The organism is Peribacillus sp. NPDC096540, from assembly GCF_050278525.1.
Classification (GTDB): Bacteria; Bacillota; Bacilli; order Bacillales; family DSM-1321; genus Peribacillus.
The window spans coordinates 1-45,526 of sequence record NZ_JBNNTG010000035.1 but is presented as its reverse complement, the minus strand read 5'-3'; the positions used below and the strand labels follow the sequence as shown (position 1 = coordinate 45,526).

Below are 45,526 nucleotides of genomic sequence, written 5' to 3'. Positions count from 1 at the left end.
GAGTGCCCTACGTTCCAATCAACGTTCAAATTGTACAAGCCATAAAAAAACTGTAGGCAAACTCGATTTTCATCGAGTTTGTCTACAGTCTGAACTCTCCTATACTGGGAGAGGTGTTTTTTATCCAACAAGTAGGCGATTTGTGTAATAAGCCAAGGATTCATTTCTAATTAGGAAGAACAAATCCTGATCGATAAAAGGAATTAGTTCCTCGGCAATATTCCATGCATTGACTTCTATTTGATAAAGGATATCTGGATTTTCCGTACCGGATAACTCATCACTCAGCATAGCAAGATGCGGATCTAACGCGTGACCTAGCTCATGGGTGAGTCATATTCAATGACTTCACTCTCTTTATTAGTAATTTATATTTCAGAAATAATTATATCATTCTCATTTTGATGCACACCTTGCTTAGATAGCCGAATTACTTGATTTTCTGTGAAATGTTCCAATACATGTTGGTGACATGTAAAAAAGAAAATTTGCCGCTTTTCCGACACCTTCTTCAATAATTCAAGCATCCGTTTTGTCCTTACCCCGTCAAAATTAACAAAACTATCATCAATGATGAGTGGGAATGAATCATCCTCAAAAGTATGATCAGCAAGCGCTAGCCTTAAGGAAACATAAATTTGCTCTGCTGTTCCACGGCTGACCTCCTCAGCACTGAAACTCAAGCCATCACTGCGCTCTACCCAAAGTCCATCACCTGACTGTTCAAGGTTTATCTTCCTATAGCGCCCATTTGTTAAAAATGCAAAATGTTGTTCTGCTTCAGCGATGACCTTCGGGAGACGTTCCCGTTTATATCGGTCTAAGGTTTTATTTAATAAGCTTTTGGCTATGGCAAATTTTGCCCATTCCTTAGCTTCCTCGTTAAAAGCCGCTTTTTCTTCATAAAAATGATGAAGTAAATCGTCATAAATACCTGAAGCCTCAAGCTGTTTGATTCTTTGCTTCGTATCGGACCGCTTCTCCAATAAAAGTGATTTTTCCTTTACTAAATCCTTACGCTTTTGTTCCAATTTTTCAAGAGTATATGTGCTGATTCCCTGTTTATAGAGAGTTTGAATCAGTTCAGACTGCATTCGGGATTGCCCTATTTGAATGTTTAGCAAATCATATTGTTTTTGCAACATGACTTTCTCCTCAGACAAGACCGCGTTTTGACGAAACTCTTCCTCACCCTTAACATGCGCTATGGCAAAAAGCTGTTCCTTTTCCACATCAAGATAGTCTTTTTCTATCGACAGCCGCTCTATTTCATTCGTTAAACGGCTCAGTTCCTGCATCCATTGTGTAAGTTGAACGTTTTTTTCCATCGTATTGTTTATTTCTCGTTTCAAAAGGCTGATTGCGTCCCTCCAAGTGGAGGGCTCCAGACCAATCCCTAGAGCAAATCGAAATAAAGACTCCGATTTACCTTCAAACTCTGAATGTAAAAATTGATATTGTCTGATTTTTTCATGTTTCCTTTCAACGGCTTCCTTCCACTTCTCAAGCAATTCAAATACGGATTCAAGATTGATTTCCACTCCGGAATAAGGCAAACCCCAGCCATTAATGATGGTGCTCACCTCTTTATTTAGTCGGTCCCTGCTTGCTTCCCAGGCGGCGTATTCCTGGATAGTCGTTTCGAAGGCTTCCTCTCGCTCTTCATATTTAAACCGTTCATTTTCGAGCTGCCTTTGAAGACGGTAATCTTGTTCCAGCAGTTGCCCCATCGACTCTCCTTCAATCTCTCTGTTAGTTTTTGCCTCACTCTCAAATACAGCCCTTTTCCTTTTCGCTTCATCAAGTTGACGGGTAAACCCGGACAATATATCATCCCCCTTGAACAAAGACCTAGAAACTGCAAACAAAACGGCCGCTGTCAGAAGTATACTTCCTACTAATATCTGGTCACTGAAAAAGCTTCCTATTGCACCCAAACAAAAAAGTCCTATTAAACTGCCATTTATGAGCAGCGAACGTTTGCGATTATTCTCCTCCTTCTTCTTCTGTAATTTCAATTGTTTTTCAAGCTCCACAATTTGCTCATCAAGAAGCAGGATTTTAGCTTCTTCAGAACCGGTACTATTCTGCTTATTATATAAAGACTCCAGCTTGTTTCTTTTTTCTTCTGTCAATAGCTGTTGCTTTATCTCCTTCAAGCGTGCTTCCGTCGTTTCTAGATTCCCTTTTTGTAATCCATATTTTTCATCGAGCTGTCTTTTATCATTTTGCAGACGATGCTTCTCCCTCTCTGCTTTTTTTACCTTTTCCTTATTGAATGTACTAATATCGAGTTTCCTGATTTCTTCATCAGAAACATCCCAGAATAATTCCTGCTTTACCTTTTCAATATTCTTTTCTTCCATCAGCCTTTCATGTTCCGCTTTGCGCATGTCCAACTCAAGCTTATCTAGCAATGACCCTTGGTCGATTGCATGTTCGATCCGTTCTTTATGATCCTTGATAAACGGGTTGATCTCGATTTGTACTAGATTTTGTTCAAGTTGCTCTACCTTCTCAGTCAAGGCGGCTAGTTGGGCATTAATTGGCATTCCAACTGCTTGTAACTGTTCAAACCTTTTTAAACCATCAACAGGAAAACTGACATCCTTAATCTTACTGTGTCTTGATTCAATTTCTTCCCGTTCCTCAAGCAACGGTTTAATTCGTAAAAAAGTACTCGAGTTAACATGGCTTACCTCTATCTCTTGGATCTGGTCCGTGATTTCAGAAAGTTCACCTGTAAGTTTTGTTTCTTCCAGCAGTAAAGCCGTATATGTCTTTTGTTCATCTTCTGCCGCTTTCACCTTTTTTTGCACTTCTCTGAGTTCTTTTAATCTGACATTTAGTAGAGGTTTATGACCTGATGGCTTGAACCTGAGATCCAACTCTTTTTGCAGCTTCGTTTCTGCCTCGAGAAGTTTATCGTTCCCAATCAGCCCGGCTGAAAGCAAATATTTACTCATGGTTCCTTCACTGAGTGTATGTAATCCCTGCAGACCCTGAAGGTCGAAAGAAAAAATGGCTTGGTAATAGTTTTTATCAACTCCATGGAGAATATCATTCAGTTCTTGCTCGCCTCCAACCCTCCCGTTTTCGAACGTCACTTTCACATCACCGGTGGCTTTTCCCTTCACCCGTTCAATAAAGATTTCCCCGTCCTGTTTTGTGATGAGAGTGAGTCTCCCGCCATATTTGGCATGCATTTTAGGCTCGTAACGCGGTTCATTTTGAACTTTTGTTGGAAACCCAAAAAGAATACTATGAATGAAAGACATGATTGTGGATTTGCCCGATTCATTTTCTCCAAAGAAGATTTGCAGCTGTTTCATTTCTGGAAAACGTTGATTTTCCAGTTTGCCATAACCATAAACATGGAGGTCTTTAATTATCAAACCATTTTCCTCCTTTTTATAAATATCCTTTTGATTCAAAAACCTGCAAAAGCCATCTTTCTGCTTCATCCATAAGCTCCTGCTGCTCTTCTACCTCTAAGGAATCAAGGAATCTTCTTGCTCCTGGCTGCTTATAAAGCGGTGCCAGGGCAGTCTCAATATCCTCAAATTCAGAAGCAAGCATTGATATTTCAGCCACAAACGGCGTTATTTTTTCTCTCGAACTTACCACGGATATAGGCTGAATGATTTTGATTCTATACAGCCAAACAAACGACTCACCTTGCTCCTCATCCTGTAAAATCCTGGTCAATTCTTCAAGAATTTCACCATAATAGTTTACTGAACCTACAACATCCAACTTTATCTCTAAAAGATAGCATCTACCATCGAAGCGCTTTTGCTCAAGAACACCCTTGCATGCCTTATACAGAGCATCAAAATTTGAATCTGCAGAAATTTTTATTGTTTCACTTTCCCATATCACCCAGGAGGTTTCGATAAAGGAATGTCGCTTAGTGTCACCGTCCAGTTCAACTAGTAGGCAGCCTTTTACACCGGACTCCTTCCGATTCCTCCCTTGAATATTCCCAGGGTAAATTACAAGCGGGTTTTCTGAAACCACCTGATGCTTATGAATATGGCCTAATGCCCAGTAATCAAAATCTTTGGCCGCAAGTTCCTTTAGAGAAAAAGGAGCATAAGGGCTATGCTCAGAATTTCCCTCTAGGTTGCCATGAAGCAGACCGATATGGTAATCTGCCCCTTCAGCTTTTATGTATGTTTCGATCATTCGCTCTGTTACATGGCGCCGTGGATAACTAAATCCATAAAGGTGGACAGACGTTCCATCGCTTTTTTGAAACAATTTCGCTTCCGTTTGCCCCGAAAAAACGTGAACATTTCCCGGAAGCTCCACCTTTACCCATGAGCCGCTGAGATGATCATGATTTCCGTGAATGATAAAGGCAGGAATCTGGTGTTGCTGAAGTTTTTCCATTTCGCTTCGAAAGCGGACCTGTGTCCGAAGACTTCGATTTTCGCCATCAAATAAATCCCCCGATAACACAATAAAGTTAACCTGATGGAAAATTGCCTCATTAATCATTTTTTGAAAGGCCTTAAAAGGACTTTCTCTCAATTCCCTTAATAAAGTTGGCGGCATATCCTTCAATCCGGAAAAAGGACTATCCAAATGTAGATCGGCCGCATGAATGAACTTCACACTGCTCACTAAAATCACCTCGGTTCCTAAATCAATTTACTTTTATTTTAACATAAACAGAACATACTTTCCCATTCGATTCACAGTACTGCCGTTATAGTAATGGATCGGGATAACCAGTATCGACAAATTTACGAGAAAAAAGACCGAATGGCAGACACTTTGTTTCGTGCACAGCATTCGGTCTCTACTATTTATTTAAAAATATCCATACTTAAGTAACGTTCACCATTATCGGGTGCAATACAAAGGACACGTTTTCCAGTGCCAAGTCGACGAGCTTCCTGAAGGGCAGCCCAGACAGAGGCGCCACTAGAAGGCCCGATTAATATACCTTCCTTCGCAGCCATATCCTTCATCGTTGAAATCGCATCCTCATCTGCCGCTTGCACAATTTCATCAAACACTTCGGTATTTAAAATGCTAGGTACAAAACCAGGGCTTGTACCTACCAGCTTATGGGGACCTGGCTCCCCTCCTGAAAGAACAGGAGAACCTTTAGGCTCGACAACGACGACCCTTAAATCAGGAAGTTGTTCTTTTAACGCTTCACCCGTTCCTGTAATCGTTCCACCTGTTCCAGCAGTTGCGACAAACACGTCTAACTTGCGGTCCATCTGCTCTAAGATCTCGACCGCTGTCGTTACTCGGTGGATATCAGGATTGGCTTTGTTTTCAAATTGTTGAGGAATAAAGCTATTCGGAATCTCTGCAGCAAGTTCTTCAGCTTTACGAATCGCACCTGGCATCCTTTCTGACGCAGGAGTGAGGACAACCTCCGCTCCGTATGCTTTTAATATGTTAATTCTTTCTTTTGACATATTATCCGGCATAATCATAATAGCCCGATAGCCTTTTGCTGCAGCATTCATTGCAAGTCCGATACCTGTATTTCCAGAGGTCGGTTCAATGATTGTTGCCCCCTGTTGGATGATTCCATCCAGTTCAGCCTGCCTTATTAAGTTAAAGGCAGCCCGATCTTTTACGCTGCGGCTCGGATTAAAATATTCAAGTTTCACATATACTTCCGCGTCACCCTCCGCCGTTAAATGATTAATTCTAACAACTGGTGTATCTCCTATCAATTCCGTGATATTATTTACGATTTTTACTGTCATTCAAAAAAGTCTCCTTTCGGCCTATACACATTCTAAATTCCTCTGTCTTCTTCATTATTATATCATTTATGATTTTTTGTTTTAAAGAAAGAATTCCGCTTGAACAAATAGGTTTAGTTCTTATTTTGTCCAAATAAGGGGCAAAATAAAAAGCTAACTCATAGGGCCCTGAAGGCTATAGAGTAAACTACCTTAATTTATCAGTTTCGAACTCTTATAAAGCTTTTCGATATATTTCTTTTCAATACTAAGGATGTATCCAGATTCTTATAAATCCCCCCTACTTTATATAGTAATTCTGCTTGTTTTTGGCTTTGCAAAGTCAGGCGTTGTTTCTGTTAAAATGAAGTCTGATTTTTTTCAAAAGTGACTTGAATGAAAACCTTATCTACTCTTGACATTCTATAAATTAATAATAATCTACATACATTTTCCATACATAACAATAGTCAAAATTGACAGATAATGATAGAATTTTCAATAACAGTTTAAATATTACGAAAAAACAGTCCATTATTCGAAAAGGGAGTTTTGAAAATGAGCAGAATATACAAATTAACCGTATTTGAACCGTCCGGGGAAAAACTCTTGGATGAATCATTTACGGCTGAGAATGATGAACATGCAAAAGAATTAGGTCAAAATCTATTAAATGAAAAAAACTACCAAAATCAAACACATCGCTGTACATCACCTGCAGGCGCGTTATTACTTTTTCATCGCTGATTTGGAAAATAGAAGAGTAATCATTTAGATTTAGACAAAGACTTATACATCTTCTTTCTGATATATAAAAAGGCTGTCACAGTAATGTGACGGCCTTTTCCATTTCATTTTCCGATAAAATTTGGTCTTCTTTTTTCAACAAAAGCTTTTATACCTTCTTGGTGATCCGCTGTTTGACGCATTTTCAATTGGGCAGCTTTTTCAATTTCAAGCATCTTAATTAATAAAGGACGATTTTTTTCACTAAGTATCTTTTTCGTCTTGATCATCGCTTGGACCGGACTTTTCAGCCATCTTTGTACTTTTCTCTCTACCGCCTGCTCCAAAGTTCCGTCTGCTAATTCGTGAATGAGGCCCTTTTCTTTAGCCTCGAGCGCTGTTAGCACTTTACCTTCCCAGATTAATTCTTTCGCTCCCACTTCACCTAGACGTCGCTCAAGGAAGAAATGTCCACCCCCATCAGGAATTAATCCGATGCCGATAAAGTTCATGGCAACTTTACTTTCCGAGTCAGCAATTAGATGGTCAGTTGCAAGCGCAATACTCAAACCAAGACCTGCTGCTGCACCATGAATGGCACTGATTGTCAATTTAGGCATGAAATACAAGGTTGTGACTAATTCACTAATTCCATCCATCAGTTCATTAAACCCATCTTCTTTTTCAGGTGCGAGCATCATTTTAATATCTCCACCTGCTGAAAAAGCTTTCCCATTGCCTTTTAAAACGACGACGTCAACGTCCTCATTCTCACTTACTTCTTTAAGAGCAAAAACAAAATCATTTAGCATTTGAGGATTTAATGCATTCATAGCCTCTGGACGATTCATAGCGACAGTTGCTGTTCGTTCCGAATATGTGACTAAAACCGTACCTGAATTTGATGATGATTCATTACTCAATCTATTTCCTCCTCTTTCATTCTATAAATTTATTATATATGCTCTCTCTACTATGGTAGTAGAAAAAAGTTATATTTATTCAATTTTACCTTTTATTTCTTAATATAATTATCCTGAAGCTGATCACGCAACGCCCTTTTCAAGAACTTCCCTACACCCGTTTTTGGAATATCATCCAAAAAGACTACTTCATCCGGTAGCCACCACTTAGCAAACTGCGGTTTTAAAAATTCTATTATTTCTTCTTGGGATACCTGTCCTTTATATTCATTCTTTAAGACAACACAAGCAATTGGGCGTTCCTGCCATTTTTCATGAGGCACTGCAATGACTGCCGCCTCAAAGATACCCTCATGAGCCATTAATGTATTCTCTATATCTACAGAGGAAATCCACTCTCCACCGCTTTTGATTAAGTCCTTTGTCCGATCGACAATTTTCACAAAGCCTTCCTCATCTATCGTGACAACATCTCCAGTATAAAGCCAGCCATCTTTGAACGTCTCCTCTGATCGCTCATCTTTAAAATACTCATCTGCTATCCACGGGCCCCTTATAAGTAATTCTCCCATTTCTTTTCCATCCGGTTTGACTTCACCATCCTGCCCAACGACTTTAATTTCTATCATTGGCGAAACAAGTCCCTGCTTGGCTTTCAACTCATATAGTTCAGCCTCAGGTAGGTCTTCCTGATAGCTTTTGGGTTTGGAAATAAATACGAGCGGGCTTGTTTCTGTCATACCATAAGCATGCAGAAATGGAATACTATACTTTTGCTCAAAAGTTTTTATCATGCTTTTTGGAGCCGCCGACCCTCCGCATAATACAGCGCGAATACTGCTCGTATCATGACTACCTTCTTCAAGCTCCCTCAACAACCCAAGCCAAATCGTCGGAACTCCTGCCGCGATTGTGACCTTTTCCGTTTCTATAAGCTCTGCCAAAATTTTCGGGGTAAAGTTTGGTCCCGGTAAAACCATCTTTGTACCAAACCAAACGCTTGCAAATGGCATGCCCCAAGCATTAACGTGAAACATTGGTACGACTGGCAAAGCCACATCCCGTTCGCTGATTGCTGTAGAATCAGCAAGCCCTAGCGCAATCGCATGCAACAAAATTCCGCGATGTGAATAAACTACACCCTTCGGATTTCCTGTGGTGGCGGATGTATAACACATGCCGGCAGGAGCGTTTTCATTTAAATCCTGAATGAATGGCTGCTTAGGATTCCCTTCAGCCAATAACTTTTCATAATGGTAAACAGGTGATAGGGTCGTATCAGGAAGTTCATCATTATCAGTCATAATGATGTAGCCTTCTACCGTTGTTAACTCATCTTTAATCGTTTCCAACATAGGTATGACATCAGGGTCTATTAGCAATAATCGATCTTCCGCACTATTAACGATATAAGATACATGATGAGGAGACAGACGCATATTAATTGTATGTAGGACAGCCCCATGACAAGGAATCGCAAAATATGCTTCCAAGTGCCGATGATGATTCCATGCAAGTGTACCAATCCTGTCACCTGTCGTGATACCGAGTTTTTCAAGATTACTTGCTAGCCTTCTTGTACGCTCAGCAATCTCAGCATATGTAAAAGTGTGAATTCCACTGTCCGTACGCGAAACTACTTCTTTTTTCGGAAAATATTTTTCAGCTCTCTCAATGATTTGCGTCATAATTAATGGAGTATCCATCATAACAATCTCCCCCTTCTCTAGAAAACGCTTTCACTTATATATTCGACCAGAAAAAAAATAATCCTTTTTCCCTAGGTACGGTTTTACATTTTATTTTAAGTCTCTGTATTACATAACTGTTAAATAAAAAAGGACCTCAAAATAGATCCTTTGTCGTCTTATTCAGCTCTCCATAACTTTAGGGAGTAGGGCCCTAATTAGAAACTCGGCATCAAAGATTGGGAATTTCCTAATGTCCATCGTCTTAAATGGATATTATATACAAACGTAATTTAAGAATAGATAGGAAATCTCTTAACAATAGTAAATGCTTTCTGTAATTTTTCAAAAAAAATTTGTCCACAAAGACTATTTTAAAAAACGACTTATTTTTTATGTTTCTTTCCAGAAAAAAGAGGTAATAGTAAAGATACAATGATATTTAGAGGGAGCTCATCAATGGTAAACAAGATAAACGAAGAACTAGAGGCTTACTGCGCGAGCGAATATTCAAAGCTTTCACGGGTGATAGTATGTGAACCAAAATATATGGAGATTCGTGAGATCATTAACGAAACACAAAAAGAGTTTAAAGATGAGAACATTGATCGTGTACTTGCTATGGAGCAGCATACCAATTTTGTAAAGTCGCTCAAACATGAAGGAATTGAAGTCATAAATCTACCTCCCCAATCTGCATATCCAGAACAAGTCTTTACGAGAGATATCGGATTCACTCTTGGCAATACCGTGTACGTCGCTGAGATGGCTACAGATATCCGGCAAGGTGAAGAACTTATTTTGAAAACCTGGCTAGAAAAAAATGATGTCCCATTCTTCAACTTAAGTAAGAATAGAATAGAGGGTGGGGATGTCATCATTGATGGAAAGACCATTTATATCGGAATCAGTGATAGAACGGATAAAACATCAATCAAGTATCTTCAAACCTTATTATCAGAATACGATATCATCCCAATTCCTTTCGTTGAAAAATTCCTTCACTTGGACTGTATTTTCAATGTTATCTCACAAACGGAGGCACTTATCTTCCCAGAAGCCCTTACAAAAAAAGAGTTAGCCTTATTAGCATCACGTTATGACATAATTGAAGTGACTAAAGAGGAACAATTCACATTAGGAACAAACGTGCTCTCTATTGGAAATAGGAAAGTGTTTAGTCTCCCATGCAATAAAAAAGTAAATCACAAGCTTCGTGAACGCGGATATTGCGTCATTGAAGTCAATATAAGCGAAATCATTAAGTCCGGAGGCTCTTTCCGTTGCTGCACCATGCCTCTGTTGCGAACAACAAATAAGAAAACTGAACTTGCTTAGCGGAAGAAATATGCTCGTAATCTAGATAGATTTAAACCGAACTTACTATAGTGAAGTTCGGTTTATTTTAGAAATGAGCGTACCACAAAGAAAGCGATGGAGCCCAAAAGGACAACCAGGAAAATAGATAATTCTTAAATACCAAGCACAACTTCCCTACCTCCAGTAACATGAACAGATTTCCAGCTGATATAAAAAAAAACAATAATTTCCGCCTTCAAAATCCATTTTTTATATACACGCTCCGCATTTTGTTCCGTTACTTTTATCGGGAAATTAAAGGTATCAGGCACTCTCTCTAAAGTCGTCAAAATTGACCATAGAAAAATACTTACGATAGGAGGAAACCAGATTGCAGCTCTCCCTCCCCAACCACTTGCTTCGCCTTTAGCATTAAAATGAATCGGAACCTGATCAGGTAAAGTACCCCACTCTTTAATCAAATAAATAAGGTTGAGTACTATAATAATAAGTGAAAGAATATCAATTAGTTTTTCCTAAACCGTTTTTGGTAACTTTATTACTTATTCTAACTTTTCCCTTATTATTGTATCAAGTTTAATACAATTTCAGAATCCGCTTTATTTAATTGTACATACTTGCTTTGTTTATCTCTCGTCAATTCCAATATATTTCCTCCAGAAATAACCCAAACATAATAAACTTCTATTTTATCCTCATTCTTTTCATCATTAAAATAAAAGATATAATCCGCTTTAGGACGATCTTTATCCATTTTGAAATTTTCCCAGTTAACATTTTTTAATATTTCTTTTGTTTTTATAGTCTTTTCAATTTCAATACTTTCTTTATACGCTTCAAATTTGTAGTTTTTCCCCTCACGTTTTTGAATCGAAATATGTTCTTGTTTATTTGAACAGCCTGTTAACATTAAAGATACTATGAAAAGTGCAAGTAAAAATAGTCTCCATTTCATTAAATGTTATCCCCCTTACTTAAATAGTCTAATATCCAATATTTTCATTATACTAGTATATCTCAAAAGAGTAATAGGAATGTTTAATAAATGGCGACAAAAGAGTGCAAAAACTATCCTTTCTTAAAGCAAAGAACTCCAGGCTTTTACCTTGAGAGTTTCTGAGAGAAGGATTAGTAACAATGGGGATACTTAAATAATTAAAAGTATGCCCAAACATGTACCAACTCCAAATATAATAATGTACATCTATGGACAAGTCCGATTTAATCATCCCCTGTCCACCTTTTCGGGGGATTTTCTCCCCTTGGGCCACATCAATGATATAAATTGAAAAGCTGCCAAATTGCCACCACCACTCTTCAACAAAAATCAAATCCAGTTCTGGATGAAGTTCTACCAATTCATCAATTGCTGCAAAATTCATCGAAGCATTCACTTGAAAGAATTGTCTTTCCAAACTGCATCAGTTCTGTCACAGACTTACCATCGCGCGCCCCTTCCACAATTTCATATGTGATCAAGGCAACCGATTCCGGATAGTTCAATTTCAAGCAGCAATCTTTTCGTCGTCTTGCCAAATCTGCTGCCATTATGACCATTAATTTAATTTTTCTTGTTCCATAGCTGTTAAGCGCATGCCCCTTTCCTTCTGCCATTAAAACCATAAAACTTCTTATATTAAGAGTCTATTAAAGATACAACACTCAATATTGCCATTACCCAATGTATTCAATAATAATAACTTTTCTGATAATTCCGAGTATAAAAATGGAATTATTTGTAAATTAATAAACACCTCTCTTTTTGAAAGTGCTTACCTAAAATTTGATAATATCCAAACACCCTTGCTATAATTTGCTAAGGAACTATTTTGTTAATAAGCAGTGAGAGGAGAACAAAAAATGAGTTATGTGAAAAATCAACTTAAAGTTATGCGCAGCAATTTACTAAATGAAATCGAGGGATTAAGTCCTGAGCTTATGGATGTCCAGCCGAAGGGGTTCAATAATACCATCCATTGGCATCTTGGACATGTCCTTTCCGCAGCGGAAAAATTTTTATTGGACTCACCAAATAGCAGTAACTTGCCTGCTAATTACGGACAACTATTTGGATACGGTTCAAAACCAGCTGACTGGACTGGCGATATCCCTTCTGTTGAAGTTTTAACGCAGCAGTTACAGGAACAACTTAGTCGGCTTCTTGAAATTCCGGAAGAAAGCTTGAACGAAAAAGTAGCACAACCTTTCAGAGAAATGGAAACGGTAGGAGAGTTTATTAACTTCGTCGTCCTACACGAGGCAAGTCACATTGGACAAATTCATGCGATGAAGCTTCTCATCCAATCCTAACTAAAAAACCATAAGCTGCTACTCCGGTTTTTTTCATTAAAACCGGAGTAGCTAAAAGGAGAACTAGTATGAATCCATTACAGAAACGATTCTCACTAATTAGAGGGAAATTTTTCGAAAGAGCTATTGATCGTGTTACTCCTGAACTGGCAAGCATTCAGCCAGTAGGATTCAACAACAACATTCACTGGCATCTTGGCCATACTTTGTACTTAACAGAAAAATTCTTACTTGATCATCCGCAAGCAGGAAACTTGCCAGACAATTATGTTACTTTATTTGCACAAGGTACAAGTCCGGCTGACTGGGCAGACGATGTTCCATCAGTTGACGTTTTAATTCAGCAATTTAAAGAACAGTTTGATCGCCTTCTGGCCATTCCTGAAGATCGCTTGAATGAAAAACTGGAGAAACCATTCAAAGGGTTTACAACTTATAGCGAAATGGTCAATCTTGCACTTTTCCACGAAACGTACCATATGGGACAAATTCACGCGATGTTACGAGTGATTAATGCAGACCAAAAATAATAGCCCCCGCTTTTCATAGCGTGAGGCTTTTTTTCATTAATACCCATTAAACTATGATAATTAGAGACCCTACTTCAACTTTACGTCATCTGGTTGTCCACTATAATCGTTATATGCTTTTTCAGCAGCAGCTTCTGAAGAAAATAAAGCATCATCATCTTCAATTGTATGAAATGTATCGTTCAGAAACAAAGCAACTGCATTTGGATTTTTTGGATGAGGGACAATTTCTGCACCCCTCACATTCGAAACTGTTGGAACATGGGGATTATTATAAATTATAAATACCTCGTCACCTACTTGTACTTCTTTCGCATTGATAATGCCCATTGAATTCTTCCTTTCCTTTACAGATTTTTTTTAGTTTATGGAAGGGTGCTTAGAATTATTAATATAAAGAATCACCTTGCCAACGACATAACTAAATAGGACTCCTTCATGGTCGAAGGAGTCTCAGTTTGTAGACAAAAGAGGTTCTATCTAAATTTTATAACAAAGTTGATTGGAGTGGAAGGTGCGAGACTCCTGCGGGAAAAGCGCGTCTAGGGGAGACCCCGCAGGCGCAAGCCGAGGAGGCTCCCGGACCGCCCGCGGAAAGCGAGTGCCCTACGTTCCAATCAACGTTCAAATTGTACAAGCCATAAAAAAACTGTAGGGCAAACTCGATTTTCATCGAGTTTGTATACAGTCTAGGACTCCTTCATGGTCGAAGGAGTCTCCTTATTCATTTAAGCATATTCATCTTCTGCAAAAACTCAATCGGATGTTGTTTACGGAAAAATTCCCTTAACATATAGGCAACACCGTGTTCATCATTAGACCGGGTTACCCATTTCGCTACTTTCTTAACTTCCTGATCTGCGTTGCCCATGGCAACACCCAGACCAGATCCAGCAATCATCTCCATATCATCTAACCCGTCACCAATCGAGACAATTTCACTTCTTTTTACCGCTAGATGATCTGCTAAATATAATAAACCGCTCCACTTTGATACACCCTTTGGAACAACCGTCATCTTGTATCCAGGATGTAAGATAACATCAACCTCCGGGAACATATCCTTTATCAGTTTTAGCATATCTGTTTGGTCACTTTGTTCCGAAAATATGATATCTATTTTTGTGGGAGCCATTGGACGGTCAATCAGCTCTTCACTGATATCATCCACATAATTTTGAGCATATATATTTTGATCATTCAAATACATAACCGTTTTGCCGAGCAAATTCTCTGGAAGGTTGACTCGATTGCCAACTGAGTATTTTTCATGAATGAGTAGAATTTGGCAGGTAGCTTTTTCAAGCATTTGAACAAGTTCCACGGTCAATTCTTCTGAAATTCTTTTCACCAATATGGGCTTCTCAATTGATGCTCCAACAAAAGCTCCATGCTGAGCAACGATCATCGGATTTATTTTTAGGGCTTTTGCCGCTTTTTTTGCTGAGTGATAGTTTCTTGACGTCACAAGTGCAACATGGACACCTTTTTGATGCACATAATCAATTGCCTCTTTTGTTGATTTATTTAAACGGCCATTCGACTGGAGCAATGTTCCGTCAATATTAATCGCAAGTAGACGATATACCATGGTGATCTCCCCCATCTATAGTATCCTCTTTCAAATTTATGACTAAAATTTGAAGAGTAGAACAAAATGAAGTTCAGAGGATCTTGCGCGCAATTTGTCACTAACTTTCCAACAAAAAAACTCCCCACCATAAAGGCAGGGAGTTTTCAACAGCTTACTACTGTTGTTCAGGCAGACCATATAAATCTTCAAGCGGCTTCATGATAATTTTATTGAGATCAGCAATGACCATGCTCATCCTTTGTTCCGCTTCCATCAATTTTGAGATGGTTGGGTTTTGTTGAACTAGCTGTACTGTTTTTTGAGCTTGCTCAACCTCTTCGGGAGCAATCTCCTGCCCCATCATTTGCTTTTGTTGCAAAGACATCTGCAGATTTCGAAAGTTTTCAAACATTCCTTTTGTTGCTTCATCCGAATTGACAATTTCATATAAGCGTTGCAAGTCGGCATATTCATTACTTGCTCGAATTGCCTTTTCCATTTCATACGCTGCATCATATACGTTACTCATGGTTTTCCCCTCCCAGTAATCATTGTATTCCTACACCTTTTCAACTATAACAAATCCCTTTGCTAATTACACGTCATCCTAATAAAACAGTTACAAAACCTTGGAATAATCCGATGATTCCTCCAAGCAATGCTCCAAGGTATGTGATCATCGACAATTCCTTCTTAGTGATGGAAACGACCATTTCCTCAAGTCGAGAAACTGAAAAAGAAGCCACCTGTTCTTCCACAATATCATCCAAATGAAGCTTTTGAAACAACGGCTGAAAGTGATTAATTAAATAGTCTGCACCTTTTTCAACAAGCATTGGGACCACTCTTTCCACAATCGTATCAGAGAAATTGGCAGTCAATTCATGAAATGGCTTTTCCATGATTGTATTGACTGGTATCATTTCTGCCGTTTTATCGGTAATCGCCTGTCTTATAGCTTCTTTTCCAATCAACTCTTCTACTTTCATAACATCCCATTTCTCAAGGTTTTCCAATTCTTTTACCATCATAGCCGACAATATATCATTAGTTCGTGATTGTTCGAAGAATTTAATGATTTCCGGCTGAATCTTATCAATTAACTTTTCATTTCCGATAAACATCTGAATTAAATTGATCAATTTACCCCGTTCCTTAAAAAAATCATCCAGCATGTCTTCTAGGCGACCCTTACCTTCTGCACTGTTAAAATATTCTTTTCCCTTTTTTACGATGAATCGAGAAATATCCGGGATCGAATCCACCGCTTTTTGCTGAATGTGCAATGGGACGATGTCCTGTAAGCTCTTGCCGCGATTTTCGTCCAACCATTTTTCGTATTTACCAAGAACGAATGTCTGTAATTGCTGTTCTAAAGCGAATGAAGAATTCTTCATTCCCAATTGATCAAGCAATTGAGTTGTACTTTTTTCCGTGGACAATGCTTTCTTTACTTCTGCCTGAACGAAAATTTTCATATTCTGTATAGAGGCTTCATTGATGACCTTACTTTGAATGCTTTCAGGTGTGATTAAATGTTCAACGACCAATTTACCTAACTGACGAGCTAACTCATCCTGCCGCTTAGGAATTAAACCTGGTGTCAACGGCAGCTGTTTCCCGAAAATATAGATTGGTTTATAAGGTCTAAACAGCATCCGGATAGCCAATAAATTAGTGAACCCTCCAATTACGGCACCTATAACAACCATAAACAGTATTTTTACCCATAACTCATCCATGAGGATTTCTCCTTTTTTCGCTTGAAATAAAGGCTTAATGACACGTTCTAATTGAAAAAACATAGAATGTGTTATCCACTTTTGCCCATCATTTAATTATAAAAGGATATCAAACTTAGTGCAAACGGGGAATTATAATGAATCTTAAATTTCAAAAAATTTTCATTACGGTAAATCCTGCAATCACTAGAAAGAAGGCGCTACTGTTTATCGAAGAAAAACTATTCGAGGAGTGGGATCTTCAATATGGGGAACCTCTTACGCTTACGGCTGGATGCCGTTCCGTTCCTGTACTCGCCCAACCATTTCCTTCATCCCAGCCAACAATAAAGCTTTCATTTGATACAAACCAAATTTTATCCCTGCCTGCTTTTTCAGACCCAATTTCCGTTACCTTCCATGCGGATGATAGATCAATAAAAATTGGGCCCTTCTTTGCTGCACTCATCAACCAACTTCCCTTGCAAGATGGGACATTTGGGGAGATGGAAAAATTTTATCAGGAGATGAAATCCTACTGTCATCAACAAGGCTTCTTATTCTTTTTAGTAGGAATACAGTCTCTCAAAGATGGCGTAGTGGAAGGATATTGGCCAGGGCAAAATGGGTGGCAAACACTTACTCTTCCTATCCCTAATATGTTTTATAATCGGATTCATTCTCGGAAAATGGAACAATCACCCACCTTTGAGCTGTTTACAAATGAACTAAAATCATATTCAATCCCGATGTTTAATGGAAGGTTTCTTTCTAAGTTCGATGTACATGAGCTTCTTCTCTTAGAATATGAACTACTTTCAAATTTGCCTGATACCATACTTTTTAACGAGAAGGAAGACTTCTTTACATTCTTAGAGAACCATTCTGTTATCTATTTTAAGCCATCTTCCGGTAGTCAAGGCAGGAATATTTGCAGGTTAACACAAGTAGCTGGAAAATGGAAAATCGAGCAAGCCGGACATATACAAAATGTGCATATTGCGGATACGAATGAAAAGTTGTATAACACCTTGAAAAAATTCTGCAGAAAACAAGCCTACATCCTTCAAAAGGGGATTTCCTTGTTTGAAATCGATCAGAGAAAAGTGGATTTCCGAATCCTTCTTCATCAAAATGAGCAGTTTCAATGGAAAGTTACCTCCATGGTTGCCCGGATAGGAGATCCAGGTAATATCGTTTCCAATCTTGCACAGGGCGGTATGATGAAAAACGGCTCAGACTTTTTAAAGGAAGTATTTGATCATCAGGAAGCCGGACGTTTGCACCAAAAGCTTATACGACTTGCTAAAAAAACTGCCCATACTTTGTCAGAAAATCATGACGATTTATTCGGGGAACTCGGAATCGATTTAGCACTTGATGTTGACACACACCCTTGGATTATTGAAGTGAACTCGAAACCTTCGAAAAAGTTTCAAGGCAACTATGAGACTTTTCGTCCATCAGTAAAATCCATTATAGAATTTATGCTTACTCTTGACCGAGAAAACCATCCATAAAAGGAGTTGCTGGCACGTGTTAATAGGATTAATGGCCACTTCAGATACACATGAAAATCATTATTTTACTGAAATAGCAAAAGCAGCTAAATCATTTAATATGAATGTATGTAAATTCACACCCGAGAATATTGATATCGATGTGAAGAAAGTTCGTGGAGAACGTTTTGATGCGGAAAAAGAAACATGGCGCTCAGAATCGTTTGATCTCCCTGATTTTGTATATGACCGCTGTTCCCATGGCTTATCCCGTGTGCCGACGGAAATACGCGATAAAATCAATTGGTTAAAAAATAATTCAAGTTTCCTTGGTCTTGGCCTTCCAGGAAAGTGGGAAGTTTATCAAACTTTAAAAAACCATCCCTTGCTAGAAGCATTTTTCCCAGAAACTTTTCAAGTTACCACACCTGAAGAAATCAGCGGCCATTTGGAACGTCTGGATAAAATCATTATCAAACCAGAGTTTGGAGCAGGTGGTACGGGAATCTACCTTCTCACAAAAACGGCAAGCGGCACATTGGTGTCCATGACAAAAAAGGGCACCAAATACGACCGTCAATTTGACTCTAAATCTCAACTGAACAAATGGCTGCAGCATTTATTAAATCGATATAGTTACCTTTGTCAGCCTTATTTAGAACTTTGCAACCAGAAAAAAGAACCTTTCGATTTACGAATTTTACTTCAAAAAAACGAGAAAAATCAGTGGATGGAACGGGGTCGAGGCATTCGCCTGGGGCAACAGGATGGAGTCACCTCCAATTTAGCCACTGGTGGGGAAGCTATTTCACTTGAGGCTTTCATCAAAAAAAATCCTGAATCTATTCCAATTGCTGTCGAACAAAAAATCCAGCATATCCTCCGTACCTTACCTGCCGAAACAGAAGCCGTTTTTGAAAGGCTATTTGAGCTAGGAATTGACCTAGGCATTGATAAAAAAGGGCAAATTTGGATAATGGATATTAACTCAAAACCAGGCAGGAAAATTATTCAAACACTTCAACCTGAATCGATGAAGGATATCCATCGCGCACCGTTCCAATATAGCCTATTTTTAGCCGATCATCTTCAGAAAGCAGGTGAATAGAGAGTGAGAAAGACTTATCCTGCCGAGATTGCCGATACTCCTGGCAACGTTCTCTTCTATCCATCAGAGCTTGGAGATTTGGCAGAGATTGAACTAATATATTTCGGCCAGCATTCATGTCCTGCCATTGTCAAACAAAATCCCGCAATCAAGCAAACGATTGTCCTGTCAGAAAGTCTCGCGGAATCTTTAATATTTACTCAGGTCGATATGCCTCTTCATCTATTTATATACGGTAAGAGCATTCATATTGGACCGCTCGTCGGGATTTTTTCATCAGGTTTTACCGGCATTTCAAACAAACCGCTCGGGGAACGTTCAGAATTTTTTTCAAAACTCCTTTCTCTGAGTCAAACAACAGGCTGCATCCCTTTTGTTTTCGGTGAAAATGTAATCAATTGGGAAAAGGAAACAATCAAGGGCTATATCTATGAGAACAATGACTGGAATATTAACGAATTTCCTTTTCCAAATGTCATTTATGACCGGCTTCCTAACCGTATGACGGAAAACCGGGATGGCCCTAAGGAAGTGAAACGTAAATTCCAAAAGGAGTATACAATTCCCTGGTACAATCCAGGTTTTTTTAATAAATGGGATGTAAATGAACGGTTATGTGCGGATGAGCGGGCACTTCCTTTTTTACCGGAAACGTATCCTTTTCATTCTCTGTCCGTCGTCGAAACTCTGCTTTCTCATTACCGCCAAGTTTATATAAAGCCTATTCATGGCAGCCTTGGGCTTGGGATTCACCAAATTCTTTATGATAAACATGAAAATGTCTATTATTGTCGCTATAAAAATGAAGCCAAGGAAAATAAATTGCAAAAGTTTTCCACTTTAGAATCCATTGTTAAACACATCTTTCATAATCTACCGCTTGATAATCTCATTGTTCAGCAGGGCATACCATTAATTCGTTCTTCTAAACGACCTTTAGATTTCCGAGTGCATACGAACAAGGACAGCAACGGAATTTGGCAGGTAACCGCCGTCGCAGCAAAAATAGCCGGTGCTGGAAGCGTTACTACACACATTAAAAGCGGAGGCGTCATCAAGACGATTGCCGAGCTATACGGTGATGATGATGAGGCGAAAGAAGTCGAACGAAAGCTATCGGAGGCCGCCCTAATATTAAGTGAAAGTATTGAAGAGCACTTAGATGGCATCATTGCAGAAATCGGTTTTGATTTTGGATTAGATAAAAAAGGGCAAGTTTGGATGTTTGAAGCCAATTCTAAACCAGGACGTTCAATCTTTTCCCATCCAAAACTCAAAGAGTTCGAGCTGCTAACGAGAAAGCTCAGCCTTGATTATGCTATTTATCTTACGGAACAAACCATTACAAATGCTATCGGTGTTCAAAGATGAATATTTTTTACGATATTCCAACTGAAAGCTGGTACCATGACCAAGAGAGTATGCAACTATTCGCCGGCGCGGAGAAAGAGGAAATACACTATAAACAGAATCCTAATAATCAAACACTTATTCCTATTTCTATTTTTCCAGGTAGCCGGATGCTCGTCGTCGGAATTTTAACTTCTTTAAATCCAAAAAAGGAATCAGGAATAGGGGGAAACTTGACACTTTTTCAGGATTTATCACTATATTTGTTGGAACATGGGATTTTAGTGTTTGTATTTACGGTTGAGTCCTTTCATTCCATCCCAGTAAAAGGCTTCCTTTTTTCCTCCATTTCAAACAAATGGATCGAGGTTAAGATGCCGCTTCCCAATATAGTTTATAACCGAATTCCCTCAAGGGGCTTCGAATCATCAGAGGATTTTCAAGAGCTTATCAACTACTTTAAAAATCATAGTATGAACCTTTTCAATCCTTGTTTTTTAGATAAATATATGATGTATGAAGCATTGATGGAAGATGGGTCCCTCACTAACCATCTTCCATCAACAATTATCCTAAGTGATTGCGATGGGCTGAGGGCTTTTTTAAAATCCCACAAGCATATTTACCTAAAACCATGCAAAGGAAGCCAAGGGAAAGGTATTTACACACTAATCGAAAATCCTGACGATACTCTTCAGTTTAATAGCCTAACACATAGTGAATCCTTCCCAGATTTCTCCTCATTTTGGGAACATAAAAAATTACTTCTGATGAGAAGAGTCTATCTCGCCCAACGAGCAGTTATACCAAAGAAACTGAATGGGCATCGTTATGATTACCGAGTTCTCGTTCATTATGAAAATGGGTTCTATAAAATTACTGGCAAGGCTGTACGAATGTCACAAACCCAGGAAATCACAACCCATACTCCAAGAGGCGGGAAACTTTTCCCTTACAAAAACTTGCAATCGAGGAAATTAAATCGGAAGTTGGCGGACATCGCTCAAAAATGCGGTTTGATTCTTTCGAAGAAATTCGGCTTTCTCGGGGAATTCTCCATTGATATTGGCGAAGATTCAACAGGATCACTTTTTATTTACGAAGTAAACTCTAAACCCATGCAATTTGATGAAGAAGAAATTGAAGCAAGTAGACTCTTGCATTTGAAAAACCTGTTTATTGAATTAACTTTATTAAATCGAACAAGAAAATAACTTCCATTTGCCGTTTTCCATTATAATGAAATGAGAGACAGTTTATGGAGGTTATACATATGATTACTCATTTTCAATGGACACCATTACATAAAAATTTACCAGGATGGAAAATTTCCTTTTACTTTAACAAGCAGGCCGTCCAAGCCTTATACCATAAAGACGGGTCCATCGAATGGACTGCCAATCCCCCTTCAGAAACAGACGAAGCTAAGCTCAAAAGCATCATACATGACTTAATGGTCTATCATGTATATGAATAAGTTAAAGCTAAATTCCTAATATCATTCATGAGAGAATAAAAAGCCCTCTTTTGCCTACACTATAAAAAACAGGCTAGGAGGGATTTCTTTTGGATAAAGATGAATTCACATTTTTAAAGGATACCGAATATGAAGGCAAGAACTCTGCTTTCTTAGACATCGACCGTTACATCAATGAAGGACTAGCTGGCGGGAATGTTTATGCAGCTGCTGACCTTCAAAACATTGAAGAAGCACATGATTTTTATGATGAAACCGATCCAAACAAAAATAAATAATAAGGTTGGAGCCTCCTTAGGTGGCTCCTTTTTAAAATCTGTAAAGTATCTAACTGTTCCAAACATGCATGGAACCCCTTTGAATTTCGTTCATAAAGAAAACTTTTCTCCTATTCAATAGGCAGACGAGATTACATTATTATTTTGTTAAATCGTGCTGCAACGGTTTACTTCTAAAAAAACAACAACTTCCCGATTAGAAGTTGTTGAAGTGCAAACGAAACATAACAAAAATAAACATGTATTTTCCATTTCCCCAAAAATGAAAAAATGAAAAACATGTTCTTGTCAATTCTCGGATCCAATACCGCCTATCCTCGTAGGCTTTTGATGTTGTACTAAAAACAGGCAGGTATCCTGGCTCATGATCATCGCTTTTCGAACCTTCCCATCCCCCTTGGCAGAAGATAGTGGCATTACTCGAAACGCTCTCATATACAGTTGCCGGACAGCGCCGGATTCTAACCGGACTTCCCTTTTAAGCATATAATCTTCAAAATATTATTATCTGCACCCATTTCTAGACGTATTAAATTTTCAGTTTAAATTATTAAATTTCCCCTAAAATTACAATGCGTGCTTAAGTGCAAAACTTTTTATTTAATTTTCAAGCGAATTCTTTCTCCTACACGCTTTACGGTTTTCACGCTTTTGAGTTTGCCCCAAAGGAACCGTATGCCATGATTACTTAACACTCTAGAAAGCAGTTGCTTGCGCTTTATTTTTTTTAGTAAACCTTGCTTTGATTGAATCTCATTATATATACGTTGACTATTAGACTTATCAATGTATGGAAGATACGTTTCTCTTAGATGATTAAATAGCTGCTTTTCCTTAAAGTTGGCTTCTGCATATTCTTTAATAGTCGCTATCAAGTCCTCTGTAGTGAACACTTGATCACCGAATAGCTCATCATCAAAATCCATATAACTACCTTGATACTTATTGTATGTATCCAGGTCGAACTGGTAGAATATAATCGGCTTTTTCTGATAAAACATATCCCAGGAGACACTTGAGTAATCTGTGATCAACATAGAGGATTCCATCATTAAGGAGTTTAAGCTCTGTTCATTGGAAATAACAACTCTGTTATGATTGATTTCAAAATGGTCAATGAAATCCTTGAATTTTGGATGTAGATAAAAGTAAAGCGTCAATTCATGTTGTTCCAAAAGTTTGTGTAATTCCGATGAATCTAAAAATGCCTTGAACGCCTGAACATACTCACTGTTTGCCACTTCCTCGTATGATAAGTTTTCAAGCCAAACTCGCCATGTCGGCATCATTAAAATACTATTGCCCGTAGCCTTATTATTAATGACATCCCATCTCGGTAGTCCACTCACAATAATTTCCTTATCATTATATCCAAAATGGTTACGAATGATCTTTCCTTCAGCAGGTGAAGAAACAACAAAAAGACTCGGTGCATTAATGCTCGATTTTTTAAAAATGCTGTTAAGTTTTTTCAAACCGATAACACCATGTTGTAGGAAAACAAGCGGCTTATAATTCATTGCTTTTCTGATTCGTCCCTTTTGAATCCGGATGTCATAGGCATGCCCTTTTGTTTCAGACGAAACAAACAGTTGAGCAGAATACATATAAACCATATATTTAAAGCTCATGAATTCTAAGACTCGATTATTCATGCCAGCCAACTTCAGATAATCTTCTGATTCAGGCTTAATTATATAATAAGCTTGTTGATGTTTTTGATTTTCATAAATATATTTAAAGAAATAGTACCCATTATCTTGGGCCCTTTCTGCTGTTTTTTCGTAGATTAACCAAATGTTCCTTTTGTTAAAATAAGGGCGAAGTGCATTATAGACCCAAGAGGCTAGCACTTCCTTAAAAAAATAAACATTTGACTCGTACTTGCTTTTTTCCTTAAAGGTAAGGGCCAAGGTGCCCGAAGCCGTCATGTATGGATAAATCCAAAAGCCATTGTCAAACGTGTAAGACATACCATAAAGTCTTCTATCTAATTTCTTCCACGTCAACCATGTCGGGTTCTTCAAGCGTACATAATGTTCCTTTCCTGCAACTATCACAAGCAAATAAAAATCATAATAAAACGGCCGCCAATTAAAAGTTTTTACATTGATTTCAAAAGAAAGCTTACTCTTTCCTTGCACTGGACAAATATACTGCTTATCATCAGACACATCCCGATGTTTTAAGACCAAGCCGACAATTTCATATGATTCTTTCATTTCAAGACGCATAGTACCAGTTAAAATCGGACCATTAAACTTCAAAGATTGTAGTGAAACCTTAGCTGAAAGCTTCTCATCGGACAAATGAGTCGGTTGTTTGATGACTATGCTTAAGCCGCTTTCTGTCGTGATGTATGGGGTAACTACGTGAACACCTAGAGAAGGAATTGAGTTGAAATATCCCCCCCCTTCACCCCTAATTTGAATTCGGTAAGTGGACCCATTTGTTTCTAAATACAAATCCCACCTTGAAGCTGCTTGGTAATATTCTTTAATAAACCTTGTAAGGTCAATTATAATTTTTGAATCGATTAAATCTGTATCGAATGTCCATCTAATTTTCATATTCTGTTCGATTCCAATAATCTTCACTGAATTAGAATCTTTAAATTGAAAAGTGATTTTTTCGTCCTCACATACCAAATGATCTATCGTGATTATTTTTTCTTGTCCCATAGGCGTATCCTCCTTTCATTCAGATTCATTAATTGATCTCTTAATGAAAAAGCGAACTTCCTAGTCATTTTCCGACGTTTCGCCCAGCGCCAAATTTTCCTAAGCAATGGCACTTTTGTGAGTTTTTTATAGAAAGAAACTCTCCTTGGCTTTAATCTTCTTTCATTAATTAAGATGCTAGAATAAATACGTTCACTGTTTTGATTATCAATATTTGCGAAATAATGACTTCTTTTCTCTTTAAAAATGTCTTGTTCTTTAAAATTGTTACGAATACTATTTTCGATATAGGTTAACAACTCATCTATTGTTAGAGCTTGGTCTCCGAATAATTCTTTGTTCATATCCATGTAGCTACCTTGTAGTTCGGTATATTCATCAAGATCGAATTGATAAAAAATAGTCGGTTTTTCTAGATAATACATATCCCATGCAATACTCGAGTAGTCTGTGATCAAAAGTGCCGATTCCCGAATCAAAGTGCTAATGTTTACATCACCAAATTTAATAATCTGAACCTGATCAATAGTCGTATGAAATTGATCAATAAAAGGTTGGAATTTAGGGTGGACGTAAAATTTTAATTCTACGTCGTATTTCCGAAGTAACTCCAATAATTTCTCCGAATTTAATAAACCGATATAATTTTTAAAATAATTCGATTCAATAAATTCCTCATTAGACACTTCATTAAGCCAATTTCTCCAAGTAGGCATTAAGAAAATTTGCTGTTTGACCTTAGTCTCTTCTTTGTTTATATCATCCCATCGACTTAAACCGGTAACGATGATGTCCCTCTCGTTATACCCAAAATATTTTTTCACAATTTCTTTCTCGAAATCCGAAGAGACGACAAACAAATCTACTTCTTCCGATGAACCTTTATTTAACGTACTATCAATCTTCTTTAAGCCAAGAACTCCATGCTGTAAAAAGACAATTCTCTTTCTCCTAAGATACTCCATTACTTTTCCTTTTTGAACCCGCCAAACATAAGCATGTCCCTTTGTTTCAGAAGCTATTAGTAATTTAGCGGCTAATAAATAGACCAAATGCTTTAAGCTCATAAAGTAAATAACCTTATCCTCAAACCCTTTAAGGTTAGCTAAATCAGGAGAATCTTTTTTTATAATATAATAGACATTTCTCTCCGGTTTATTATTATAGCAATATTTGAAAAAGTGGTACCCATTATCTTGAGCCGTTTCTGACAATTTCTCGTAAACAAGCCAAATATTTTTTTGTTCATAATACTTTTTAAACATTTTATAAACATAGTAAGCAATTTTTTCTTTCCTTTTAAAACTTGGTGCTTCATACGTACTTTTTATTCGATACGTTAAAGCAAGTGAATTGCTTCTTGTGATGTAAGGATAAACAACATGGTCGTCCTCTTTTTGAAATGAATAATCTCTTATTGTCCGATTCAATTTTTTCCGGACTTTTCTTGATGGACGTCTAAGCTTGAGCTCATAATCTTCGCCCTCTACTTCAACTAATAAATAGAAATCCCAATAAAATTGTTCAAATTCATGTTCATTCAAGTTGATTTTACTGGTCACGCTTTCCTTTATATTCACTGGATAATGCTTATATGTCTGACTGTTACGGTGCTTTAGTAACATCCCTTTAACTGTATAGTTTTGAACGTCAGGCAAGGAGAGCATAACTTCGATTTCTAGAATCGACTTATTTAGAACAACATTTTTTATTGAAACAATTGACTTTAATTTTTCATGCCTAAGTGCAAACTCTGAACTATAAACAAAGGATAGTTCGTTCCTTGATGTTAAATATGGAGTGAATACATTCTCCTCATCAGTCTGAACTGAAGGTAAATACCTTTCCTCAACTGAGAGTTTCCTCTGATCGTAACAGCCAATCCGGTTTACTTCCATTATATTGGCATACATTATTTCAATGGAAACATCCCACCTTGAAGGAGTTACCATACTACTAATAAATTCATGTAAGTCTGATTGAACCTCTAGATGATGAGAGGTTTTTTTAGTGGTCGCAACCACTTTTTTCACTTCACCATTTTTTCTATTCTTCAACACTAATTGCGCTTTCTCTATCACAGTATCTTGGATATCTTCTATCGAAAAAGTCAATTCGTAGTTGCTAAATTTTATGTCATATATCGAAAGTCTACTCTTTGTAACGTAGAAACTTGCATTATGGACATCTTCTTCCTTTCCTAATAAAATTGCCAGCTCCGCTTTAGGAGTGATATAAACATTAGCCTGAAAGTTTACGTACTCAATCGGTACCTGCTCGAGTTGAAGGTATTTGCATTTTGAAATCGGCTTAAATTTACTTAATTGTATTTCCCCTGATATTTTCTCTTTCACGTAAAGTTTCCATTTTTGGTTTTCTTTAAAAAAGCTGTTGTTAAAAATTGTCTTCAAATCAATTATTAATTGTTGTCCATCAATCTTAAATTGGTTTGATTGTAGCCACTCTAACGAAGTACTTTTTTCAAAAACAACAGAAACAGGATTACATAAAGGTTCCTTTAGTTGAATTAGAAGTTGACCTTGTCTTACTTCAAGTTCCTCAAAATATAGAGTTTCATAACTTTCTAAAGAGTCAGTGACCTGATTTAATTCGATAAATGCGAGTTCATTGTGTTGATTAATAAGTCTTGAATCAAACTGAACTTTGTAGGATTTCAAGACTTTTCCGATTTTCATTTCAACATACAATTCAGATTCCAAAGGAATTTCAGCAAGTTTTGAAACATCTACATCAATGACATTTTTCCCACTCACAGCCTCTCCAATTGCCGAGAAACTTTGATTGATAGAGTCGTAAAGTGTCAGAAATAGATTACCTAACTCACCTTCATTATGATAAAACCTTGCCTTTTCCCCGATTACTTCTATATCGGTAACCTGTATAGTTTCCGAGACTACTTTGCATAAAGAACGAAATACGCTGGATGAGTTACCGTACATTAGACTTAAGTTATTTTTTTTATTCAGAAAGATAGCAGCAGTCTCTGTTCTTGAAAGTTGGTAATACGATCGCGCGAAACTACGCTTTTTCTTTCTTTTAATAGTAGGTTTAACTAGTTTAAACAGTTCTTCATTCACTTTAAGTAAAATAGTAAAAGTTGTCCTCCTAGCATCCGACCTTCTCATATTTTCAAGTGGTATTGTCAAACGTGTTTTATCATTCAAATTCTTACATATGACACCCTCGTAAATCCACTCTTCTTTCGTATCATTATTTTTAAGTATTATATCGGCTAATTCTAAATTTGCATCTATAATTATCTCAACATCCGAACCATATATGTTAAAGCTGGTAGCATTAATTGTTTCCACTTATTTTTCACCTTTTTCAATGTAGTATCGCATCTTGTTTATTACACGTTTACTATCATACTATAAAATAGGGATTATTTCCTAATCCACTTAAATATGCTGCTTAAAACCGATTTACAATAGCAAAACTACTCTGTAATTTATGTTTGTAGTTTGTATCCCATGGATCAGAAGTACACCGCTCACTTCCTCGGGACTTACACCCTGTTCTATACATACCTTTTGGATAAAAAAAAAAAACAACTTCGTGGCAAGAAGTTGTTAGCATGCAAAAAAACGTTATCCCATAAATTACATTGCGTGCTTTTGTATTTCAAATGGAAATGCTTAACACCTCCTGCATTTCTTGAGATATTTCTTCTTCCATTACACTGATTCACTAATTAGTACTTCGCTTCATTCTCCTTTTTAATCAACACGTTTTCTTTTAATATCGATGTGATAATATGCTTCGAATCCCATTCGTGGCCTGATATCTCGATAAGCGGGTATTGATTCGGCAAAACAATTTGCTGGATTTCATGAACTGCCAAGCCTTGATTATTTAAGTGCAAAATTTCACCACGCAGGTTTTCCAAATAGTCGAGTTTTCTTTGGAACATTTCCTTCCCATTTGGGACATGCCCAGCATGACAACAAAAGACTTCTTCAAAATCATATTGAAGTAATCTTTTTATAGAATCGATGATGTCCGGTACAGATTCTTCCCGTAAAACAAGCTTCGTTTTTGGAGTAACGAATAGGTCACCTGAAAAAAGCATGCCATTACTGTGATTCAAATACACCATATGGTCCTTAGCATGACCAGGAGTAAAAATTGGCTCCCATGTTTGAGTACTGGAGTGAACTGCCTTCCCCAGCGGCTCAGCTTTGAAAGCGTCTCTCTTTCCCCAAAAAGTTTTGCGATAATCAGGATATTCAGCATCCTTCGCACAAACATCAATCGACATCGGATGAATATACATTGGAACTTTTTTATGTTCCTGTATCCAGGCCGCTCCACCAGTATGGTCCTCGTGATAATGCGTTAGCGCCACTAGATCGAAGTCGGCTGATTCATAGAAAGGGATAAGTTCTTCCAATAACATTTGGGCTCCCGTATCAATCAATAGGCCATCTGTTAAAAAACATATACACTCATCCCCGACTTGATTCTTTCAGGGGTCCCTTGCACACAAACCACGTCATTTATCGTATTAATCTCTAGCATGGCTTCCCTCCTAATCAATTGTATAAAAATAATTCAATATCCAATTTACCCTAAAGTTATTACAATAAATGTAATATCACTTCATTCTTTTGACAAGTAAATAAAATACCCTAGCAAAAACCAGTTGTATTTCTTGCGGTAGAATCAAAGGTGGTATGATTCCGTCGTCAATAATTTCCTGACCTTAATAAAGCCTTTCTCGAAACCATCTATATGGTCGGAATTTCCCTTGCGGTAGCCCTTCTAATTGGTTTACCTCTTGGAGTATTGCTGTTTACAACGACCAAGAATGCCGGATATTTATCGTAATGTTGTTCGCTGTGAATACAAACGATGTAGATTCTCAGTTTGCTAAGGATATTAAATCAGTAGTTGAATCTGACAAGTTTGAAGAAGTAATCGATAGCAAGTTTTACAGGCTTTGGAAAACCAGTTTGGATGAAATAAGAAACCAAACCAAAATAATCAAGGCCTGCTCCCTTTTTGGGAACAGGCCTTGATTATAAATTTTTTCAATCATATCAGCATTTGATATTGGGTTTTACATATATTTTAACTTAGATGGATGCTTTCTGAAGGTTCGCATGTTTCTCGGAAAATCACACTATAATGATATATTGTCAATCAATGCAATAATCAATTATTATCCATTTCATTTTCTCGTTTTTCACACAGTATCTCCTTGTTTAAGCCTAGCTACATATTGTTCAATTTTTTCGAGAAGTTCAACTGGATCGTTTGCAACAATGTTTACACCATTCACAAGTGCAAACGGCTGCATTAAACATTGTCCGCAATACAGCAAGCATCTATCCTCAATAACCTCTAGACCGCTACACTCCATTAATTTATCTTTCATAGTTTCCAACTCATCTTCAAAGTTACTAGGGCAGAACTTTACACTAATTTTCATATTTAATTCCCCTTTTATTTTTGTTGCTAACATTTTAAGTAGATATACAAAAAATGTGCAAGAGTACACCTAAACGCAAATATGTTTTATCGCGTTAAAATGTTGATACCGCGATGGTCAACCGCGGTAAAACACATATTTGCATGGTGAATTTTTATGTATTATGATGTGAACTATTACAGGCAGAAAATTAAGAAAATTTCGCTTATTTGTGTAAAAAAATGATAAAGGAGCGGTAAATATGACTAAAAAAACAGTTGGATCTTCTAAAGCAAAAAAAGAGGAATTGTTCCCGGTTAAGAGTGTGCATTACGTAGAAATCTATACTGGGAATGCAAAGCAGGCGGCTTATTATTACGCAAACGCTTTCGGATTCAAGCTGATAGCATATAAAGGACTAGAAACAGGCTCCCGTGACCGTGTATCTTACGTTATGGAACAGGGCGTCATCCGATTGATTTTAACAGGCACACTATCAGACAGCACAGATGTTGCCGAGTTTATTAAAACCCATGGCGAAGGAGTAAAAGATATAGCCCTTCTCGTAAAAGACCTAGAAAAAACATATGCTGGTGCAATTGAACGCGGCGGCATCGCTCTTCGAGAACCATGGGTGGAAGAAGATGAAAATGGCAAAGTGAGAAAAGCAATCCTAGGCACATATGGGGATACGATTCACACGCTTGTTGAGCCAATCGATTATAAAGGTGGATTTCTACCAGGTTTTAAAGCTCGTGAGGACAACTTTGGAGCTCAACCTTCAGGCTTAATCGGTGTTGACCACCTTGTTGGTAATGTGGAAGTAATGGACGAATGGACAAATTATTATGAGAAAGTATTCGGTTTTACTGTTCTGAAACATTTTGATGATGAAAATATTTCGACCGAGTACTCAGCCCTAATGTCAAAAGTTATGATGAATGGAACAGGACGTATTAAGTTCCCGATCAATGAACCTGCTGTAGGAAAACGCAAATCTCAAATTCAAGAATTCCTAGATTACTATAATGGTCAAGGTGTTCAGCATCTTGCCCTTTTAACAAACGATATCATCACCACAGTGGCCACACTAAAAGAAAATGGTGTTGAGTTTTTAAAGACTCCTGACACTTATTACGCAGACCTCGCCAATCGTGTAGGTGATATTGATGAAGATGTGAAACGACTTCAAGAACTTAATATCCTTGTCGACCGTGATGATGAAGGGTACTTGCTCCAAATTTTCACAAAACCATTAGTTGACCGTCCAACTATGTTTATCGAAGTCATTCAGCGTAAAGGTGCACTTGGTTTTGGCGATGGAAACTTTAAAGCATTGTTTGAATCGATTGAACGCGAACAGGAACTTCGTGGAAATATTTAATATGAACCGGCCATACCGGCGTAATACCTAGTATGGCCTCCTATTCTAGGAGGTGTGAGGTTGTTGTTAACAAAAGTAAATGGAATGTGGAAAGAGGAAGCGCTCAGTCATTTTATGACCGAACTTATTGATTATGCAGGCCTGTTTCCACCAAGTGCACTTCCGCTTCCAGAAGCAATTTCAAATTATCATGCATATATTCATGATTCGAACAGCTGGATGCTTGGTCCATTTGTTATTCCCGCTTCACGACTGAGTGAACTCGAACCATTTAAAGATCAATTTAATGATCAATATCCACTTCGATTATCTGTTATTTTAACGAACCCCCTAGAAATTGAAACGGCTATGGGAGATATTCACCTTTTTTTAGAAACATTTAAAACAGCTGGTACCATTGAGGCGATCGAAGTTCCGCTTCCAGAAAAAGTTGATTCTTCGTTCTTAGAGAAACTCGAAAAACAAACAGCCAGTTATCCGATTTATTGTGAAATAGCAGGAACGATTGATCAACTTCCATACACATTGGATACTATTCGCTTGATCAATCAAAAATCTTTGAAAAGTATTGGTATTAAAATGCGCATGGGCGGCATTACATCGGATTTATTTCCTTCTGCCGAACAAGTAGCGATTGTTATTCATGAATCCCGAAAAAGAAAACTAACTTTAAAATTCACAGCGGGTCTGCATCATCCAATCCGTCAGTACCGAAATGAAGTGGAAACAAAAATGCATGGCTTTGTTAACGTATTTACGGCAGCCCTTCTTTCCTACTGCCATTCAATAGATAGCAAAATCATTGAAACCATTTTGCTGGATGAGGATCCAAAACACTTTACATTTACACCTGACACACTTTCTTGGCGCAGTTTATCTATCAGTTCTTCTGAAATCAACGAAGCACGCACTGTCTTCGCTGCTTCTTACGGAAGCTGTAGCTTTGATGAGCCGCGTAAAGAACTTGGTGAACTGACTATTTTTAATGGGGAGGCACCACGATGAAATATTCTTTTATCGAAACAACACCGGAATCACATTTTCCGATTCAAAATTTGCCATATGGCATCTTTCAATTCAAAGACAAAGGCCCGCGTGCCGGTACAGCCATTGGTGAATATGTCCTTGATTTATCTGTAATTGACGATGCGGGGCTGTTAAACGGGACAGGTTCAGAAAAAAAGAATGTCTTTTCCGCTTCTTCTCTCAATCTATTTATGGAACTTGGCCGTCCCGCCTGGACTTCTGTACGCACGAAATTACAATACCTTTTGGATGCGAACACGCCTGATTTACGTGATGATGAGGAACTTCGTTTAAAAGCGTTCCACCAATTGAAAGATGTCGAGATGCTACTTCCTGCAAAGATAGGAGACTATACAGACTTCTATGCTTCAAGAGAGCACGCGACCAATGTGGGGACTATGTTCAGAGGTAAAGATAATGCACTCATGCCAAACTGGACACACTTGCCGATCGGATATCATGGACGGTCCAGTTCTATCGTTCCAAGTGGTACAAAGGTGCGGCGCCCTTCGGGACAGCGCAAACCAAAAGATGCAGATCCAGTATTTGGTCCATCTATTCAGCTTGATTTCGAACTTGAAATGGGTTGGTTTATTGGACCTGGCAACCGCCCTGGAGAACCAATTCCAGTTAATCAGGCTGAAGATCATGTTTTCGGGCTAGTTCTCGTGAATGACTGGAGTGCACGTGATATTCAAGCATGGGAGTACCAGCCTCTTGGGCCATTTAATTCTAAGAATTTCGCTACATCAATCTCACCTTGGGTTGTGCCTCTAGAAGCACTAGATCCTTTTCGCATACCTGGGCCGCAGCAGGAACCGGAGCCGTTTCCATACTTACAGCAAACAAAAGATGGTGCATTCAATATTAACCTTGAAGTTCATTTGACACCAGAAAACACAGAACAATCAACCAAAATTACGAATACAAATTTTAGCTATCTGTATTGGTCGATTGCTCAACAGGTGGCTCACCATACCATTACTGGATGTAATCTACGCCCTGGTGACATGCATGCATCTGGTACTATCAGCGGTCCTAACCGTGAAGAACGTGGCAGCTTGCTTGAACTTTCATGGCGTGGCACAGAACCGCTTAAACTTAACAGCGGTGGTAAACGAAGCTGGATTGAAGATGGAGACAAGTTGACTATCAGTGGCTGGTGCCAAGGAGAAGGATATCGAATTGGTTTTGGTGAAGTGAGCGGTCAAGTTTTGCCGGCCCTTTCAGAGGCAAAGATTTTAGGTACCCAAAACGTGAAGAAGTAGCACCTATATACAAAAGATGACAGCTACGGAAAAGGAGTTTAGTCAATGACACATTATGTTAAAATGGGCCGCATTCCCCATAAACGTCATACTCAGTTTCGTAAGGACGATGGAAGCCTATATTATGAGCAATTGATGGGCACGAAAGGTTTCTCGAGTATTCAGTCACTCATTTATCATATCAATCAGCCAACACAAGTTAAGAAAGCAGTAAAAATTTGTGATGTTCATTATGAACTTGAAGAAAAAGATGCGTTAATACATCGTCATTTCCGGACCTGGAATACAAATGTAGGCGGTGATTTTCTAGAAGCCCGCAAAATTTTCCTGGCTAACGATGATGTAGCACTTGGCGTTGCACGCCCTAACAAGCAGATGGATTATTTTTATCGGAACGGTGAAGGTGATGAATTGTTGTTTGTTCATGAAGGCACGGGCAAGATTGAAAGTATTTTCGGTGATTTAAGTTTCGGACCCGGTGATTATCTTGTCATTCCAATAGGCACAACATATCGTGTCGTTTTAGAGTCAAAGGAAGCTAGGTTTTTCATTGTTGAATCAAATTCCTCTATTCTTCCTCCAAAGCGCTATCGCAATGAATTTGGCCAACTTCTTGAGCATTCACCTTTTTGCGAGCGTGATTTCCGGACACCAGAAAAACTGGAGCCGAAAGATGAAAAAGGAGAATTTGAAATACGGGTGCGAGCACAGGGTATGATTACATCCTATACGTATGATTTTCATCCGCTTGATGCGGTAGGATGGGATGGTTACCTCTTTCCTTATGCGTTCAGTATTCATGATTTTGAACCGATAACAGGGCGCGTTCATCAGCCACCGCCAGTACATCAGACGTTCGAAGCGCATAATTATGTTGTCTGCTCATTTGTACCGCGTATGTATGATTACCATCCAGAAGCCATCCCTGCTCCTTATGTCCACAGCAATGTGGACAGTGATGAGGTTCTATACTATGTTGATGGTAACTTCATGAGCCGTCGAGGTATTGAAAAGGGCTCTATTACCCTTCATCCAAGTGGTTTGCCACATGGGCCGCATCCAGGCAAAGTTGAGGCAAGTATAGGTAAAAAAGAAACGCAGGAACTAGCAGTCATGGTCGATACTTTCCGTCCCCTGTATATCGTAAAGGACGCTCACGATTTAGAAGATAAGGAGTATATGAGCAGCTGGCTGGCAAAATAATTGCTGATAATATCTATATACCTAACTGAATCTATAATGCACATGATTGACCATCACCCATAAATTGATTCTCCCCTTATTCTTCATATATGCCGGAGTAAGATTTTCCCTTACCCCGGCGTTTTGGTTGTTACCTACTTTTGAAAGTGTCGTTACAAGTGGGGATTACAAAAATGACCCCGATTCAAAATCGAGGTCACCATATCAATAGTATAAGCTCTTTATGCTTGAATGATAGAGTATATTCAAATCGTTACTTTCTACTTACTCATACTTAATGTGCTTACATTGTTAGCTGCTTTATAAATATCTTTCTTGTTAAATAAGTATGGCTTGAATTTCCATTCGGCAAACATAACTAGTTGGTCATCATAGTGATCACTTATTGTTCCATCTTTTTTTACAAATCCAATTTGACCAGGCGGTGTGATGTTAAAGCCACTCGGCCCTTTCGGAGTCATCTCAATATAATAATTTTCACTTCCACGATTCATTTCAATAATTGGAGTCGTCGAGCCATACCCGTGCGGAATACCAATCAATGATTTTTCACCAAAAGTCATGGTTTTTATAGGCATACGCCATTTTTCTGCTTTTAACCCTTTTTCTGATTGTAATTTAGCAAGTACTTCGTTTGTGCTTTCCATTATTATTTTTTCCTGATCTACGTTCACCCATTTATAGTTTGTAGATTCCTTGCTTAATATTTTATATGCTAATGAAGCTCCGTAGCGATGATCGGTAATTTCTTTCGTTATTCCATAGAAGTCTTCCAATTCATCCATAAAGAGTTTATCATGGAGATTGTTCCACCATTCATCAAAGAATGCCGCAATCCCTGCATCATAATAACCATCTTTATTTTCGTCTACTTTTAGATTATTCCATTCTTCCAGTTTTTCAATTAAATAAGGGTAGTTCCCGTTGGTTGATTTATTCTTGTCCAACACATCAATCAATAGAGGTTTAAAGAGATTTGCTCGAAGCTGTGCAAAGCTTGCCGTATAATTAATTTCATTAATATCTTCTAATGTAACTTTCCCTCTCGCTTCCATCCCATTGATATATTGTTGGACTCGATTATCCTCCCCCCAATAAAAACTATATTCACCATTTACCCACTCTTTAGAAGGTTTATTGTTCCAATTGACTACATAACCATTCTTCGGATTGATTACATGAGGGTTCTCTTTAAAAGGAATAAAACCTTCCCACTCATAATCTCCTGTTCCTGGTGTAGGGATTCTTTCATCAATTTTACTGTTTCTTACTGGATATCTCCCAACATGATAATACGCTATATCACCTTTCTTATCCGCATAATACCAATTCAAAGACATCGTATATTCACTAGCTGCCTTCTCAAATTCTTTTAAATTTCTTGCCCAATTCGCTTTCATGTAAGCTGACATGCTTTTGGCCTCAGTTCCACGGAAAGACCATGACTTACTGTAAGCCACGTTATTTGTTTCATCTCTACTAATTACAGGACCATGTATTGTCCGATAATAAAACTTTTCTACTGTTTTCTTTTCTCCATTATCTCCTTTGATTGTGAAAGATTCCTTCCTCTTCTCCATGTCTCTCCACTTACCTTTGTATAAATACTGGGAAGAGTTTTTCGCATTCAATTTCTCCTCAAAGATATCGGTTACATTTCCGTACCCAGCTGTCGCACTTAGAGCAAAGTGATTGTTGGCTCCGAACATGATAAAGGGATAGCCTATGAACCCTGAACCTTCCATATCAAAACCTGGCGCATGCAAACCTACCTCGTACAAAAATCCAGGTGCAACAAAACCTACTTGTGGTCCACTAAATAATAAAGCATTTCCTGTTGCAGATTTCTCGGAACCGACTATGGCGGCATTACTGCCTATCTTTAATGGTAATCCAAGTTCTTCAGATGATTGGACAAAATTCTCCCTTTCCTTCCCGACTTTTTCAGAAGCTTTGATTACAGCTGAAGAAAGTATCTGAAGGGATTGAGAGGACGAGTCCCTTTTTGGTTTCCGCTCGCTAACAATGCTAGTAGGAGCGCTAGAATCATTTTTCCACACTAAATCATCAAACATTTTCTGCGAAACTTCTTTCCCATATTTACTCTCTAGCTTTGCTAGTATCTCTGCGTTTTTTAACTCCTGGTGATTATCCATAAAATAGGTCATGGATACCATATAAACGCGGACAACATCTATTGAAGTCCATTTTTGCGGTAAAAACTGATATTCATGAAATTCCTTCGAAAGCTCATCATCTGGATCTTTTAAAGCTTCATTTACATAACGTGAAATGCCTTCAGCAAATTTTTCTATTAATTCTTTTGGCTGACGATCAAGACCGTCAATCATTTTTTTAATTTCTTTATTACTATATCCATCTCTTCTGGATTGCTCATCTTTTGAAAGATAATCTTCTCCAAAGATTTCTGAAACGGTCCCCTCATTTCCACGACGGAACATTTCCAACTGAAATAGACGATCCTTTGCCATAACATATCCATACGCTTCATATAAATCTTTTTTATTTTTAGCATATAAATGGGGTACTCCAAAATTATCACGCACTACTTTGACCCCTTCATTCTTATCCTCCCCAGCAAAAACTAGATTTTGAGGAAAAATGAAAACAAATAGAGTTATTACTGATATTAGCCACTTCGTCTTCATAATTGTATTTCCACCTCCACTTTTTCATAACACTTATATCACGAATCATAACCCTAACGTTATACTAATTCAAGTTATTATTTAAATATTTAGAATTTTAAGTAATATATTATTAGTTTTTATCATACTCTATCCAACTTTTGATCTAAATCCTTTTAGTTATGTGAGTATTCCTTTCATTCCAGCGAATACTTTATTATAGTAAAATAGCAAATCCCGAAGAATCAAAAGCTAAATTATCCTTATTATGAAATAAGAGAGGGATGAGAAAATAGCTCATAATATTCAGATAGGAAGCAATTCTCCAGTCTTCTTGACTGGTCAAAGAAGTTTTGCCGATAACTTGACCGCCTCTGAAATTTGAAACATTTATGAGGAATCATGTTTGAACAGCTGCAAGAAAATCAAAACAGTGTGTTTCACAACTTACATTAATAACAGCCACAACAGCCATCCGACCATTTTCACCGTGCCCACTTGGGTTTATTGATGTTATTTTATGTATAGAATAATTACTTCAAAAAAAACTAATAAAATAGCTTTAAAATTAATGTCCTTGTCCTATTGTTTTTCTAATAACTTGTAATACCATTGTTTCTTTTCCACTTTATTCTTTTTCGTTATAATGAGATAGAGAGAAAGAAGGTGAACACGATGCTTGAAAATCTTAAACAAAAATTCCCGAACGCTCTTACCAATAAACAAGATACGAAGAACATTACTGCATATATTTGGTTTGAAGACTATATTGGAAGCACAATTGGTATTCCCCGTTCAGAAATTTCGACTGAGGAAATCCGTTTGTTGGAACTACTCTTTGCTCCTTCATTACTCCAAAATAAAATCACCACGTTTCCTCACTCACCATGGAATACTTTTTTATTCGAATCAAATGCATCCTTGCCTTTAACAAGCTGGGAGAATGTTCGTTTTATCCACTTTAAACTGACACATGCTGATTTTTCACACTCCCATTTCGAAAATGCCTTCCTCGCATTTGTCCCAAAGGATGCAGTCTTGATATGGGAAAATGAAACGGCAGGTATTTTAATTGAAACAGAGACAGATGAGTCATTATCAAAAAAAGAACTGCTTGCTATTTCATCCACGCTTGAGAGTGATTTTTATGTTAAGACTCGAATGTTTTCCGGTCGCTTTCACTCTGTAAACCATGAACTTCAATATCACAGACAGCAGGAGAAAAAGTGTTTTGACTTGGCACAATTGCATTTGCCGGATTTAAAGGTAACTGATTTGGCCGACATCATTCCTCACTCACTGATAATTGACCAATCTGCAACGAGTAAAACTTGGTATATCAATGAAATACTCGGCAAAACCATACAGGATACTGAACTAATTAAGACGATTAAAACGTATATTGAGTGCAATTCCAATGCAACCTATGCTGCAAAGCAGCTTTATATACATCGAAACAGCCTTCAATACAGAATAGATAAATTCACTGAAAAAACTGGACTCGATATTAGAAACTTTTCTCATGCCTTGGCTGCTTACTTAATTATTTTGCTGCATGATTAACTATTATTTGGAAAATCATCAAAGGGATTATTATCCTTTTTTGTGCAGTGTGCCTATACTTTTTTCCAATTTAATAGATTAGACTATAGATAATTAGTACAAGTAATTAGGAGTTTAAAAGGAGGATTTTTCATGGCAGAGTTAGTATTAGATCATATATTTAAGATTTATGATAAAAAAGTAACAGCTGTTAAAGATTTTAACCTTAGCGTGGCCGATAAAGAATTCATTGTTTTCGTGGGACCATCCGGTTGCGGAAAATCGACGACTCTACGGATGATTGCCGGACTTGAAGACATTTCCCAAGGAGATTTATATATAGACGGTAAGCGGGTCAATGATGTCCCACCGAAAGATCGTGATATTGCGATGGTTTTCCAGAACTACGCCTTATATCCTCATATGTCCGTCTATGACAATATGGCATTTGGATTAAAGCTCCGTAAAACGCCAAAAATGGAAATCAAGCAGCGGGTCAATGACGCAGCAAAAATTCTTGGTCTCGAAGACCTTTTAAATAGGAAGCCGAAAGCCCTTTCAGGTGGGCAGCGCCAGCGTGTGGCACTCGGCCGTGCAATAGTACGAGACGCAAAAGTTTTTTTAATGGATGAACCATTATCAAATCTTGACGCCAAACTTAGGGTCCAAATGCGTGCTGAAATCGCAAAACTACATAAACGACTCAACACTACAACGATTTATGTTACTCATGACCAAACAGAAGCAATGACCATGGCCACACGACTTGTTGTTATGAAAGACGGTATAATTCAACAGGTCGGCGCACCAAAAGACGTATACGCGAAACCCGTGAATGTCTTCGTCGGTGGATTTATCGGATCACCAGCTATGAACTTCTTTACCGGAACATTAAAAGAGGGCATCATTAAAATTGGAGAACAAACACTTGAAGTACCCGAATTGAAAATGAATACGCTGCGTGATCAAGGCTATATCGGAAAAGACATTATTCTTGGCATCCGTCCGGAGGATTTTCATAACGAGGTAGCTTACATCATGGAGGCCCCAACCACTACATTCACGGCTCAAATCGATGTTGCCGAACTTATGGGAGCCGAGATTATGCTCTACTCGACATTCGCTGATCAAGACTTCGTCGCACGCGTAGATGCAAATCACATTATCCAAGCAGGTGATAATATCGAACTTGCCCTAGACATGAATAAAGCCCACTTCTTTGATAAAGAGTCCGAGCAGCGCATTTTTTCTGAAGAAGAATCACAGATGGAGAATGGTCTAAAGTTACCTTCATATTAAAATTCTATACACATAAAGACCCATTCACGGATGGGTCTTTATGTGTATATTCAACTAGGGTTGGAACTCTATTATATCTATTCCTGCACAAGTACCACTTCATCATGTCCACATTTAGAACATTTCATTATGTGTGGGCATTGATCGTTTTGGAGCGATTGCGGGTATCCATCATTTTGCTTAAGTGTGTCTATATCCATGTATGCACTGTATCCATCCGCATAATCCATGAATTTTCCTTTATCATCAAGATCACTGCCACATTCCGGGCAATTCATATGAATTTTTCTGAGGCCGTTGCAAAGCGGGCATAAAGCCATTGTATTCACTCCTGTTCTTGAAACTTATATATTCATTATTTGTTTATTCTATTGTTTTAACACTTTAAAACACCCTCCCTGAAAACAACGGGAGGGTGATCATAGGCAATTATTTATTAACCATGTTAGCAGGATCTACCCATGCTTTAAATTCATCCTCAGTCAAAAAATCCAATTTCAACGCTGCTTCTTTTAATGTAGAGTTGTCTTTGAATGCAGTTTTGGCAATTTTAGCTGCTTTTTCATAACCGATATGCGGGTTCAATGCTGTTACTAGCATAAGTGAACGGTCAACATTTTCTTTGATTTTATCTTCATTCGCTGTAATGCCTACCGCACAATTATTATTGAAAGAGTGAATGCCTTCTGTCAATAATTTAACAGTTTGTAGGAAGTTATAGATGATAACTGGTTTGAATACGTTCAATTCGAAGTTACCTTGGCTTGCTGCAAAGCCGATTGTAGCATCGTTACCAACGATTTGTGTAGCGATCATTGTCAGCGCTTCACTTTGTGTAGGATTGACTTTACCTGGCATGATAGAGCTGCCTGGCTCATTTTCAGGAATGGCGATTTCACCAATTCCGCTTCTTGGGCCGCTTGCCAACCATCTAACATCATTCGCAATTTTCATTAAGTCCGCTGCTAATGCTTTTAATGCACCATGAGCGTAAACAATTTCGTTATGACTTGTTAATGCATGGAACTTGTTATCCGATGTGACAAAAGAATGTCCTGTATCCGCCGCAATTTGTTTTGCAGAAAGTCCTGGAAATTCTTTTTTCGTATTGATCCCAGTACCTACAGCTGTACCTCCTAGTGCTAGATTCAACAGTTTTTGACTGCTTTCTTCAATCATCATCAAGTCTTTATCAAGCATAGCTTTCCAACCAGAGATTTCTTGGCCTAAAGTTAGTGGTGTTGCGTCTTGAAGATGTGTACGTCCAATTTTCACAAGGTCCCAGAATTCTTTTTCTTTTGCTGAAAAAGTATCACGAAGTACTTTAATCGCCGGTACTAATTTTTCAGCAACTTCCATATAGGCCGCAATATGCATAGCCGTTGGGAATGTGTCATTAGAGCTTTGCGCCTTGTTGACATCATCATTCGGGTGAAGTGTTTCGGATTCACCGTTTTCTTTTAACCATTCATTCCCTTTGTTAGCGACCACTTCATTCACGTTCATATTACTTTGCGTGCCGCTGCCTGTTTGCCAGACCACAAGTGGGAAATGTTCATCAAGTGTACCTTCCAGAATTTCGCCACAAATTTTAACGATGGCATTCTTTTTCACTTCTGAAAGATCACCAAGGTCATAGTTCACTTTAGCTGCCGCTTGCTTTACGTATGCAAACGCACGGACTAATTCAATCGGCATTTTTTCATTACCGATTTTGAAGTTGTTACGGCTTCTCTCGGTTTGTGCTCCCCAATACTTATCAGCAGGAACTTTCACTTCACCCATCGTATCTCGTTCGATTCTGTATTCCATGTGTTCTCCTCCTATGTTTGCACTATCCACCGAAAACCTTATGTATATGAAATGAATAATGACGTATTATATTTCTCTCTATATATTGTACAAACTTTATTATTTTAAAGCAAAAAAACAGAACAAAACCCTTCCTATTTTCCAGAGAAATCCATTTAATTAATCAAAGTCTTTAAAGAATCCCTACACCTTATACAATCGGTTTCCACATAATTTAGGGCTTTTTTATTGGACCAATCATGTTTTGACAACGCTAGTCCCAATTAACCAATAAAGGATTATCGAGCAATATTTTCCCAGAATGTTCTTGACAGTACTTTATATATATAGTAAATTCAAAAGAAATTGAATAATCTAAACTCTTATCGAGAGAGGTATAGGGAATGGCCCGATGACACCTCAGCAACCTTCATTTGTTTCAAACCAATGAAAAGGTGCTAATTCCACAAGTTTGTGAACTTGGAAGATAAGAAGAATGACTCGTACATACTTACCCAAGTCTTCTTCTTAAAGAAGACTTTTTTTTATTTTATAAAACACAAAGGAGCAGTGAAAACTATGTATAAAACAGAAACATATCTTGCTCAACTAGGTAATCGCAGTGAAACGGCGACAGGAACTGTCAATCCGCCGGTTTACTTTTCGACAGCTTTCCGCCACGAAGGAATTGGCCAATCAACTGGATTCGATTACACAAGGACAGGTAATCCAACACGTCAACTTTTAGAACAATCCATCGCCAACCTTGAAAGAGGTGACCAAGGATATGCCTGCAGTTCAGGAATGGCTGCCATTTCCACCATACTAGCCTTATTTAAATCAGGCGATGCATGGATAGTCAGCGAAGATCTATATGGTGGTACATATCGTTTGCTAGAACAAGGTTTTAAAAAATGGGGCTTACAGTGTGACTATGTAAACACTTGTTGTTTAGAGGATATTGAAAAAGCTATTACTCCTCAAACAAAAGCCATCTTTATCGAAACTCCTACTAACCCTCTAATGCAGCAAACAGATATTAGTGCTGTTGCCGCACTAGCCAAACAATTTAATTTACTGTTGATTGTTGATAACACTTTTTATACACCGCTTATACAGCAGCCTATCATGCTTGGAGCCGATATTGTGATCCATAGCGCTACAAAGTATCTCGGTGGTCATAATGATGTTCTGGCCGGACTAATCGTAGCAAAAGGCGAGGAATTATGTAATTCGCTTGCCTTCCATCATAATGGTACAGGAGCGGTATTGAGCCCGTTTGATTCATGGCTGTTAATGCGCGGAATGAAAACCCTGGCACTAAGGATGGAACGCCATGAAAAGAACGCCAAAATCCTTGTCGATTATTTATCCGAGCATGGATGTGTAACGGACGTCTTGTATCCGGGCAGAGGTGGTATGATTTCTTTCCGTATTATTGATGAAGCAGCGGTCAATCCATTTTTACAATCACTATCATTAATTTCATTTGCAGAAAGCCTTGGAGGCGTTGAAAGTTTCATCACCTATCCGGCTACACAAACACATGCCGATATACCTCTTGAAGTTAGGACAGCGAATGGGGTTTGTAATCGACTACTACGCTTCTCGGTTGGCATCGAAGACAGCGACGATTTAATTCAAGACCTGCAACAAGCATTTGCACATGTAAAAAGGGAGGCACTACGATGACAAATCATGATTTCAGTTTTGAAACCAAACTACTTCATAACCAGCATAAATTCGATCAGACAACAGGCGGTGTGAGCGTCCCTATTCAGCACGCTTCCACTTTCCATCAAACTGATATCGATCAATTCGGCAAGTATGATTACAGCAGGAGCGGAAATCCAACACGGGAAGCTCTTGAAGATATCATCGCTGAGCTTGAAGAAGGTACTCGCGGTTTTGCCTTTTCATCAGGTATGGCAGCCATTTCAACTGCATTCCTTCTGCTTTCAGCTGGAGACCATATCGTCATCTCAGAAGATGTTTACGGTGGAACGTTCCGGATGGTTACAAGTGTGTTGACCCGCTTCAACATCGAGCATACTTTCGTTGATATGACGGACCTCGAAAGCGTTAAAGCGGCCGTTCAACCTAATACGAGAGCTATATACATTGAAACACCATCAAATCCATTGCTTAAAGTGACCGATATTAAAGCAGTCTGTGATATTGCAAAAAAAGTCGGCGCATTGAGTTTTGTCGATAATACATTCTTGACGCCAGCTCTACAAAAACCACTGAACTTAGGAGCGGATGTTGTCCTTCATAGTGCGACAAAGTTTTTATCCGGACACAGTGATGTTGTAGCTGGTCTTGCTGTCGTAAAAGATCCTGAATTGGCTGAAAGACTCGGTTCCCTTCAAAACTCCTTTGGTGCGGTACTTGGTGTCCAGGATGCCTGGCTTGTTATGAGAGGTTTGAAAACCTTGTCTGTACGAATGGAACATTCTCAAAAAGGAGCAGAAAAAATTGCTGACTACTTAAAACAGCAGCCATTAGTAAAAAAGGTGTATTACCCTGGGCTTACTGATCATCCACAGCATGCAATCCAGGAAGGACAGGCCCTTGGTTCAGGTGCAGTTTTATCATTTGAACTAGAAAGCGAAGAAATTTTCCGCTCATTTGTCAACACTGTCGAGCTTCCTGTTTTTGCGGTTAGTCTTGGAGCAGTGGAATCAATATTATCCTACCCGGCAAAAATGTCCCATGCTGCCATGCCTGCTGATGAAAGGGAAAAACGAGGCATCACCAACAGCCTGCTTCGTCTCTCTGTCGGTCTTGAGAATCCAGATGATTTAATTAAAGACTTTGACGCTGCTCTTGTAAGAAGTGCAAAAGAACATGCTATTCCGGCGAAATAAAATAAATTAGAAAAAGGGGTGCCTGGAGCAACCCTTTCAGACTGTAGACAAACTCGATGAAAATCTTTATGGCTTGTACAATTTGAACGTTGATTGGAACGTAGGGCACTCGCTTTCCGCGGGCGGTCCGGGAGCCTCCTCGGCTTGCGCCTGCGGGGTC

General features: G+C 38.2%; 36 protein-coding genes, 2 pseudogenes and 2 riboswitches. Of the genes and pseudogenes, 18 read left to right on the top strand and 20 right to left on the bottom strand.

Translation table 11 applies throughout. The annotated features are described in order from the left end of the window. Positions 1–368: 368 nt before the first annotated feature. The 3 genes from ACQKMR_RS23220 to cysK all read right to left on the bottom strand — a co-directional run bounded on the left by ACQKMR_RS23220 (position 369) and on the right by cysK (position 5,738). A complete protein-coding gene (locus ACQKMR_RS23220; protein WP_427699400.1) occupies positions 369–3,464 on the bottom strand; it encodes an AAA family ATPase in 3,096 nt (1,031 codons plus the stop codon). Further along, positions 3,412–4,629 (bottom strand): metallophosphoesterase family protein, encoded by a 1,218-nt coding sequence (locus tag ACQKMR_RS23215; RefSeq protein WP_427699399.1) that lies wholly within the window; start codon positions 4,627–4,629, stop codon positions 3,412–3,414. Before ACQKMR_RS23215 ends, ACQKMR_RS23220 begins: the two co-directional genes overlap by 53 nt. A 185-nt stretch (positions 4,630–4,814) precedes the next feature. Beyond that, positions 4,815–5,738 carry a cysteine synthase A gene (gene cysK / locus ACQKMR_RS23210; RefSeq protein ID WP_427699398.1) on the bottom strand — a complete coding sequence of 308 codons (924 nt, stop codon included), beginning with the start codon at positions 5,736–5,738 and terminating at the stop codon, positions 4,815–4,817. A gap of 537 nt (positions 5,739–6,275) precedes the next feature. On the opposite strand from cysK, the gene ACQKMR_RS23205 reads away from it, so the two are divergent. Next, on the top strand, positions 6,276–6,464 hold the full coding sequence (locus ACQKMR_RS23205; RefSeq protein ID WP_427699397.1) for a YhzD family protein: 189 nt from the start codon (positions 6,276–6,278) through the stop codon (positions 6,462–6,464). A 104-nt stretch (positions 6,465–6,568) separates the two neighbouring features. Here ACQKMR_RS23205 and ACQKMR_RS23200 read toward each other — a convergent pair whose 3' ends face one another. After that, a complete protein-coding gene (locus ACQKMR_RS23200) occupies positions 6,569–7,366 on the bottom strand; it encodes an enoyl-CoA hydratase (protein WP_427699396.1) in 798 nt (265 codons plus the stop codon). Between the two features lie 92 nt (positions 7,367–7,458). Beyond that, a complete protein-coding gene (locus ACQKMR_RS23195; protein WP_427699395.1) occupies positions 7,459–9,075 on the bottom strand; it encodes a long-chain fatty acid--CoA ligase in 1,617 nt (538 codons plus the stop codon). 438 nt (positions 9,076–9,513) lie between these two features. On the opposite strand from ACQKMR_RS23195, the gene ACQKMR_RS23190 reads away from it, so the two are divergent. Next, positions 9,514–10,392 (top strand): dimethylarginine dimethylaminohydrolase family protein, encoded by an 879-nt coding sequence (locus tag ACQKMR_RS23190; RefSeq protein ID WP_427699394.1) that lies wholly within the window; start codon positions 9,514–9,516, stop codon positions 10,390–10,392. A 134-nt stretch (positions 10,393–10,526) separates the two neighbouring features. On the opposite strand, the gene ACQKMR_RS23185 is transcribed toward ACQKMR_RS23190, so the two are convergent. The 4 genes and pseudogenes from ACQKMR_RS23185 to ACQKMR_RS23170 form a co-directional block, all read right to left on the bottom strand. Then, the gene (locus tag ACQKMR_RS23185) at positions 10,527–10,856 is read right to left on the bottom strand and encodes a DUF1648 domain-containing protein (RefSeq protein ID WP_427699401.1); all 330 of its coding nucleotides are present in this window, start codon (positions 10,854–10,856) and stop codon (positions 10,527–10,529) included. A gap of 80 nt (positions 10,857–10,936) precedes the next feature. Beyond that, a complete protein-coding gene (locus tag ACQKMR_RS23180) occupies positions 10,937–11,329 on the bottom strand; it encodes a hypothetical protein (RefSeq protein WP_427699393.1) in 393 nt (130 codons plus the stop codon). A 250-nt stretch (positions 11,330–11,579) separates the two neighbouring features. Next, positions 11,580–11,765: pseudogene (locus ACQKMR_RS23175) on the bottom strand (urease accessory protein UreG); the annotation flags it as partial. Next, positions 11,764–11,969: pseudogene (locus tag ACQKMR_RS23170) on the bottom strand (urease subunit gamma); the annotation flags it as partial. The pseudogenes ACQKMR_RS23175 and ACQKMR_RS23170, both read right to left, overlap by 2 nt. 265 nt (positions 11,970–12,234) lie before the next feature. On the opposite strand from ACQKMR_RS23170, the gene ACQKMR_RS23165 reads away from it, so the two are divergent. Further along, positions 12,235–12,684: a DinB family protein gene (locus ACQKMR_RS23165; protein ID WP_427699392.1), complete on the top strand. Its 450-nt coding sequence runs from the start codon at positions 12,235–12,237 to the stop codon at positions 12,682–12,684. Between the two features lie 68 nt (positions 12,685–12,752). Next, positions 12,753–13,214 carry a DinB family protein gene (locus ACQKMR_RS23160; RefSeq protein ID WP_427699391.1) on the top strand — a complete coding sequence of 154 codons (462 nt, stop codon included), beginning with the start codon at positions 12,753–12,755 and terminating at the stop codon, positions 13,212–13,214. Between the two features lie 69 nt (positions 13,215–13,283). On the opposite strand, the gene ACQKMR_RS23155 is transcribed toward ACQKMR_RS23160, so the two are convergent. The 4 genes from ACQKMR_RS23155 to ACQKMR_RS23140 form a co-directional block, all read right to left on the bottom strand. Beyond that, positions 13,284–13,544, bottom strand: coding sequence for a transcriptional regulator SplA domain-containing protein (locus ACQKMR_RS23155; protein ID WP_427699390.1), 261 nt, complete (start codon positions 13,542–13,544; stop codon positions 13,284–13,286). 394 nt (positions 13,545–13,938) lie between these two features. Continuing rightward, the gene (locus ACQKMR_RS23150) at positions 13,939–14,805 is read right to left on the bottom strand and encodes a Cof-type HAD-IIB family hydrolase (RefSeq protein WP_427699389.1); all 867 of its coding nucleotides are present in this window, start codon (positions 14,803–14,805) and stop codon (positions 13,939–13,941) included. A gap of 157 nt (positions 14,806–14,962) precedes the next feature. Beyond that, complete coding sequence (locus ACQKMR_RS23145; protein WP_053344898.1) at positions 14,963–15,316, bottom strand: YlbF family regulator; 354 nt, start codon at positions 15,314–15,316, stop codon at positions 14,963–14,965. Positions 15,317–15,389: 73 nt separating this feature from the next. After that, positions 15,390–16,529 carry a DUF445 domain-containing protein gene (locus ACQKMR_RS23140; protein WP_427699388.1) on the bottom strand — a complete coding sequence of 380 codons (1,140 nt, stop codon included), beginning with the start codon at positions 16,527–16,529 and terminating at the stop codon, positions 15,390–15,392. A 137-nt stretch (positions 16,530–16,666) separates the two neighbouring features. Between ACQKMR_RS23140 and ACQKMR_RS23135 the strand changes: the two genes are divergently transcribed. The 6 genes from ACQKMR_RS23135 to ACQKMR_RS23110 all read left to right on the top strand — a co-directional run bounded on the left by ACQKMR_RS23135 (position 16,667) and on the right by ACQKMR_RS23110 (position 22,220). Then, a complete protein-coding gene (locus tag ACQKMR_RS23135; RefSeq protein ID WP_427699387.1) occupies positions 16,667–18,028 on the top strand; it encodes a YheC/YheD family protein in 1,362 nt (453 codons plus the stop codon). Between the two features lie 16 nt (positions 18,029–18,044). Further along, on the top strand, positions 18,045–19,115 hold the full coding sequence (locus ACQKMR_RS23130; protein WP_427699386.1) for a YheC/YheD family protein: 1,071 nt from the start codon (positions 18,045–18,047) through the stop codon (positions 19,113–19,115). A 3-nt stretch (positions 19,116–19,118) separates the two neighbouring features. Further along, complete coding sequence (locus tag ACQKMR_RS23125) at positions 19,119–20,486, top strand: YheC/YheD family protein (protein ID WP_427699385.1); 1,368 nt, start codon at positions 19,119–19,121, stop codon at positions 20,484–20,486. Beyond that, positions 20,483–21,679, top strand: coding sequence for a YheC/YheD family protein (locus ACQKMR_RS23120; protein ID WP_427699384.1), 1,197 nt, complete (start codon positions 20,483–20,485; stop codon positions 21,677–21,679). The genes ACQKMR_RS23125 and ACQKMR_RS23120 overlap by 4 nt, the downstream gene beginning before the upstream one ends. Before the next feature lie 59 nt (positions 21,680–21,738). Then, complete coding sequence (locus ACQKMR_RS23115; protein WP_053344892.1) at positions 21,739–21,942, top strand: YheE family protein; 204 nt, start codon at positions 21,739–21,741, stop codon at positions 21,940–21,942. Between the two features lie 89 nt (positions 21,943–22,031). Continuing rightward, on the top strand, positions 22,032–22,220 hold the full coding sequence (locus ACQKMR_RS23110) for a hypothetical protein (protein WP_427699383.1): 189 nt from the start codon (positions 22,032–22,034) through the stop codon (positions 22,218–22,220). A 330-nt stretch (positions 22,221–22,550) separates the two neighbouring features. After that, a riboswitch (cobalamin riboswitch) is annotated at positions 22,551–22,753 on the bottom strand. 63 nt (positions 22,754–22,816) lie between these two features. On the opposite strand, the gene ACQKMR_RS23105 is transcribed toward ACQKMR_RS23110, so the two are convergent. The 4 genes from ACQKMR_RS23105 to ACQKMR_RS23090 form a co-directional block, all read right to left on the bottom strand. Next, positions 22,817–24,901: a CDP-glycerol glycerophosphotransferase family protein gene (locus ACQKMR_RS23105; RefSeq protein ID WP_427699382.1), complete on the bottom strand. Its 2,085-nt coding sequence runs from the start codon at positions 24,899–24,901 to the stop codon at positions 22,817–22,819. Further along, on the bottom strand, positions 24,883–28,233 hold the full coding sequence (locus ACQKMR_RS23100; protein WP_427699381.1) for a CDP-glycerol glycerophosphotransferase family protein: 3,351 nt from the start codon (positions 28,231–28,233) through the stop codon (positions 24,883–24,885). Before ACQKMR_RS23100 ends, ACQKMR_RS23105 begins: the two co-directional genes overlap by 19 nt. A gap of 383 nt (positions 28,234–28,616) precedes the next feature. Next, complete coding sequence (locus ACQKMR_RS23095; RefSeq protein ID WP_427699380.1) at positions 28,617–29,315, bottom strand: MBL fold metallo-hydrolase; 699 nt, start codon at positions 29,313–29,315, stop codon at positions 28,617–28,619. Positions 29,316–30,110: 795 nt separating this feature from the next. Beyond that, positions 30,111–30,356 (bottom strand): DUF1450 domain-containing protein, encoded by a 246-nt coding sequence (locus ACQKMR_RS23090; RefSeq protein WP_427699379.1) that lies wholly within the window; start codon positions 30,354–30,356, stop codon positions 30,111–30,113. 241 nt (positions 30,357–30,597) lie between these two features. Between ACQKMR_RS23090 and hppD the strand changes: the two genes are divergently transcribed. The 4 genes from hppD to ACQKMR_RS23070 are packed head-to-tail and all read left to right on the top strand — an operon-like array spanning position 30,598 to position 35,216. Next, positions 30,598–31,719, top strand: a complete 1,122-nt coding sequence (hppD, locus tag ACQKMR_RS23085; protein WP_427699378.1) for a 4-hydroxyphenylpyruvate dioxygenase — start codon at positions 30,598–30,600, stop codon at positions 31,717–31,719. 60 nt (positions 31,720–31,779) lie between these two features. Then, complete coding sequence (locus ACQKMR_RS23080; protein WP_427699377.1) at positions 31,780–32,724, top strand: hypothetical protein; 945 nt, start codon at positions 31,780–31,782, stop codon at positions 32,722–32,724. Beyond that, entirely contained in the window at positions 32,721–34,013 is a 1,293-nt protein-coding gene (fahA, locus tag ACQKMR_RS23075) for a fumarylacetoacetase (RefSeq protein WP_427699376.1), read from the top strand. The genes ACQKMR_RS23080 and fahA overlap by 4 nt, the downstream gene beginning before the upstream one ends. Positions 34,014–34,058: 45 nt before the next feature. Continuing rightward, positions 34,059–35,216, top strand: a complete 1,158-nt coding sequence (locus ACQKMR_RS23070) for a homogentisate 1,2-dioxygenase (protein ID WP_427699375.1) — start codon at positions 34,059–34,061, stop codon at positions 35,214–35,216. A 260-nt stretch (positions 35,217–35,476) separates the two neighbouring features. On the opposite strand, the gene ACQKMR_RS23065 is transcribed toward ACQKMR_RS23070, so the two are convergent. Continuing rightward, the gene (locus ACQKMR_RS23065; RefSeq protein WP_427699374.1) at positions 35,477–37,885 is read right to left on the bottom strand and encodes a penicillin acylase family protein; all 2,409 of its coding nucleotides are present in this window, start codon (positions 37,883–37,885) and stop codon (positions 35,477–35,479) included. Between the two features lie 654 nt (positions 37,886–38,539). Between ACQKMR_RS23065 and ACQKMR_RS23060 the strand changes: the two genes are divergently transcribed. After that, the gene (locus ACQKMR_RS23060; RefSeq protein ID WP_427699373.1) at positions 38,540–39,427 is read left to right on the top strand and encodes a PucR family transcriptional regulator; all 888 of its coding nucleotides are present in this window, start codon (positions 38,540–38,542) and stop codon (positions 39,425–39,427) included. A gap of 132 nt (positions 39,428–39,559) precedes the next feature. Continuing rightward, the gene (locus ACQKMR_RS23055) at positions 39,560–40,705 is read left to right on the top strand and encodes an ABC transporter ATP-binding protein (protein WP_427699372.1); all 1,146 of its coding nucleotides are present in this window, start codon (positions 39,560–39,562) and stop codon (positions 40,703–40,705) included. Positions 40,706–40,782: 77 nt separating this feature from the next. Here ACQKMR_RS23055 and ACQKMR_RS23050 read toward each other — a convergent pair whose 3' ends face one another. Both ACQKMR_RS23050 and fumC read right to left on the bottom strand, forming a co-directional pair. Continuing rightward, positions 40,783–41,025: a hypothetical protein gene (locus ACQKMR_RS23050; RefSeq protein ID WP_427699371.1), complete on the bottom strand. Its 243-nt coding sequence runs from the start codon at positions 41,023–41,025 to the stop codon at positions 40,783–40,785. 109 nt (positions 41,026–41,134) lie between these two features. Beyond that, complete coding sequence (gene fumC / locus ACQKMR_RS23045) at positions 41,135–42,517, bottom strand: class II fumarate hydratase (RefSeq protein WP_427699370.1); 1,383 nt, start codon at positions 42,515–42,517, stop codon at positions 41,135–41,137. A gap of 359 nt (positions 42,518–42,876) precedes the next feature. Beyond that, positions 42,877–42,990, top strand: a riboswitch (SAM riboswitch). 85 nt (positions 42,991–43,075) lie between these two features. Between fumC and ACQKMR_RS23040 the strand changes: the two genes are divergently transcribed. After that, positions 43,076–44,188 (top strand): methionine biosynthesis PLP-dependent protein, encoded by a 1,113-nt coding sequence (locus tag ACQKMR_RS23040; protein ID WP_427699369.1) that lies wholly within the window; start codon positions 43,076–43,078, stop codon positions 44,186–44,188. Next, a complete protein-coding gene (gene metC / locus ACQKMR_RS23035) occupies positions 44,185–45,366 on the top strand; it encodes a cystathionine beta-lyase (protein WP_427699368.1) in 1,182 nt (393 codons plus the stop codon). Before ACQKMR_RS23040 ends, metC begins: the two co-directional genes overlap by 4 nt. Positions 45,367–45,526: the final 160 nt, after the last annotated feature.

Bases quoted from the DNA above. Each gene is read 5' to 3' on its own strand.
- ACQKMR_RS23220 (WP_427699400.1), bottom strand. From the start codon at position 3,464: ATGAAGCAGAAAGATGGCTTTTGCAGGTTTTTGAATCAAAAGGATATT.
- cysK (WP_427699398.1), bottom strand. From the start codon at position 5,738: ATGACAGTAAAAATCGTAAATAATATCACGGAATTGATAGGAGATACA.
- ACQKMR_RS23205 (WP_427699397.1), top strand. From the start codon at position 6,276: ATGAGCAGAATATACAAATTAACCGTATTTGAACCGTCCGGGGAAAAA.
- ACQKMR_RS23195 (WP_427699395.1), bottom strand. From the start codon at position 9,075: ATGATGGATACTCCATTAATTATGACGCAAATCATTGAGAGAGCTGAA.
- ACQKMR_RS23190 (WP_427699394.1), top strand. From the start codon at position 9,514: ATGGTAAACAAGATAAACGAAGAACTAGAGGCTTACTGCGCGAGCGAA.
- ACQKMR_RS23180 (WP_427699393.1), bottom strand. From the start codon at position 11,329: ATGAAATGGAGACTATTTTTACTTGCACTTTTCATAGTATCTTTAATG.
- ACQKMR_RS23165 (WP_427699392.1), top strand. From the start codon at position 12,235: ATGAGTTATGTGAAAAATCAACTTAAAGTTATGCGCAGCAATTTACTA.
- ACQKMR_RS23160 (WP_427699391.1), top strand. From the start codon at position 12,753: ATGAATCCATTACAGAAACGATTCTCACTAATTAGAGGGAAATTTTTC.
- ACQKMR_RS23155 (WP_427699390.1), bottom strand. From the start codon at position 13,544: ATGGGCATTATCAATGCGAAAGAAGTACAAGTAGGTGACGAGGTATTT.
- ACQKMR_RS23150 (WP_427699389.1), bottom strand. From the start codon at position 14,805: ATGGTATATCGTCTACTTGCGATTAATATTGACGGAACATTGCTCCAG.
- ACQKMR_RS23145 (WP_053344898.1), bottom strand. From the start codon at position 15,316: ATGAGTAACGTATATGATGCAGCGTATGAAATGGAAAAGGCAATTCGA.
- ACQKMR_RS23140 (WP_427699388.1), bottom strand. From the start codon at position 16,529: ATGGATGAGTTATGGGTAAAAATACTGTTTATGGTTGTTATAGGTGCC.
- ACQKMR_RS23135 (WP_427699387.1), top strand. From the start codon at position 16,667: ATGAATCTTAAATTTCAAAAAATTTTCATTACGGTAAATCCTGCAATC.
- ACQKMR_RS23120 (WP_427699384.1), top strand. From the start codon at position 20,483: ATGAATATTTTTTACGATATTCCAACTGAAAGCTGGTACCATGACCAA.
- ACQKMR_RS23115 (WP_053344892.1), top strand. From the start codon at position 21,739: ATGATTACTCATTTTCAATGGACACCATTACATAAAAATTTACCAGGA.
- ACQKMR_RS23105 (WP_427699382.1), bottom strand. From the start codon at position 24,901: ATGGGACAAGAAAAAATAATCACGATAGATCATTTGGTATGTGAGGAC.
- ACQKMR_RS23090 (WP_427699379.1), bottom strand. From the start codon at position 30,356: ATGAAAATTAGTGTAAAGTTCTGCCCTAGTAACTTTGAAGATGAGTTG.
- hppD (WP_427699378.1), top strand. From the start codon at position 30,598: ATGACTAAAAAAACAGTTGGATCTTCTAAAGCAAAAAAAGAGGAATTG.
- fahA (WP_427699376.1), top strand. From the start codon at position 32,721: ATGAAATATTCTTTTATCGAAACAACACCGGAATCACATTTTCCGATT.
- ACQKMR_RS23070 (WP_427699375.1), top strand. From the start codon at position 34,059: ATGACACATTATGTTAAAATGGGCCGCATTCCCCATAAACGTCATACT.
- ACQKMR_RS23065 (WP_427699374.1), bottom strand. From the start codon at position 37,885: ATGAAGACGAAGTGGCTAATATCAGTAATAACTCTATTTGTTTTCATT.
- ACQKMR_RS23060 (WP_427699373.1), top strand. From the start codon at position 38,540: ATGCTTGAAAATCTTAAACAAAAATTCCCGAACGCTCTTACCAATAAA.
- ACQKMR_RS23055 (WP_427699372.1), top strand. From the start codon at position 39,560: ATGGCAGAGTTAGTATTAGATCATATATTTAAGATTTATGATAAAAAA.
- ACQKMR_RS23050 (WP_427699371.1), bottom strand. From the start codon at position 41,025: ATGGCTTTATGCCCGCTTTGCAACGGCCTCAGAAAAATTCATATGAAT.
- fumC (WP_427699370.1), bottom strand. From the start codon at position 42,517: ATGGAATACAGAATCGAACGAGATACGATGGGTGAAGTGAAAGTTCCT.
- ACQKMR_RS23040 (WP_427699369.1), top strand. From the start codon at position 43,076: ATGTATAAAACAGAAACATATCTTGCTCAACTAGGTAATCGCAGTGAA.
- metC (WP_427699368.1), top strand. From the start codon at position 44,185: ATGACAAATCATGATTTCAGTTTTGAAACCAAACTACTTCATAACCAG.